At 68.0% G+C, this 40,732-nt stretch carries 44 protein-coding genes and 1 other RNA gene (1 of these 45 only partly in view); 33 read left to right on the forward strand and 12 right to left on the reverse strand.

Translation table 11 applies throughout. The features are described 5' to 3' along the window. A protein-coding gene (locus F787_RS0107275) for a DUF4197 domain-containing protein (RefSeq protein WP_028491777.1) crosses the window boundary here: on the reverse strand, nt 1-527 show its 5' portion. Its footprint begins 238 nt before the window's first position; only the first 527 of its 765 coding nucleotides appear in the window; it begins with the start codon at nt 525-527; its stop codon lies off the left edge, out of view. Between the two features lie 152 nt (nt 528-679). Here F787_RS0107275 and guaB point away from each other — a divergent pair, with 152 nt between their 5' ends. Both guaB and guaA read left to right on the forward strand, forming a co-directional pair. Further along, a complete protein-coding gene (gene guaB, locus F787_RS0107280; RefSeq protein WP_019569751.1) occupies nt 680-2,140 on the forward strand; it encodes an IMP dehydrogenase in 1,461 nt (486 codons plus the stop codon). A 65-nt stretch (nt 2,141-2,205) separates the two neighbouring features. Continuing rightward, nucleotides 2,206-3,783: a glutamine-hydrolyzing GMP synthase gene (gene guaA, locus F787_RS0107285; protein WP_018870173.1), complete on the forward strand. Its 1,578-nt coding sequence runs from the start codon at nt 2,206-2,208 to the stop codon at nt 3,781-3,783. A 27-nt stretch (nt 3,784-3,810) separates the two neighbouring features. Here the strand turns inward: guaA and F787_RS0107290 are convergent, their stop codons facing one another. The 4 genes from F787_RS0107290 to F787_RS0107305 form a co-directional block, all read right to left on the reverse strand. Beyond that, nucleotides 3,811-4,662, reverse strand: coding sequence for an HDOD domain-containing protein (locus F787_RS0107290; protein WP_028491778.1), 852 nt, complete (start codon nt 4,660-4,662; stop codon nt 3,811-3,813). A gap of 145 nt (nt 4,663-4,807) precedes the next feature. Beyond that, nucleotides 4,808-6,202, reverse strand: a complete 1,395-nt coding sequence (gorA, locus tag F787_RS0107295) for a glutathione-disulfide reductase (RefSeq protein ID WP_028491779.1) — start codon at nt 6,200-6,202, stop codon at nt 4,808-4,810. Nucleotides 6,203-6,375: 173 nt separating this feature from the next. Beyond that, nucleotides 6,376-7,125, reverse strand: a complete 750-nt coding sequence (locus F787_RS0107300) for a glutathione peroxidase (RefSeq protein ID WP_019591195.1) — start codon at nt 7,123-7,125, stop codon at nt 6,376-6,378. Between the two features lie 185 nt (nt 7,126-7,310). After that, on the reverse strand, nt 7,311-8,570 hold the full coding sequence (locus F787_RS0107305; protein ID WP_028491780.1) for a diguanylate cyclase: 1,260 nt from the start codon (nt 8,568-8,570) through the stop codon (nt 7,311-7,313). Nucleotides 8,571-8,735: 165 nt separating this feature from the next. Here F787_RS0107305 and ffs point away from each other — a divergent pair. The 6 genes from ffs to F787_RS0107330 all read left to right on the forward strand — a co-directional run bounded on the left by ffs (nt 8,736) and on the right by F787_RS0107330 (nt 12,929). After that, an RNA gene (gene ffs / locus F787_RS16415) (signal recognition particle sRNA small type) lies at nt 8,736-8,832 on the forward strand. Between the two features lie 80 nt (nt 8,833-8,912). Next, nucleotides 8,913-10,742, forward strand: coding sequence for a DNA polymerase III subunit gamma/tau (gene dnaX / locus F787_RS0107310; protein WP_028491781.1), 1,830 nt, complete (start codon nt 8,913-8,915; stop codon nt 10,740-10,742). Continuing rightward, complete coding sequence (locus tag F787_RS0107315) at nt 10,739-11,065, forward strand: YbaB/EbfC family nucleoid-associated protein (RefSeq protein ID WP_018870167.1); 327 nt, start codon at nt 10,739-10,741, stop codon at nt 11,063-11,065. Before dnaX ends, F787_RS0107315 begins: the two co-directional genes overlap by 4 nt. A gap of 11 nt (nt 11,066-11,076) precedes the next feature. Then, nucleotides 11,077-11,667 (forward strand): recombination mediator RecR, encoded by a 591-nt coding sequence (gene recR / locus F787_RS0107320; RefSeq protein ID WP_028491782.1) that lies wholly within the window; start codon nt 11,077-11,079, stop codon nt 11,665-11,667. 35 nt (nt 11,668-11,702) lie between these two features. After that, entirely contained in the window at nt 11,703-12,047 is a 345-nt protein-coding gene (locus F787_RS0107325) for a histidine triad nucleotide-binding protein (RefSeq protein ID WP_018870165.1), read from the forward strand. 87 nt (nt 12,048-12,134) lie between these two features. Next, a complete protein-coding gene (locus tag F787_RS0107330) occupies nt 12,135-12,929 on the forward strand; it encodes a hypothetical protein (protein ID WP_028491783.1) in 795 nt (264 codons plus the stop codon). A gap of 36 nt (nt 12,930-12,965) precedes the next feature. Here the strand turns inward: F787_RS0107330 and rsgA are convergent, their stop codons facing one another. Genes rsgA through F787_RS0107345 form a run of 3 tightly spaced genes read right to left on the reverse strand, consistent with a single transcriptional unit; the run spans nt 12,966 to nt 14,570 of the window. Further along, nucleotides 12,966-13,898 carry a ribosome small subunit-dependent GTPase A gene (gene rsgA, locus F787_RS0107335; RefSeq protein WP_081694107.1) on the reverse strand — a complete coding sequence of 311 codons (933 nt, stop codon included), beginning with the start codon at nt 13,896-13,898 and terminating at the stop codon, nt 12,966-12,968. Nucleotides 13,899-13,916: 18 nt separating this feature from the next. Beyond that, nucleotides 13,917-14,252, reverse strand: a complete 336-nt coding sequence (locus F787_RS0107340) for a 4a-hydroxytetrahydrobiopterin dehydratase (protein ID WP_018947019.1) — start codon at nt 14,250-14,252, stop codon at nt 13,917-13,919. 9 nt (nt 14,253-14,261) lie between these two features. Continuing rightward, nucleotides 14,262-14,570: a cytochrome c gene (locus F787_RS0107345; protein ID WP_019021916.1), complete on the reverse strand. Its 309-nt coding sequence runs from the start codon at nt 14,568-14,570 to the stop codon at nt 14,262-14,264. A 131-nt stretch (nt 14,571-14,701) separates the two neighbouring features. On the opposite strand from F787_RS0107345, the gene orn reads away from it, so the two are divergent. After that, a complete protein-coding gene (orn, locus tag F787_RS0107350) occupies nt 14,702-15,271 on the forward strand; it encodes an oligoribonuclease (protein WP_018870160.1) in 570 nt (189 codons plus the stop codon). Here orn and nadB read toward each other — a convergent pair. Then, nucleotides 15,238-16,887, reverse strand: a complete 1,650-nt coding sequence (gene nadB / locus F787_RS0107355) for an L-aspartate oxidase (RefSeq protein WP_028491785.1) — start codon at nt 16,885-16,887, stop codon at nt 15,238-15,240. The two genes, orn and nadB, sit on opposite strands and share 34 nt — an antisense overlap. A gap of 144 nt (nt 16,888-17,031) precedes the next feature. Between nadB and rpoE the strand changes: the two genes are divergently transcribed. From rpoE to F787_RS0107470, 23 genes are all read left to right on the forward strand, one after another. Then, a complete protein-coding gene (gene rpoE, locus F787_RS0107360) occupies nt 17,032-17,610 on the forward strand; it encodes an RNA polymerase sigma factor RpoE (RefSeq protein ID WP_018870158.1) in 579 nt (192 codons plus the stop codon). Between the two features lie 14 nt (nt 17,611-17,624). After that, the gene (locus F787_RS0107365; RefSeq protein WP_018870157.1) at nt 17,625-18,230 is read left to right on the forward strand and encodes a sigma-E factor negative regulatory protein; all 606 of its coding nucleotides are present in this window, start codon (nt 17,625-17,627) and stop codon (nt 18,228-18,230) included. A 3-nt stretch (nt 18,231-18,233) separates the two neighbouring features. After that, a complete protein-coding gene (locus F787_RS0107370; protein ID WP_018870156.1) occupies nt 18,234-19,229 on the forward strand; it encodes a MucB/RseB C-terminal domain-containing protein in 996 nt (331 codons plus the stop codon). Between the two features lie 5 nt (nt 19,230-19,234). Continuing rightward, nucleotides 19,235-19,714, forward strand: coding sequence for a SoxR reducing system RseC family protein (locus tag F787_RS0107375; RefSeq protein WP_028491787.1), 480 nt, complete (start codon nt 19,235-19,237; stop codon nt 19,712-19,714). A gap of 82 nt (nt 19,715-19,796) precedes the next feature. Then, entirely contained in the window at nt 19,797-21,218 is a 1,422-nt protein-coding gene (locus F787_RS0107380) for a DegQ family serine endoprotease (protein WP_018870154.1), read from the forward strand. Nucleotides 21,219-21,276: 58 nt separating this feature from the next. Continuing rightward, entirely contained in the window at nt 21,277-21,516 is a 240-nt protein-coding gene (locus F787_RS0107385) for a glutaredoxin family protein (RefSeq protein WP_018870153.1), read from the forward strand. Further along, nucleotides 21,513-23,315: a translation elongation factor 4 gene (gene lepA, locus F787_RS0107390; RefSeq protein ID WP_018870152.1), complete on the forward strand. Its 1,803-nt coding sequence runs from the start codon at nt 21,513-21,515 to the stop codon at nt 23,313-23,315. Before F787_RS0107385 ends, lepA begins: the two co-directional genes overlap by 4 nt. Before the next feature lie 47 nt (nt 23,316-23,362). Beyond that, nucleotides 23,363-24,133 carry a signal peptidase I gene (gene lepB / locus F787_RS0107395; protein ID WP_028491788.1) on the forward strand — a complete coding sequence of 257 codons (771 nt, stop codon included), beginning with the start codon at nt 23,363-23,365 and terminating at the stop codon, nt 24,131-24,133. 42 nt (nt 24,134-24,175) lie between these two features. After that, complete coding sequence (locus F787_RS0107400) at nt 24,176-24,532, forward strand: DUF4845 domain-containing protein (RefSeq protein WP_018870150.1); 357 nt, start codon at nt 24,176-24,178, stop codon at nt 24,530-24,532. A gap of 41 nt (nt 24,533-24,573) precedes the next feature. Further along, a complete protein-coding gene (gene rnc / locus F787_RS0107405) occupies nt 24,574-25,254 on the forward strand; it encodes a ribonuclease III (protein ID WP_018870149.1) in 681 nt (226 codons plus the stop codon). Further along, nucleotides 25,251-26,171, forward strand: a complete 921-nt coding sequence (gene era / locus F787_RS0107410; RefSeq protein WP_028491789.1) for a GTPase Era — start codon at nt 25,251-25,253, stop codon at nt 26,169-26,171. Before rnc ends, era begins: the two co-directional genes overlap by 4 nt. A 16-nt stretch (nt 26,172-26,187) precedes the next feature. Then, entirely contained in the window at nt 26,188-26,847 is a 660-nt protein-coding gene (locus tag F787_RS0107415; protein WP_019569769.1) for a DNA repair protein RecO, read from the forward strand. A gap of 16 nt (nt 26,848-26,863) precedes the next feature. Then, nucleotides 26,864-27,640 (forward strand): pyridoxine 5'-phosphate synthase, encoded by a 777-nt coding sequence (locus F787_RS0107420; protein WP_028491790.1) that lies wholly within the window; start codon nt 26,864-26,866, stop codon nt 27,638-27,640. Nucleotides 27,641-27,659: 19 nt separating this feature from the next. Then, a complete protein-coding gene (gene acpS, locus F787_RS0107425) occupies nt 27,660-28,037 on the forward strand; it encodes a holo-ACP synthase (RefSeq protein WP_018947034.1) in 378 nt (125 codons plus the stop codon). 47 nt (nt 28,038-28,084) lie between these two features. Then, nucleotides 28,085-28,492, forward strand: coding sequence for a nucleotidyltransferase domain-containing protein (locus F787_RS0107430; RefSeq protein WP_028491791.1), 408 nt, complete (start codon nt 28,085-28,087; stop codon nt 28,490-28,492). After that, nucleotides 28,492-28,911, forward strand: coding sequence for a DUF86 domain-containing protein (locus tag F787_RS0107435; RefSeq protein ID WP_018870143.1), 420 nt, complete (start codon nt 28,492-28,494; stop codon nt 28,909-28,911). Before F787_RS0107430 ends, F787_RS0107435 begins: the two co-directional genes overlap by 1 nt. A gap of 368 nt (nt 28,912-29,279) precedes the next feature. Beyond that, nucleotides 29,280-30,728 carry a Fe-S cluster assembly protein SufB gene (sufB, locus tag F787_RS0107440; RefSeq protein WP_018870142.1) on the forward strand — a complete coding sequence of 483 codons (1,449 nt, stop codon included), beginning with the start codon at nt 29,280-29,282 and terminating at the stop codon, nt 30,726-30,728. Nucleotides 30,729-30,779: 51 nt separating this feature from the next. After that, nucleotides 30,780-31,202: a SufE family protein gene (locus F787_RS0107445; protein ID WP_019589665.1), complete on the forward strand. Its 423-nt coding sequence runs from the start codon at nt 30,780-30,782 to the stop codon at nt 31,200-31,202. 351 nt (nt 31,203-31,553) lie between these two features. Beyond that, a complete protein-coding gene (gene sufC, locus F787_RS0107450; RefSeq protein ID WP_018870140.1) occupies nt 31,554-32,303 on the forward strand; it encodes a Fe-S cluster assembly ATPase SufC in 750 nt (249 codons plus the stop codon). Then, a complete protein-coding gene (sufD, locus tag F787_RS0107455) occupies nt 32,300-33,640 on the forward strand; it encodes a Fe-S cluster assembly protein SufD (RefSeq protein ID WP_028491792.1) in 1,341 nt (446 codons plus the stop codon). The genes sufC and sufD overlap by 4 nt, the downstream gene beginning before the upstream one ends. Nucleotides 33,641-33,668: 28 nt before the next feature. Then, complete coding sequence (sufT, locus tag F787_RS0107460) at nt 33,669-34,214, forward strand: putative Fe-S cluster assembly protein SufT (protein ID WP_018870138.1); 546 nt, start codon at nt 33,669-33,671, stop codon at nt 34,212-34,214. Further along, nucleotides 34,214-34,534, forward strand: a complete 321-nt coding sequence (locus F787_RS0107465) for a non-heme iron oxygenase ferredoxin subunit (protein WP_018870137.1) — start codon at nt 34,214-34,216, stop codon at nt 34,532-34,534. Before sufT ends, F787_RS0107465 begins: the two co-directional genes overlap by 1 nt. Before the next feature lie 27 nt (nt 34,535-34,561). After that, nucleotides 34,562-34,957, forward strand: coding sequence for an iron-sulfur cluster assembly accessory protein (locus F787_RS0107470; protein WP_018870136.1), 396 nt, complete (start codon nt 34,562-34,564; stop codon nt 34,955-34,957). A gap of 10 nt (nt 34,958-34,967) precedes the next feature. On the opposite strand, the gene F787_RS0107475 is transcribed toward F787_RS0107470, so the two are convergent. Continuing rightward, complete coding sequence (locus F787_RS0107475; protein WP_028491793.1) at nt 34,968-38,195, reverse strand: error-prone DNA polymerase; 3,228 nt, start codon at nt 38,193-38,195, stop codon at nt 34,968-34,970. 98 nt (nt 38,196-38,293) lie between these two features. Beyond that, the gene (gloA, locus tag F787_RS0107480) at nt 38,294-38,794 is read right to left on the reverse strand and encodes a lactoylglutathione lyase (RefSeq protein WP_019589660.1); all 501 of its coding nucleotides are present in this window, start codon (nt 38,792-38,794) and stop codon (nt 38,294-38,296) included. A 152-nt stretch (nt 38,795-38,946) separates the two neighbouring features. Here gloA and F787_RS0107485 point away from each other — a divergent pair, with 152 nt between their 5' ends. Beyond that, complete coding sequence (locus tag F787_RS0107485; protein WP_019021931.1) at nt 38,947-39,573, forward strand: hypothetical protein; 627 nt, start codon at nt 38,947-38,949, stop codon at nt 39,571-39,573. A gap of 15 nt (nt 39,574-39,588) precedes the next feature. Here F787_RS0107485 and aat read toward each other — a convergent pair whose 3' ends face one another. Continuing rightward, complete coding sequence (gene aat, locus F787_RS0107490; RefSeq protein ID WP_028491794.1) at nt 39,589-40,338, reverse strand: leucyl/phenylalanyl-tRNA--protein transferase; 750 nt, start codon at nt 40,336-40,338, stop codon at nt 39,589-39,591. Nucleotides 40,339-40,732: the final 394 nt, after the last annotated feature.

Here is a 40,732-nt window from a genome sequence, read left to right on the forward strand (position 1 = left end):
GGCTCCATGCGTGCGGCCAGCGGGTCGCTCATGCGGGTCTCGAAGTGGCGGGTGGCGGCATCGTCGGGGCCCTGGATGATCTCGCGGGCCTCGTCCAGGGTCAGGTCCTCGATGGCGTCCAGGAACAGTTCGCGGGCCTGCGGGGCGGCGTCCTCGGCGGCCCGGTTCATGCGTTCGTGCAGGTCGTCGACCGGGCCCGCCGCACCGAAGCGGTCGAGGGTGTCGCGCGTGGACTGCACCAGTCCGGGCAGCGGGATGCGCACCTCCGGGTTTCCCCAGAAGCCGTTGTGGCGCGCCAGTTCGCCGGTGGCGTTGCGGGTGGCGATGGACAGCGCCTCGCGCAGGGCGTCGATGCGCTCGTCCTGGCTGAGAGCGCTGCCATTGTCGCCCCCGGTCAGGCTTCCCAGGGCCTCGCGGCCGCGTTCCCACCAGTCGGCGCCGGCGGGTGCGGCGGCCAGCAGGGCGGTTCCCGGCAGGAGGCGGAACAGGAACCGGCGGCGGCCGGCAAGGCGGGATGTCGATGACATGTCTGAACCCTTCGGAATGCGGAGATACAAGGGTAACTTCGCAGCGCCGCGGATGCGACGCACGTGCCCGATCCGCCTTTACCCGTCAAGCCCCGGATTCTATACTGTCCGGCTCTTTCCTCCCGGTCCCCGGGCCCTGTCTGGAGTGGTGCATGCGGATACTCGGTGAAGCCCTGACCTTCGATGACGTTCTGCTGATTCCCGGGCACTCGAACGTCATCCCGCGCGACGTCGACATCTCCACCCGGATCAGCCGCGGGATCACGCTCAGCGCGCCGCTGGTCTCCGCGGCCATGGATACGGTGACCGAGGCCAGCCTGGCGATCGCCATGGCGCAGGAGGGCGGCATCGGCATTGTCCACAAGAACATGCCGGCCGAGGCCCAGGCCCGCGAGGTCTGGCAGGTCAAGAAATACGAAAGCGGGGTGATCAGCGAGCCGATCACCGTGGGGCCCGACGCTTCCATTGGCGACGTGGTGCGGCTGACCCGGGACAGCCACATCTCCGGCGTGCCGGTGGTGGACGGCAACGATCTGCGCGGCATCGTGACCTCGCGCGATCTGCGCTTCGAGACCCGCATGGAGGCCCCGGTCTCCGAGATCATGACCCCGCGCGACCGGCTGGTCACCGTGCGCGAGGGTGCCGGGCGCGAAGAAATCCTCGGTCTGCTGCACAAGCACCGCATCGAGAAGGTGCTGGTGGTCAACGACGCCTTCGAGCTGCGTGGCATGATCACCGTGAAGGATATCCAGAAGTCCACCGAACACCCGTATGCCAGCAAGGACGAGCGCGGCCGCCTGCGCGTGGGCGCTGCGGTGGGCGTGGGCGAGGGCACCGACGAGCGCGTCGCCGCGCTGGTCGAGGCCGGCGTGGACCTGATCGTGGTGGATACCGCTCACGGTCACTCGCAGGGGGTGCTGGATCGCGTCGCCTGGGTGAAGAAGCACTACCCGGACGTGCAGGTGGTGGGCGGCAACATCGCGACCGCCGATGCAGCGAAGGACCTGGTGGCCGCCGGCGCCGACGGGGTGAAGGTCGGTATCGGCCCGGGCTCGATCTGCACCACCCGCGTGGTGGCCGGGGTCGGCGTGCCGCAGATCACCGCGATCTCCGAGGTGGCCGGGGCCCTGGAAGGGACCGACGTGCCGCTGATCGCCGATGGCGGCGTGCGCTTCTCCGGCGATCTTGCCAAGGCGGTGGCCGCCGGTGCCCATTGCGTGATGCTGGGCTCGATGTTCGCCGGCACCGAGGAGGCGCCGGGCGAGGTCGAGCTCTACCAGGGGCGCTCCTACAAGATCTACCGCGGCATGGGCTCGCTGGGTGCGATGCAGCAGGGCTCCTCCGACCGCTACTTCCAGGACCCGAACGCCCCGGCCGACAAGTTCGTGCCCGAGGGTATCGAGGGCCGCGTGCCGTACAAGGGCTCGATCGTCGCCATCATCTATCAGCTGATGGGTGGCCTGCGCTCCTCGATGGGCTACGTGGGCGCGCAGAACATCGCCGAAATGCGCAGCAAGCCACAGTTCGTGCGCGTGACGGCCGCCGGCATGCGCGAGAGCCACGTGCACGACGTGGCGATCACCAAGGAAGCCCCGAACTATCGCATGGACTGATTCGGCCCGCCGGCCGGATCCCCGACACAGACCCCGGCCACCCGGCCGGGGCAGTGGATGACCACATGACCCAGGATCTGCACGCCCACCGCATTCTGGTACTGGACTTCGGTTCCCAGTACACCCAGCTGATCGCCCGCCGCGTCCGCGAGGCCGGAGTCTATTCCGAGGTGCATGCCTGGGACATGCCGGCGGAGGACATCCGCGCGTTCGCGCCCACCGGCATCATCCTTTCGGGCGGGCCCGAATCGGTGAACGTCGAGGCACCGCCGCGCGCCGAGGACGTGGTGTTCGAGCTGGGCGCGCCGGTGCTGGGCATCTGCTACGGCATGCAGACCATGGCCGCACAGCTGGGCGGGCGCGTCGAACCCTCCGAACGCCGCGAGTTCGGCTATGCCCAGGTGCGTGCCCGCGGCCATACCCCGCTGCTCCGCAATATCGAGGACCACACCACGCCCGAGGGCTACGGGATGCTCGACGTGTGGATGTCGCACGGCGACCACGTGACCGAACTGCCCGAGGGCTTCCGCCTGATGGCCTCCACGGATTCGGCGCCAATCGCCGGCATGGCCGACCCGGACCGCGGCTTCTACGGCGTGCAGTTCCACCCCGAGGTCACGCATACCACCCAGGGGCAGCGGATCCTCGAACGCTTCATCTACGAGATCTGCGGCTGCGAGGCGCTGTGGACCGCCGACAACATCATCGAGGACATGGCCGCGCGGGTGCGCGAGCAGGTCGGCGACCAGCGCGTGGTGCTGGGCCTGTCCGGCGGGGTGGATTCCTCGGTGGTCGGCGCGTTGCTGCACAAGGCGATCGGTGATCAGCTCACGTGCGTGTTCGTGGACACCGGCCTGCTGCGCGAGGGCGAGGGCGACCAGGTGATGGCGACCTTCGCCCGCCATCTGGGCGTGAACGTGATCCGGGTGGATGCCGAAGACCGCTTCATGAGCGCGCTGGCCGGCATCGAGGACCCCGAGGCCAAGCGCAAGGTGATCGGCGGGCTGTTCATCGACGTGTTCGACGAAGAGGCCGGCAAGCTGGAAAACGTGAAGTGGCTGGCCCAGGGCACGATCTACCCCGACGTGATCGAGTCGGCCGACTCCAAGACCGGCAAGGCCCATGTGATCAAGTCGCACCACAACGTGGGCGGCCTGCCGGAGAACATGAAACTCGGTCTGGTCGAGCCGCTGCGCGAGCTGTTCAAGGACGAGGTGCGCAAGATCGGTGTCGAACTGGGCCTGCCCACCGAGATGGTCTACCGTCACCCGTTCCCGGGGCCCGGCCTGGGCGTGCGCATCCTCGGTGAGGTGAAGAAGGAATACGCCGATCTGCTGCGCCGGGCGGATGCGATCTTCATCGAGGAACTGCGCAAGGCCGATCTGTACGACCGGACCTCGCAGGCGTTCGCGGTGTTCCTGCCGGTGAAGTCGGTCGGGGTGATGGGCGACGGCCGGCGCTACGACTATGTGGTCGCGCTGCGCGCGGTGGAGACCATCGACTTCATGACCGCCCGCTGGGCCCACCTCCCGTACGAGTTCCTCGATCACGTCTCGCGCCGCATCATCAACGAGATCCCCGGCATCTCGCGCGTCACCTACGACATCTCCGGCAAGCCCCCCGCCACCATCGAGTGGGAGTGAGTCCCGCCCCCTGCTCGAGGGGCGGTCCTACTCGAAGATCTGGTTGACGTGGTTCAGGCCGGCCTCGTCGGTGTCCCAGTCCAGGGTCAGCCGGTCGGGGTCGCCGGTGAGCCGGCGGAAGGCGGGGACCTCGCTCCGGTCCACGGTGGCGAGGCGGTGGCGGGTGCCACCGTAGGACTCGATGTTGGCGGCCTGCAGGATGTCGGTGTAGGAGACCGGCTCCTGGGCGCCCGGATCCTGGCGGATCTTTTCGTGATCGCCCACCGCGCGCACGATCTCCGGGTCGAAGTTCCAGCTCTTGAGCATCGCCCGGCCCATCGGCACGTGGGCCGCGTCGATCGCGGCCTGGATCGCGCGCGGATCCTCGTAGATCTCTTCCACCTTCTCGGCGCGACGCAGAATGGGCACGGCGCCGATGTCGTGGACCAGTCCGGCCAGCAGCGCGATGTCCGCGTCCAGATGGCGCTGCCGGCGGGCCAGCAGATAGCTGAGGACCGCGACCTCCAGGCTGTGGGCCCAGAGCTGCTCCATGCGCTCGCGGATGGCCTCGTTGCCGGTCTGGAAGACTTCCTTCATCGAATGGGTCAGCACGACCTGGCGGACCCGTTCCATGCCCAGACGGGTCACGGCCGAGTGGATGGTGGAGCAGCGATGCAGCCCGCGATAGGCGGGGCTGTTGGCCTGGCGTACCAGACGCGAGGCCAGGGCGGTGTCGCGCGAGATCAGGTTGACCAGGTCGGCGATCGTGCTGTTGTCGTCCTGCACGATGAACAGCGCCTGCACGGAGATGTCCGGCAGGGTGGGGATGTCCACCAGCTGCCGGTCGAGGTCGCTTCGCAGTTTCTCGAGGAAGTTTTCGACATCCGTGCGGGTAGCCAAAAGATGCACTCCGTGCGGCGTTTCTGTGGCGTGGAGTATGCCACAGCCACCGGCGTTCGGGGTTGCAGGTCCCACGGGCCTTCGCCCGGATGGGGGCCCGCAACCCCGTGGCACGCGCCTGCGGGGCGGGGTGCCGTTCCGCAGGTCAGGCGGCTTCGGCGAGGCCCTCCGCACGGCCGGGGCGACCCTGCTTGAGGGTGACCAGTTCCTCGGCGCTGGTGGGATGCAGCGGGATGGTCAGGTCGAGGTCGCGCTTGGTCGCACCCATGCGCACCGCCACCGCGAAGCCCTGCAGCATCTCGTCCACGTGGGGGCCGATCATGTGGATGCCGACGACCTTTTCGTCGTCGCCGGCGCACACCAGCTTCATCACCACCGGCGGGACCTCGCCCTCGGCAAAGGCCCGGTCGAGGCCGCCGAAGCTCGTCTCGTAGATCCGCACCGAGTCGCCGTGACGTTCCACGGCTTCGGGCTCGGTCAGTCCGACCATGCCGGCGGTGGGATGGGTGAAGGTCACCGTGGGCACCTGTTCGTAGTCCACCGGTACCGGGTTGTTTTCGGGGGCATACCAGTGCTCGGCCAGACGCCGGCCGGCGGCGATCGCCACCGGGGTCAGCGGGGCCTTGCCGATGATGTCCCCCAGGGCGTAGATCCCTTCGACATTGGTCGCCTGCCACTCGTCCACCGGGATCACGCCACCGGGGCCGGTTTCCACGCCGGCCTCTTCCAGCCCCATGTCCGCGGTGGCCGGTTTGCGGCCGACGGCCCACAGCACCTGCTGGTAGGGGCCGAGTTCTTCGCCGCCTTCCAGCTGCACGGTGACCGCGCCCGGTTCGCCGCCCAGCCCGGACACCTTCACCCCGAGGTGACGGCCGATGCCCTGGTGCTCCATGTGCTGGTCCAGGGCGTCGCTGATGGCGGGATCGAACATCTCCAGCACGCGATCTTCCATCGCGACTACGTCGGTCTGCACGCCCATGGAGCGCAGCATCCCGGCCATCTCCAGGCCGATGTAGCCAGCCCCGATCACGGCGATGGACTGCGGCAGTTCGGTCCACTGGAAGAAGTCGTCCGAGGTCGCGCCCAGTTCGGCCCCTTCCAGCGGCGGCACCACCGGCGCCCCGCCCATGGCCAGCACAATGCGATCGGCGCGGTATTCGGTGCCGCTTTCGCTGATCACGCGGTCGCTTCCGTTCAGCCGGGCGCGCTCGGCGATGTGGGTCACGCCCAGCTTTTCCAGGTGCCCGGACCAGAACTCGTTCAGGTTGCCGAGCAGCTTTTGCCGTTGCTCGGCCAGCTCGCCGTAGCGAATGCCGCGGATGTCCACGTCCACGGCGAATTCGCCGGCCTGGCGGGCCTGGCTCATGTGTTCCGCGGCGTACCAGGTGAGCTTTTTGGGCACGCAGCCCTCGTTCACGCAGGTCCCGCCCAGCGGCTTCGGGTCGAACACGGCGACGCGGGCGCCATGGGGCGCGGTGCGTTCGGCCACCGCCAGGCCGCCGCTGCCGCCGCCGATCACGATGATGTCGTAGTGTTCCATGCTCTTTTCCCTGTTCGTTGTCGGTCTGATTCGAAGTCTGCCATGGCGAGCGCTCAAGGAGCGGTCGCCGGGGTCCGCCATCCGTGTCCGCAGGTCCGAGGGGGGGGCGGCCTGCGGACACGGATGGCCACCCGTGGTGGCCGGGGCGGGCCGGGCCCGCCCCGGATCCGGGATCACGCCGCCTGGCGCTCGCGGTGGATCCACTGCTCCAGTTCTTCGGAGCCGCCGATGCGGTGGCCGCCGACGAACACCTGGGGCACGGTCATCGCGCCGGTGGCGGCGCGCAGGCTGCGCAGGCTGGCGTCACGGCCGAGCACGATCTCCTCGTAGTCCAGGTCCGCGTCCTCCAGCATCTGCTTGGCGCTGGCGCAGTACGGGCAGCCCGGCTTGGTGAATACCACCACGTCCTCGGGGCAGGCCGCATCCGGCGCCACGTACGACAGCATGGTGTCGGCGTCGGAGACCACGAAGGGGTCGCCCGGCTCGTCCGGCTCGATGAACTGCTTCTCGATCACGCCGTCGCGCACCAGCATGGAATAGCGCCAGGAACGCTCGCCGAAGCCGAGGTCGCTCTTGTCGACCAGCATGCCCATCTTCTCGGTGAACTCGCCGTTGCCGTCCGCCAGGAAGGTGATGCGGTCGGCTTCCTGGTCGGCCTGCCAGGCTTCCATCACGAAGCCGTCATTGACCGAGATGCACACGACCTCGTCGATGCCGTGCTTCTTCAGAACCGGTGCCAGCTCGTTGTAGCGCGGCACGTGGGCCGAGGAGCAGGTCGGGGTGAAGGCGCCCGGCAGGGCGAACACCACCACGTTGCGGCCGTTGAAGATGTCCGCGCTGCGGACGTCGTTCCAGTCGTTGTCCTTGCGGCAGCGGAAGGTGACTTCCGGGACGCGCTGACCTTCGCGATTTTCCAGTTCCATGTTCTCTCTCTCCTGTTGCAGATTGCGGTTTCGGAAACGGGTGAAAAGTCATGTGCCGGCCCGTGGCCGACGACAGGTGCAAGATTAAGGGACGCTCTTCGATAAATCTAATCTTTTATAATTAAAATGATATTAGCCCAAGGCTATGATCGAGGTCGCCGGGGGAAGGGCCTCGCCATGGACCTTCATGCCGGACGCGCCAGGATCACGCGGTTGCGGCCGTCGTGCTTGGCGCGGTAGAGGGCCTGGTCCGCAACGGAGATCAGCTGGCCGGGGGCACCGGCATCGCGGGGGAACAGCGCCGCCCCGATGCTGACGGTGACGCGTGAGCGGTTCAGCGGTTCGGGCCAGCGGGCCCCGGCCACGGCGGCTCGCAGGGTCTCGGCGAAGTCCTCGGCCCGGACCGGGTCCGCACCCGGCAGGACGATCATGAATTCCTCGCCACCCCAGCGCATGGCGATGGCGTGTTCCGGCAGCGATTCGCGGATGCACTCGCCGAAACGTTCCAGCACCGTGTCTCCGGCCTGATGGCCGTGACGATCGTTGATGGTCTTGAATTCGTCGAGATCCAGCGCCAGCAGCGCCAGGGGCCGATCCTCGTGCTCGCAGGCGGTCAGGGCCTTCTCGAACAGTTCCTGTCCCCGCCGGCGGTTGTAAAGGCCGGTGAGCGAGCAGTAATCCGCCCTTTGCTGAAGGGACAGCTCGAGGGTCTTGGTGTCGGTCACGTCGTGGATCATGCCGCAGACCCGCAGTGGCTTTCCGTGGTCGTCCCGCAGCACGATGCGTCCGCGGTCGGAGACCCACAGATAGTGCCCGTTGCGGTTGCGCAGCCGGTATTCGGCGTGAAAGGCGGGCCGGCGGCCGGCCAGATGATCCTCCAGTTTGGTCAGGACCAGCGGCCGGTCCTCGGGGTGCACGTTCTCCTTCCAGGTGTCGATGACCTCTTCCATCTCGTCGGGACCGTACCCCAGCAGGGACTTCAGGTTCGGGCTGAACACCAGACGTTCCTGCTGCGGATACCAGTCCCAGACCCCCTCGGCGATGTCGTACAGGACCTGCCAGTGTTCGCGGCCGGCGTCCTCGTCCGGCGACGACCCGCGTTCGGGGATCTCGCGGGCGACCGACACGAAATACTCGCGCCCGTCGACATGCTGCACCGACGTCAGGATCTCCACCGGGATGGCCGAACCGTCCGCGTGGCGGTGCTCGCCGAGGAAGCGATAGGGCGCCTGGTTGCGGATGACCTCGGCGATCTCGCTCCAGGCCGGCATGCCCTGTACGCCGGTCTGGAGCGACATCACCGATTCGTGCAGGAGCTGGTCACGGCTGAGCCCGAGGCTGGCATGCGCCTTTTCGTTGCCGTCGATGATCCGTGAGGTCTCCGGATCGATGATATAGACGGCGTCCGGGAGGCCGTGAAAGAACGACGCGGCTGAAGCGGCCATGGGGATCCCGGCTGAAGCGACTGGGGCCGGCATTTTACCCCGGCCGGCGCGGGGTTGCGAGCGCGGGCACCGGATCGAGGTTGACGTGCGTGGCCGAAACCCTGATGCTTTCGGGCTCGGTCGGGCGGAGGTGATCCGTGCGACCAACAGCGTTATGGTGGTCCGTATCAGTCCCCTCGCGACGACAGGTTGTGAACCCCGCCAGGCCCGGAAGGGAGCAACGGTAGCAACTGCGTCGGGCGCCGGGGTGTGGCGGGTGCGGGCCACCTCCCTTCCAGTTTCGCTTTCCGGTGGGGCCGAGTGCCCGGAGGCCACGGCGACCGCTCCGTCCATGGGAGAGGCATGAGTCACCAGGTTCTGGCCCGCAAGTGGCGGCCCTCACGTTTCGAGGATCTCGTCGGTCAGCCGCACGTGGTGCGCGCGCTCTCCAATGCGCTGTCCGGCGAGCGGCTGCATCATGCCTATCTGTTCGCCGGCACCCGCGGCGTGGGCAAGACCACCGTGGCGCGCATCCTCGCGCGCTGTCTCAACTGCGAGACGGGGGTGACCGCCGAACCCTGCGGCCAGTGCCGTTCCTGCGTGGAGATCGCCGAGGGGCGGCACCTTGACCTGATCGAGGTCGACGCGGCCTCGCGCACCCGGGTGGACGACACCCGCGAGCTGCTGGACAACGTGTCCTACGCCCCCACCACCGGCCGCTTCAAGGTGTACCTCATCGACGAGGTGCACATGCTGTCGGAGAAGAGCTTCAACGCGCTGCTCAAGACCCTGGAAGAGCCGCCGGAACACGTGAAGTTCCTGCTGGCGACCACCGACCCGCAGAAGCTGCCGGTGACGGTGCTGTCGCGCTGTCTCCAGTTCAACCTCAAGCCGATGCCGGCGCCGCTGATCGCCGATTACCTGACCGGCGTGCTCGAAACCGAGGGCGTGAGTGCCGAACCCGGTGCACTCCTGCGTCTGGCCGAGGCGGCCGAGGGCTCGATGCGCGATGCGCTCAGTCTCACCGACCAGGCCATCGCCTACGCCGGCGATCAGCTGAGCGAGGGGGCGACCTGCGACATGCTGGGGCTGCTGCCACGCACCCGGTTGACCGGGCTGCTGGATGCGGTGTTCGCCGGGGACGGCGCGGCGCTGGTCCACGGTCTTGCCGAGCTGGATGCCCTGGGGCCGGACTGGTCGCGGCTTCTGGATGAACTGGCCTCGTTGCTGCACCGGGTGGCGGTACTGCAGGTGGCGGGCGAGGTGGCCGATGGCGGCGAAGCGGGCCTGGACTGGGCGCGCGAGGCCGCCGGCCGCGAAGACCCCGAGGCGATCCAGCTCGCCTATCAGATCCTGATCCATGGCGTACGCGACCTGCCGTATGCACCGGAACCGCGCATGGGGGTCGAAATGACCCTGCTGCGGCTGCTGGCCTTCCGTCCGGAGGGCTCGCCGGAGCCCGCGTCCGGTACCACAACCGGCGGGAGCGGCGCGGCTGGCCGGCCCGAGAACCCCGCGAACCGGGGCCCGGCGGTGCAGGCCGAGCCCGCGTCCAGTGCCGCGCCCGCGGCCGAGGCCGAGGCCCCGGAGCCGGCGCGGGCAAGCCCGTCTTCCACGCGCGGGCCGGATGCCGGGGAGGCCGGCGCGGTACGCGAGCCGCATGCGGCCTCGGCCTCCGCGCCCCCGGAGAAGACCGCCGGAGCCGATGCGGCGGGCGCTGCCCGCCCGGCGCCGGCCCCGGTGCCCGCCGCTCCGGTGGCCGAGGGCGAATTCGACTGGCATGCGTTTGCCGCAGGTCTTCCCGCGGGTACCGCGCGTGAAATCGCGCTGCAGGCCGAATTTCGTTCGCTGGATACGGAGCGGCTGACGCTCGCGCTGCCGACCGACTACCGCATGCTGTGCACGGAACGGGCCCGGGAACGCTTGTCCAGGTCCCTGGAGGCGCATCTCGGCCGCGGCGTGCGTCTGGAGATCGTGGATCAGGAAGAAGCCGGTGGTGACACGCCGGCCGCGCGTCTTGCGGCGGATGCCGAGGCGCGTCAGGCTGAAGCCGAGTCCGCCATGCGGCAGGATCCGGTGGTGCAGGCGCTGCACGAGCGCTTCGGGGCCGAACTCGGCCCGGTGCGCCTGCGCGACGACGACCCGACACTTAATCAGGACCCCGGAACAGCGGGACAGGAGAACCGAAAATGATGAAAGGCGGCATGGGCAACATGATGAAGCAGGCCCAGAAAATGCAGGAAGAAATGCAGCGCGTGCAGGCCGAGCTGGCCGAGATGGAGGTCGAGGGCCAGGCCGGTGGCGGGCTGGTCAGCGTGACCCTGACCGGCAAGCACGAAGCACGCAAGGTGCGGATCGATCCCAGCCTTTTCCAGGACGATCCCGATATGATCGAGGATCTGGTGGCCGCGGCCATCAACGATGCCGTGCACAAGGTGGACACCACCAGTCAGGAACGCATGAGTGAACTGACCAGCGGCATGGGCCTGCCGGCGGGCATGAAACTGCCGTTCTGAGCCGGACCGCGGTGGATACGGAACTCGACGACCTGGTACAGGCACTGCGCTGCCTGCCGGGGGTGGGCGGCAAATCGGCCCGGCGCATGGCGCTGCACCTGCTGGAACGCGACCGCGAGGGCGCACGGCGCCTGGCACGGGCGGTGGACGCCGCGGTGGAGAACATCGGCCACTGTTTGGTGTGCCGGACGCTGACTTCGGCGGAGACCTGCGAGCGCTGTCTGGATCCCGATCGCGACGACCACGTCCTGTGCGTGGTCGAGAGCCCCGGTGACGTGATGGCGATCGAGGCGGCGACCGACTTCAACGGTCGCTTCCACGTGCTTCTGGGGCGGCTGTCGCCGCTGGACGGCATCGGCCCCGAAGAACTGGGGCTGGACCGGCTCGAGGAACGCCTGCGCCAGCAGGGCACCGAGGAGCTGATTCTCGCCACGAACACCTCCGTGGAGGGCGAGGTCACCGCCCACTACCTGGCCGAGATGGCCGGGCGCCTGGGAATCCGCGCCACGCGCATCGCGCAGGGGATCCCCAGTGGCGGGGAGCTGGAATACACCGATGCGGGGACCCTGGCGCACGCCTTGTCGGGGCGCCGCGATTACTGATATAAATCGCGCCGGCCGGGCGCGGTGGAGGCACCATGGAAGACTGCATCTTCTGCAAGATCGTGGCCGGGGAGATCCCCGCGACCATCGTCCGCGAGACCGATGACGTGATCGCCTTCGAGGACCTGCATCCCCAGGCGCCGCTGCATGTCCTGGTGATTCCGCGGCGGCACATCGCGACCCTGAACGACCTCACCGCCGAGGACGCGGAAACCGTCGGCAACATGGCCCGGGTGGCGGCCGGCATCGCCGCCGAGCGGGGCTATGCCGAGGACGGCTATCGTACCGTGATGAACTGCAACCAGCAGGGCGGTCAGACGGTCTACCATATACACATGCACCTGCTCGGTGGTCGGCCCCTCGGCTGGCCCCCGGGCTAGCGAACGCGACGGGCCGGGGAGGCCGGCGCCGTGGCAATAGGGAGAACGGGCGTGAAGCAACGCGGAGATCATAACGGCACCACGGCCATGGCCGGGGCGGAGAATGCCCCGGGCCGGGCACGCGTGGTTGCCCGGCTGGCGGTGCCGTTGATGCTGGTCGCGGTGTGCGCGACGCCGATGGTTGCGGCGGCCGAAGTAGCGGCCGATGATGACACCACCCGCTTCTCCGTGACCCGGACCCTGAATCTCGACGGTGGCGATCCGGTTGCGGCGGTGGGCGACCTGTCCTCCTTCTCCGCCGCGGCGGGTGCGGGCGGAGAGACCCGGCCCGATCCGCGTTACCGCCTGATGCTGGATGCCGACGCGGTGTCGCGTCCGGCGGATGACATCACCGGTGTGGGCGACCGTTTCGAGGCGACCGGCGCTTTCCGCCAGCGCCTGGGCTCCAGTGGCCTGGGGTACGGGGTTGATCTGGGCTTCGGCATGGAGTCGCGCAGTGCGCCGGGACACCTGCGCGAGGATGCGGGTACCACTTCCTATTTTACCGACTTCAGCTTCGGCCCTACCTTCGAGTCGGGCGGTTTCGACAGCCAGCTGCGGGTCGGCGTGCGCCAGCCGCTGGCGGGCGATTCGCGCGAAACGGTCGCTGCGGGAGGTGGCCTGCAACCGCGCGATCACACGCGTGGCGCCAGCTATCTGAGCCTCGACGGCAGCCTCCGCCTGCGCAACGACAGCGAGCTGTCGATGAGCCTGTTCTACGATGACTATTCGCTGGAATCCTCCGAAGGCTGGATGGAAGACCGGCTGGAATTCGACGGCATGCGTCCCGAATCCGGAGGTTCCTCGTCGGTGTTCGGCGTGGAGATGGGCCTGACCTTCTGATTCGTTTTGTTTCGTGCCGCGGGGGCGCTGCCGGGCTCAGTCCCGGCGCCGGGTCTCCGCTCGCAGTTCCTGCCAGGCCTCCAGCCGTTCCTGCGGCAGCTCGCCGGCGGCGACCGCCGCTCTCACCGCACACCCCGGTTCGGCCGCGTGCCGGCAGTCGCGAAAGCGGCATTCCCGGGCCCGTTCGGCGATGTCAGGGAAGCCGCGCTCGAGCGTGTCGGCGTCGTCCAGCTCCGGCGTGAAGTCGCGCACCCCGGGGGAATCGATCCATGCGCCATCCCCCGCCAGCGGATACCAGCGCGCCGTGGTCGTGGTGTGGCGCCCTTCGCCGGTCTGCCCCAGGGTCGCGGTTTGCAGGGCCTGTTCCGGCGCGTTGCCGGTGCGGCGCAGCAATGCATCGATCAGCGATGACTTGCCGGTGCCGGACTGGCCGACCAGGATGTTGCTGCCCCCCTCGGCGGCCGCCGCCAGGGCGTCCAGCCCGGTACCTTCGTGCACGCTGACCGGCAGGGCGTGCAGGCCCAGATGGCCGTACTGCCGGTCCAGGCGCTGCGCCCCGCCGGGATCCAGCTCGCATTTGTTGAACAGCAGCCGGGGTTCGGCCGGCAGGTTGTGGATCGCCACCAGGAAGCGGTCGATCAGGAAACGCGCCGGTGCCGGCTCGGCCGCCACCACGATCCAGACCCGGTCCACTTCGGCGGCGATGGTCTTGCGGCGGCCGTAACCGTCGCGCCGCACCAGTGCATTGCGGCGCGGTTCGCGGCGCAGGATGCGGTGGCCGTCGGTTTCCACGCGGTCCCCGCAGACCAGATCCCCCGTGCGGCGCTGCAGCTGCACGCGATGCAGATGGCCGTCCTCGTCGAGGAGGTCGGCCCTCTGGTTGAGGCGGGCGGCAACCCGCGCGCGGGCGGGCAGGGGATCCGCGGTCGTGGGGACCGCGGATCCCGGGTTCCGGGCGGACCGGCTCATGCAGGCTGCATCGACGGGTCAGTCGAACAGCGCATCCACGCGCGCGGCGCAGATGAAATCGTTTTCGGTCAGTCCGCCCACCGCGTGGGTGGAGAATTGGACCCGGCAACGGTTGAAGCCGACTTCCATGTCGGGATGGTGATCCTCGACATGGGCGATCCAGGCCACCGCGTTCACGAAGGCCATGGTCTCGTGGAAATTGCGGAAGCGGAACTCGCGCCGGATGTCCTTCGTGTCGCCGCCCAGTTCCCAGGATTCGTGCAGCTGGCCCAGGGCCCGGGTCGCCTCCTCGGCCGGCATCGGGTCGGTAAAGCCTTCGCAGGCCTGGCAGTGGCGGGTCTTCAGATCGCTCATGGGTGCTCGTCAGTCGAAGTTGTAGTATTCATCGTTGAGGTAGGCCACGATGGCTTCGATCTCGTCATCGAAGAAGGCGGTGCCGATGTTGGCGTCGCAGCGCCGGACCATCGATACGAGTTCATCATGATCGCCGACCATGCGGTCGTCACGGGTGTACATCCCGGAGCCGTCGCCGCCGTGCATGTCGGCGTGGCAGCTGACGCAGTTGTTCTCGTGCAGATCCTGGCCCATCCGGATTTCGTCGTTCGCCTGCGCGGTGGCGGTCATGCCGCCGGCCAGCGCCAGGGCGGCCAGAGAGGTGGTGAGGTGTCGCATGGGGCCCTCCTTCTTCGTGGATGCCGGTCTTGTTCGTTGCTCGATGCGACGGGCCCCCGGGGCCCGTCCCCATGATGATAGACTGCATCGCGCCATCATAGGGCACGACCGGGTGCCGCAGAGGAGAGACAATGACGGCGAGTGCGGAAAATCTGATCTGGATCGACCTGGAAATGACCGGCCTGGAGCCGGAAACCGACCGGATCATCGAAGTGGCGACCATCGTAACCGACAAGCACCTCGAGATCCTGGCCGAGGGCCCGGTGGTCGCGGTGTTCCAGTCGCCGGCGGTGCTGGACGGGCTGGACGCCTGGAACCAGCGCACGCACGGCGAATCCGGCCTGCTGGATCGCGTGCGCCACAGCGACCACGACGAGGCCGCCGCGGAGCGCGAGACGCTGGCGTTTCTGGAGAAGTGGGTGCCGAAGGGGCAGTCGCCGATGTGCGGCAATTCCATCTGTCAGGATCGACGTTTCCTGGCGCGCAACATGCCGGAGCTGGAGGCCTGGTTCCACTATCGCAATCTCGACGTGTCCACGCTCAAGGAACTGGCGCGGCGCTGGGCGCCGGACGTGCTCCAGGGGCTGTCGAAGAACGCGTCGCATCAGGCCCTGCAGGACATCCGCGACTCGATCGACGAATTGCGGCACTATCGCGAAAAGTTCATTCAGCTCCCGCCGGCGGCGCGCCCCGCCAGCTGACCGGCAGCCGAGGGCGGCACCAGCACGGTGGGGGTGCCGTCCAGTTCCGGATCGCGTTCGGGGTAATCCAGCAGGTAATGCAGGCCGCGGCTCTCGCGCCGGGCCAGCGCGCTCTGCACGATGATCTCCGCCACCATGCCCAGGTTGCGCAGCTCGATCAGGTCGGGCGAGATCCGGTAGTGGCTGTAATATTCGTGGATTTCTTCCTGCAGGATGCGGATGCGCCGCTGCGCGCGCTGCAACCGGCGGCGGGTGCGCACGATCCCGACGTAGTCCCACATCAGCCGGCGCAGTTCGTCCCAGTCGTGCGCCACCACCACTTCCTCTTCCGACTCGGTCACCCGGGATTCGTCCCAGGCCGCCGGGACCGGCAGGGCCTCGGGGGCGGGCAGATCGGTCTGCGACAGGATGTGCTCGGCTGCGGCGCGGGCGTAGACCAGGCATTCCAGCAGCGAGTTGCTGGCCATGCGGTTGGCCCCGTGCAGCCCGGTGCAGGAGACCTCGCCGGCGGCGTAAAGCCCCGGCAGGTCGGTCTGCCCGAAGGGGTTCACCACCACCCCGCCGCAGGTGTAGTGCGCGGCCGGCACCACCGGCAACGGCTCGCGCGTCATGTCGAAGCCGTATTCCAGGCAGCGTTCGTGAATGGTGGGGAAGTGTTCGCGGATGAAATCCGCCGGCTTGTGGCTGATGTCGAGATAGACATGGTCGATCCCGAGACGCTTCATCTCGTGGTCCACCGCGCGCGCCACGATGTCGCGCGGGGCCAGCTCGCCACGCTCGTCGAAGCGCGGCATGAAGCGTTCGCCGTCGGGCAGCTTGAGCAGTCCGCCTTCGCCGCGGACCGCCTCGGAGATCAGGAACGACTTGGCCTGCGGGTGGTACAGGCAGGTCGGATGGAACTGCATGAATTCCATGTTCGCGACCCGGCACCCCGCCCGCCAGGCCATCGCAATCCCGTCGCCGGTGGCGCCGTCGGGATTGGAGCTGTACAGATAGACCCGGCTGGCGCCTCCGGTGGCCATGATCACCGTGGGGGCCATGATCGTCTGTACCTCGCGGGTCGCGGTGTCCTGGACATAGGCCCCGACCACGCGGCGCACGCCGTCCACCCGCGAGGTGATCAGATCCACCGCCACATGGCGTTCGAGTACGTCGATGCTGGCGGTGTCGCCGGTGCTGCGCACCAGCGCGTCCTCGATCGCGCGGCCGGTGGCATCGGCGGCATGTGCCACGCGGCGGGCGCTGTGCCCGCCCTCGCGCGTCAGATGCAGCCGGCTGCGGCCCTCGAAGGATTCGCGCGTGAACGGCACCCCGAGGTTGAGCAGCCACTGGATCGCCTCGGGCCCGGCCGCGACGGTGCGGCGCACCGCGTCCGCATCGCACAGCCCGGCACCGGCGTCGATGGTGTCGTCGATGTGGGCGTCGAAGGAATCCTGGCGGTCGAGCACTGCCGAGATGCCGCCCTGGGCATAGCGGGTCGAGCCCTCGTCCACCGGGCCCTTGCTGAGGACCACGACTCGGCGATGCGGGGCGAGATGCAGGGCCGCGCTCAGTCCGGCCGCACCGCTGCCGATTACCAGCACGTCGGCTTTGCGGGCTTGTTGTGCTGTATCCATGCGTCAGGTAACGTTTTGCGCTTGTTGCGCAATGGCCGGGAAGCCGGGAGCAATCCCCGGCGAGCGGGTTTCGAACTTCATGCAGGTCAGGCGGTCCATGAACCCTAGAATACTGGAGACGAGTCGCCGAACGGGAGTCCCCGGATGAGCGAGAAGGCTTCCGACGAGGCCCTGGTTCGGCGTGTCCAGAATGGCGAGAAAGAGGCCTTCGATATCCTGGTCCTGAAGTATCAGCACAAGATCGTGAATCTTGTCGGCCGCTATGTGCACGACCACGCCACGGCCCTGGACATCGCCCAGGAAGCCTTCATCAAGGCCTATCGCGGACTCGCGAACTTTCGCGGCGAAAGTGCGTTCTACACCTGGCTGTACCGGATCGCCATCAACACCGCCAAGAATCATCTCGTCTCCCAGGGGCGGCGCCGGCCCGAATCCGAGGTCGATGCGCAGGATGCCGAACAAATGGGGGGCGATTCCGCTCTCAAGGATAATGCAACCCCCGAGGGGGAAGCGCTGTCGCAGGAGATAGAGGCGGCCGTCCAGCGCACGATCGACGAGCTGCCGGACGATTTGCGGACCGCGATCACTCTGCGCGAGATCGAAGGTCTGAGCTACGAGGAAATCGCGCAGACCATGGGATGTCCGATCGGCACGGTCCGGTCGCGCATCTTCCGGGCGCGCGAGGCCATCGACGAGACCTTGCGACCATTGTTGAACGACTGAATGAGCATGATCGTATGAGTGAACAAGTCAGCAAGACGGAGCGTCTCTCGGCCCTGGTGGACGACGAGACCGAGGCGTTCGAGACGCGTCGCCTGGTGGACGAGCTGCTGCAGTCGGAAGAAGATCGCAAGCAATGGGAACGCTATCACCTGATCGGGGACTCGCTGCGCGGCGGGATGCGCATGACCGCGCCTCCGGATCTGCTTGAGGGGGTGCGCGAACAACTGGCCGAGGAAGAGCCGCTGCATGTCGAACCGGAGCACTCCGGGGTCGATCGGGCCACCCGTTCGCGCTGGTTCCGGCCGGTGGCCGGCACCGGAGTGGCGGCGGCCGTTGCGGTGGTGACCCTGGTGGGCATGCAGATGATGGGCACCGGTCAGCCCGGCGGCGACGCAACGCCCGGCATGGCCGCGGGCGAGTCCGCTCCGGCCGAAGTGCAGACGGCCCGCACGCCCGCGGGCAGCGAGGAGGCGGCCAGCGGCGCCGGCATGCCCGACGCGGACGAGCCGGGCGAGGAGCTGGACCCGCGCTTCGTGCGTTATTTCGAGAACCACGCCGACCTGACCGGTCCCGGCTCCGCTGCCTTCGGGCGGGTACGTTATTCGGTTGGCGAAGAGTAAACCATGATGCGCGGAGGTCTGCCCTGGGTGCTGGCGGCTTCCGTCGCCCTGCTCCCGCTGCCGGTGATCGCCAGTGATCCCGGCCCCGCCGAGTGGCTGGAACGCATGTCCGCGAGCGTGCACTCGGAAAGTTACCGCGGGACATTCGTCCTGCAGCGCAAGGATCGCCTCGATACGGTGCGCGTGATCCACGCCATCGAGGACGGAGGTTATCGCGAACGGCTGCATACCCTCAGCGGCCGCGAGCGCGAGGTCGTGCGCTCGGTGGATCGCCTCAGTGCCCAGTCCGGGACCGGGGCCGCCTCCGGCGGGCAGGCCGCCGAAGCCGGATCGGCCCCGCGCTGGCCGGTGAGTTCCCCGGTTCACCTGCTGGCGGAACACGACGGCTATTCCCTCAAGGATCAGGGTCGCAGCCGCGTGGCCGGACATGCCTGCCGCATGCTGCTGGCCCGCGCCAGTGACCTGCTGCGCTACAGCCACCGCTACTGCCTGCACGAAGACACCGGCCTGCCGCTGCTCAGCGAGCTCTATTCCGGGAGCGGCCAGCTGCTCGAACGGCTGGCGTTTACCGATCTCGAACTGCTGGACCGCGTGCCGGACGCCGCCCTCGAGCCGGTCAGTGAAGACGCCGACCGCATCGAGGTGCGTGCCGAGCGCGGACACCTGCGCCCGGACCCCGACGGCCGGGACTGGGGCTTCAGTGAACTGCCGTCGGGTTTCCGCCTGGTGGTGGCGCGCGAACGCAGCAGCGATGATCCGGAACAGCCCGGCCGCTATTTCGTGGTCAGCGATGGCCTGGCTTCGGTCTCGGTGTACGTCGAGCCGGTGGAAGGCGAGCGCCGGTTCGAGGGCGCGACCCGCGCCGGTGCCACGCACGCGGTGGCCCGGGTCGAGGGCGATTATCAGATCACCGCCGTCGGCGACGTGCCCCGCGAGACCGTGGAGCGCCTCGCCGCGGCCATGCATCCGCCGCAGCCCGACGGGGACCGGCGTGAGTGACTGGCATGAGTGACTGGATCGAGGAACAGGGTGAAGTTCTCGACGTGGACGGGCACACCGCCCGCGTGCGCATCCAGCGCCGGTCCACCTGTGGCAGCTGCTCCGCGCGCAGCGGTTGCGGCAGCGGGGTCCTGTCGGACGTCCTCGGGCGCAAGCCCATCGAAGTCCGGGTCGGCCATTCCGGCGACCTGCAGGCCGGCGATACCGTCACCCTCGGCGTACGCGACACCGCGCTGGTCGCGGGTGCGCTGATGATGTACCTGCTGCCGCTGGCCGGCCTGATTGGCGTGCCCGCGCTGGGCATGGCCCTGTTCCCCGGTGCCGGCGAGGGCGTGCTGCTGCTGGCGGGCCTCGGTGGCCTCGGGGCGGGCCTGCTGGGGGTGCGTCGCTGGATGCGCCAGCGCGATGCCGCGTTCCGTCCGGTGGTGCTCGCGCGCCAGCCGGGCAGCGGCATCGCGCGGCCGGTCGCCACCCGCGCCGGCTGAACCTGTCGCGGCCCGCGGGGAACTTGCGCGCCTTCGCGACGTCCAGAGGCATGTCCGTTCAAGCTTCCCGGAGAGGGATTCAATGATGCTGAAACCGATGCAATGGGCGCTGGTCGCCCTGGTCTTTCTGGCCCTGTCCCTGCCCGCTTCGGCGCGGCATCTGCCCGATTTCGTGCCGCTGGCGGAAGAACACAGCCCGGCGGTGGTGAACATCTCGGCCACCCGCACCAGCGAGGTGCCCGAACACGGCGGCATGCGCCAGTTCGAAGGGACTCCGTTCGAGGACCTGTTCGAGCGTTTCTTCGGCGAGCCCCCGGGTTCCGGTGGCGACCCGCGCCAGCGCGAGCGTGATTCGCTCGGCTCCGGCTTCATCTACAGCGAAGACGGCTACATCGTGACCGCCAACCACGTGGTCGAGGGTGCCTCGGAGATCGTGGTCCACCTGTCCGACCGGCGCGTGTTCAATGCCGAGGTCGTCGGTACCGACCCGCAGAGCGACGTGGCCCTGCTGAAGATCGACGCCGAGGACCTGCCCACGCTGGAGCTGGGTTCCTCCGAGGAGCTCCGGGTCGGGGAATGGGTCCTGGCGATCGGCTCGCCGTTCGGCTTTGACCACTCGGTCACCGCCGGGATCGTCAGCGCCAAGGGGCGCAGCCTGCCGAGCGAGAACTACGTACCCTTCATCCAGACCGACGTGGCCATCAACCCGGGCAACTCCGGTGGTCCGCTGATGAATCTCGACGGCAAGGTGATCGGGATCAATGCCCAGATCTACAGCCGTACCGGCGGGTTCATGGGTCTGTCGTTTGCGGTCCCCATCGAAGTGGTGGGCGACGTGGTGACCCAGCTGCGTGAACACGGCGAAGTGACCCGCGGATGGCTGGGTGTGCTGATCCAGGAGGTTACCCGGGATCTGGCCGAGTCGTTCGATATGGACAAGCCCTCCGGTGCCCTGGTCGCCCGAGTGCAGGCGGACAGTCCCGCGGAGAAGGCGGGGTTCGAGGCCGGTGACGTGATCCTGCGCTTCAATGGCCTGGACGTGCCGAATTCCAGCGCGCTGCCGCCGATTGTCGGCCGCACGCCGGTGGGCAGCGAGGTCGAGGTGGACATCCGGCGCGGCTCCGAGGACAAGACCCTCGAGGTCACCATCGAGGCGCTGCCCGAGGACGTCGCCGAACGCCGGTCGGCCCCGGCCCAGCCGGAGGAGGCCCGGCCCGAGCCGCAGAGCCTGCTGGGCATGCGCCTCGAGCCGCTGGACGCCGAAACGCGCGAGGAGCTCGGCGTCGACAACGGCCTGGTGGTGCTGGAGGTCGAGGACAACCCCGCCCGCAGCGCCGGCGTGCGGCCGGGCGACGTGATCGTGCAGTTCGCGCGGCAGCCGGTGGGTTCGCTGGAAGAACTGGAAGAACGCATCGAGCAGGCCGGCCCCGGCACGACCGTCCCGGTGCTGATCCAGCGTGGTGGCAACCCCACCTTCATCGCCCTGCGCATTCCGCAGGACTGACGGGGCCGCCGGCCGGCCCCGGGTGTCGGGGCCGGGTTTCGGGGCCGGTGCATCGCACATGACGCAACTGACGGTGTACCATCGCGAAGGCTGCGGGCTCTGCGAGCATATGCTCGCAGAGCTTTTTGCTTTGCAAAGCCGTTATACTTTTACGCTCGACGTCGTCGACATCGACGAGGACCCGGACCTGCGGGAACGCTACAACACCAAGGTGCCGGTTCTTGCCGTCGACGGCGACATTCTCTGCTGCCACTTTCTTGACCGAGAGGCACTGCTGGACCTGCTGGGGCCCGCATGAGTGATACCCGTCTGACCCGTAACTTTTCCATCATCGCCCACATCGACCACGGCAAGTCGACCCTTGCGGACCGCCTGATCCAGGGCTGCCGCGGGCTGACCGAGCGCGAGATGTCGGAGCAGGTGCTGGACTCCATGGATCTCGAACGCGAGCGCGGGATTACCATTAAGGCGCAGAGCGTGTCGCTGTACTACGACGCCAACGACGGCCAGCGCTACCAGCTGAACTTCATCGACACCCCGGGCCACGTGGATTTCTCCTACGAGGTCTCGCGCTCGCTGTACGCCTGCGAGGGCGCGCTGCTGGTGGTGGATGCCTCCCAGGGCGTGGAGGCGCAGAGCGTGGCCAACTGCTACACCGCCATCGACCAGGGTCTGGAGGTCGTGCCGGTGCTCAACAAGATCGACCTGCCTGCGGCCGAACCCGACCGCGTGGCCGACGAGATCGAGGACGTGATCGGGATCGAGGCCACCGACGCCCTGCGGGTGTCGGCCAAGACCGGCGAGGGCATCAGCGAGCTGCTGGAGGAGCTGGTGCGGCGCATCCCGCCGCCGCAGGGCGATTCGGAGGCCCCGCTGAAGGCGCTGATCATCGACTCGTGGTACGACAACTACCTGGGCGTGGTGGCCCTGGTGCGGGTCAAGGCCGGGCGCCTGCATGCCGGCCAGAAGATCAAGGCGATGGCGGTGGAGCGCCCGCACGAGGTCAATCGGGTGGGGGTGTTCACGCCCAAGCCGGTGGATCGCGAGTATCTGGACGTCGGCGAGGTGGGCTACATGATCGCCACCATCAAGGACATCTCCGGGGCCAAGGTCGGTGACACGATCACCGACTTCAACAACCCGGCGGACGAGCCGATCCCCGGGTTCCAGGAAATCCAGCCGCGGGTATTCGCCGGTCTGTTCCCGGTCTCCGCGGACGACTTCAACGACCTGCGCGACGCGCTCGACAAGCTGCGCCTGAACGATGCCGCGCTGTCATTCGAGCCGGAGACCTCGGCGGCCCTGGGCTTCGGCTTTCGCTGCGGCTTCCTCGGCATGCTGCACATGGAGATCGTGCAGGAACGCCTGGAGCGTGAATACGGCCTGGACCTGATCAATACCGCGCCCACCGTGGTCTACGAGGTGGAAAAGAACGACGGCAGCGTGGTGCCCGTGCACAACCCTTCGGAGCTGCCGCCGAACAACGAGGTCGCCGAGATCCGCGAGCCGGTCATCGAGGCGAATATCCTCGTGCCGCAGGAGTACGTCGGCGCGGTCATGACCCTGTGCGTCGAAAAGCGCGGGGTGCAGACCCGCATGGCCTATCACGGGCGTCAGGTGCAGCTGTCCTACGAACTGCCGATGGCCGAGGTCATGCTGGACTTCTTCGACCGGCTCAAGTCCGCGACCCGCGGCTATGCCTCGTTCGACTACCACCCGCTGCGTTTCCAGGCAGCCCCGCTGGTGCGGGTCGACATCCTGATCAACGGCGACCGGGTGGATGCGCTTTCGGCGATCGTGCATCGCGACCAAGCCGAATCGCGTGGACGCGAGATCACCGAGCGCATGGCGAAGATCATCCCGCGGCAGATGTACGAGGTGGCCATCCAGGCGGCGATCGGCTCCAAGATCATCGCGCGTTCGACGGTCAAGGCGATGCGCAAGAACGTGCTCGCCAAGTGCTACGGCGGGGACGTGAGCCGCAAACGCAAGCTGCTGGAGAAACAGAAGGAAGGCAAGAAGCGGATGAAGTCCATCGGCAAGGTGGACGTTCCGCAGGAGGCCTTTCTCGCGGTACTCTCGGTGGACGAGAAATGACGGGAACCACCGGGCCGTCGGGCCGGTAGCGGGGGCAGGGAAACAGCATGGCGAATCTGGAACTGATCCTGGTCGTGGCGACCGCGGTAACCGGCCTGATCTGGCTGGTATGGGCGGTGCTGCGCCGACGGCTGAGCCCCGAGCGCCGGGCGAAGATGCCCTGGTATGTGGACTACTCGCGCTCGTTCTTCCCGATCCTGCTGATCGTGCTGGTCCTGCGCTCGTTCGTTGCCGAACCGTTCCGCATCCCCTCGGGCTCCATGATGCCGACCCTGCTGGTGGGCGATTTCATCATGGTGAACAAGTTTTCCTATGCCGTACGCCTGCCGGTCACGCGCACCAAGATCCTCGACACCGGGGCCCCGGAACGCGGCGAGGTCGCGGTATTCAAGTATCCGCGCAATCCGGCCGAGGACTACATCAAGCGCGTCGTGGGGCTTCCCGGTGACGAGATCGAGTTCCGCGACCGCGTGCTGTACGTCAACGGCGAGCCGCAGCCGGCCGAAGAGGTCGGTACCTTCGACGGCGAGGGCTCCGGTGCGGTGATGTCCGGTGCCACGCTGTTCGAGGAGACCATGGGCGACCGGACGTACAACACCCTGATGCGCGAGGACCGCCCGGCCGCGGAAGGGCGGGTGGTCGTGCCGGACGGGCATTACTTCATGGTCGGGGACAATCGCGACAACTCCAACGACAGCCGGTCGTGGGGCTTCGTGTCCGAGGAGCTGCTGGTGGGGCGTGCGCTCTTCATCTGGCTGCACTGGGATTACAATGGTAGTCATATGGACTTTTCCCGCATCGGGCAGGCCATACGCTGATACATGACAGGGACGGGGGTAACCATGCAATCGAAGACCAGAATGAAGGGCGCCGGGGCCACCACCATCATGGCCATGATCTTCCTGGCCCTGATCGTGCTCACCTTCGTGATCCAGATGGGTACGCAGTACACCCAGTATCTGACGGTGCGCTCGATCATGCAGGACGTGGCGGAGCAGCCGGGCGCGGCGGACAAGAGCGAAGACGAACTGTGGAGCGAGGTCCGCCGGCGCTTTCAGCTGAACACGGTGCCGGACGAGATCGAGGAAGAGCACTTCTCGGTCGGCGAAGGTGACGAGGGTCCGGCGATGAACATCGACTACGAGATCCGGCGCGGCTTTCTGGGCAACATCGACATCGTTGCACAGTTCTCCTATTCCGCGACCCTGGCGGACTGACGAGATGAGATCGGGACGCGAACGGAAGGATCCAGACGTGCATGGCTGAACGGGATTTTCGAACCTTGCTGCCCGAGGCGGTGCGGGACGGTGAAGGCATGCGCCAGGCGCTGACCCATCGCAGTGCCGGCGGGCGCAACAACGAGCGCCTGGAATTCCTCGGTGACGCGGTACTCGGCCTGGTGGTTGCCGATGCCCTGTACGAGCGGCTGCCGGACTCGCCCGAGGGAGACCTGACCCGGCTGCGGGCCGCGCTGGTGAATCGCGAATCGCTGGCGGCCCTGGCGCGCGAGACCGGTCTGGAAGGCATGCTCAATCTGGGCCAGGGCGAGCGCAAGAGCGGCGGGCAGCGGCGCGACTCCATTCTTGCCGATGCGGTCGAGGCCCTGATCGGGCTCACCTATCGCGAGGCGGGCTTCGACGCCGCGCGCGACTTCACGCTCGCGCTCTATGCCGAGCGTCTGGAAAACCTCCCCGCAGCGGAGACCCTGAAGGACCCGAAGACCCGGCTGCAGGAGAAACTGCAGGGTCGCAACGCGGAGCTTCCGGTCTACGAGGTGCTGGAGGTCTCCGGACCCGACCATCAGCGCCATTTCACCGTGGCCGTGCATCTGCCCACTCAGGGCTGGGGACAGCACGGACGCGGTTCCAGCCGCCGCCGGGCCGAACAGGCCGCGGCCGAAGCGGCCCTCCACCGGCTCCAGCAGACCCAGGAACAATGAACACACCCGAGAACGAGGCAGGCGACGGCACGCGCTGCGGGCTGGTCGCCCTGATCGGCCGTCCGAACGTCGGCAAGACCACCCTGATGAATCGCCTGGTGGGCGAGAAGCTGGCGGCCACCACCCGCCGGCCGCACACCACGCGCAACCGCATCCTCGGCATCGTCACCGAGGGTGACGACCAGATCGTGCTGATGGATACCCCCGGGATCGATCAGCAGCGCACCAAACTGGTGAACCAGGTGCTCAACCGCACCGCCAGCCAGGCCCTGTCGGATGCCGACCTGATCTGCTTCCTGACCGAGGCGGGCCGCTTCGGCGAGGCGGACGAACGCATCGAGGAGGCGGTACGTCAGTCCGGGCGGCCGGCCCTGCTGGTGATCAACAAGGTCGACCGGCAGAAGAACAAGGAAGAGCTGCTGCCGTTCATCGAACAGCGCATGGCCGCGTTTCCGTATGCCGGGGTGGTACCCATCGGCGCACGGCGGGGCACCAACCTGCCGGGGCTGATCGAGGAGATCCGCAACCACCTGCCGGAGGGCCCGTTCCTGTACGACCCGGACCAGCTCTCCGACCGCCCGGAGCGTTTTCGCGCCGAGGAGATGATCCGCGAGGCGATGCTGGAACAGCTGGGCGAGGAGGTGCCCTACTCGGTCGCCGTGCGCGTCGAGAACTGGGAAGATGCCCCGCGCACCGCTCATATCGACGCGGTGATCCTGGTCGAGCGCGACAGCCAGAAGGGCATCGTCATCGGCAAGGGCGGGCGCCGGCTCAAGCAGATCGGTCAGGCCTCGCGCCACCAGCTCGAATCGCTGCTGGAGCGCAAGGTGATGCTCAACCTCACCGTGCGCGTCGAGGCGGACTGGTCGCGCAGCCCGCGGGCGCTGCGCGAGCTCGGGATCGAGGAACCGCGGTAGCCACCGGATTCCGTACATGAGCAGCGCCGCCAGCGAGGTCACCCCGGGCGTGGTCCTGCATGCGCGTCCGCTGCGCGAGAACAGCCGCGTGGTGGAGCTGGTCACCGAGCGGGCGGGGCGCGTTGCCGCGGTGGCGCGCGGGCGCGCCGGCAGCGTGCGCCCGTTCGTCCTGCTGGATCTCGCCTGGCGCGGGCGCGGGGAACTGCCCTCGCTCAGCGTGGCCGAGGAACGCCGGGTATACCCGCTGACCGGTCGCCGGCTGGTCTGCGGCCTGTATCTGAATGAACTGGTGCTGCGCCTGTTCCCGCGCGACGCCCCGCTGGAGGACACCCTGCAGACCCTGACCGGGGCCTACACCGAGCTTGCCGGCGAGCGGCCCGCGGACCGCATTCTGCGCCGCGCCGAGTGGCAGCTGCTGGGGGGGCTGGATTCCGGTCTCGCGTTCATCGACCCGGATGATCTCGAGCCGGAAGCCTGGTATCGCTACGAACCGGAACACGGCCTGCACGACGTGCCTGCCCGCACCGCCGGCGCCGTGCCCGGCGCCGCGCTGCAGGCACTGGCCAGCGGCCGGGACGTCCCGGATAATCTCGCCCGGGCCAGCCGCGACTTCATGCGCGCGCTGATCGACGCCCATCTCGACGGCCGGCCGCTGCAAACCCGCGGTCTGCTCTGAACAGGAAACCGATACCATGACCGACGCCGCATCCGTTCCCGCGCTCAAGCTGGGGGTCAACCTCGACCACATCGCGACCATCCGCCAGGCGCGGCACACGCCGTACCCGGACCTGATGCAGGCGGTGCGCCTGGCCGAGGCCAGCGGGGCCGACTCCATTACCCTGCATCTGCGCGAGGACCGCCGGCACATCCAGGACGACGACGTGTTCGGCATCAAGCCGCGCCTGACCGTGCCCATGAACCTGGAGATGGCCGCCACCGACGGGATGCAGACGATCGCCCTGGACCTGCGGCCGGAATACTGCTGCATCGTCCCCGAGCGCCGCGAGGAACTGACCACCGAGGGCGGACTGGATGCCGTCGGCCAGCGCGAACGGCTGACCGCCTTCGTCGGCCCGCTGCGCGAGGCCGGCATCGCCGTGTCGCTGTTCGTCGAGCCCGACGTGCGGCAGCTGGAGGCCGCGGTTGCCATTGGCGCCCCGGTGGTGGAACTGCACACCGGGGCCTATGCCAACGCCACCGATGCCGACGAACGCGAGCGGCTGCTGACGCAGATCAACGAGGCGGCCGAGGCCGGGCGGCAGATGGGGCTGGTGATCAACGCCGGCCACGGCCTGGACTACGACAACGTGCGCGCGATCGCCGCCAACCCGGTGTTCAACGAACTCAACATCGGCCACTCGATCGTTGCCCGCGCGCTGTTCACCGGGCTGCCGGAGGCGGTCAGCCACATGCGTGGCCTGATGGACGCCGCGCGCGAGGGCGCGCCGGTCGGCCAGTACCCGGTGTGACCCGGGCGAGGGCTTCGGCGTGATCCTCGGGATCGGCACCGACCTGGTGCAGGTGGCGCGCATGCAGGCGCTGTGGACGCGCCACGGCGAACGTTTCGCCGAACGTATCCTGCACCCGGTGGAACGCGCCGATCTCCCCGCACAGGATCCGGCCGGCTTCCTCGCGCGGCGCTTCGCCGCCAAGGAGGCCCTGTCCAAGGCGCTGGGCTGCGGCGTCGGCGCCGGCATGGCCCTGGTCGACGCCGGCGTCACCCACGATGCCCGCGGCCGCCCGGAATTCGTGCTGGAAGGCCGCGCCCGCGCCACCGCCGAACGCCTCGGCGCCGGCCCCGTCCACCTCAGCATCTCCGACGAACGCGACTACGCCCAGGCCTTCGTCATCATCGAACGCGCCTGAGCCTGCCCGGCGTTGCACGCTCCTGCGTGGAGCCGGATACTCGAGGCATGATTCTCGAGATGAGCGACAGTCCGCTGGCGACACTCCTGCGCACCCGGCTTGCGGAGCAGGACGCGGTGATCGCGGCCTATCTGTTTGGCAGCCATGCGCGGGGGGAGGCCGGCCCCGACAGCGACATCGACCTCGCGGTTCTCACGCCGGAGCCGATGTCCCGCTCGCTGCTCGATCCACTGGCGCGCCTGGAAATGGATCTGTCGGACACGCTGGGCCGCCGGGTCGATCTGGTCGACCTGCATTCCGCTCCGCCGGATCTCGTGCACCGGATCCTGCGCGACGGCCATCTGCTGCTGGACCGCGACCCGGATCGCCGCGCCGTGTTCGAGGTGGCGGCGCGCAACGCCTATTTCGACGTCCTCCCCTATCTGCAGGAATACCGCCGCGGAGCACGGGCTTGATGGATCGGGCGCTGGTCGAGAAGAAGCTGGCGTTCATCCGCACGTGTGTACGCGAGCTGGAGGAGCTGGCGGACCCGACGCGCCTGGACACGGACGTGCGCGAACGGCGGTTCGTGGAACATACCCTGCAGCTGGCGATCCAGGCGGCCCTGGATGTGGCGTCCCACTGGGTTTCGGCGCGCAGGCTCGGGGAGCCCGAAAGCAACCGCGATCTGTTTCTCAGGTTACAGGGCGAAGGGATGGTCTCCGCCAAACTGGCCGAAACTCTGGCGGCGATGGCGGGGTTTCGCAATATTCTGGTCCATGGTTACCAGAACGTGGATCCCGCCCGGGTTCGGGAGATCCTGGAGCATCACCTGCCGGACCTCCAAGAGTTCGTCGACGCGGTGTTCGCCGCCCTGGAAGAACCCCCGCGCTAGCCGAAGTCGCGGGAGCGGGTGACCTGCCCGGTCGGATCATCGGCGCTCGCCCGGCATGCGTCCGACCCGCATGCCGCGGTGTGCCGTCAGGTCGGTGACGCAGCCTCTCTCCCCCCAGGCACTTCCCCCTCCGCCCCACAAGCACATGACTTCCCGCGGGGCTTGTATCAATGCTCGGTATAATCCTTATTGAATTACTCAGGAATTCTCTTATCGTCGGAACCGAAGACAGAGGGCGGAGGTGACCCCCTGATTCAGGCGACGACGGGTTGTAACGCCAATCCCGGTCGGCGTCTCGGGAGCGCGGGCTGCAACCGGATCCTGCTCTGCCCTCGCGTGAGTTCAACCGCACAACCGAGGCAAGGCTTATGTCGACCCAGCCGAAGGACATCGAGCAACTCGTCAAGGGCGAGTACAAGTGGGGCTTCTCCACCGATATCGAGCAGGACATCCTGCCCCCGGGATTGAACGAAGACGTCATTCGGGCGATCTCGCGCAAGAAGCAGGAACCCGAGTTCATGCTCGAATGGCGGCTTGCGGCCTACCGCGACTGGCTCCAGATGCGCGAACCGACCTGGGCGCATGTGCATTATCCGAAGATCGATTTCCAGGCGATTTCCTATTTCGCGGCGCCGAAGTCGAAGGACGATGCACCGCAGAGTCTGGACGAGGTCGACCCCAAGCTGCTGGAAACCTACGAGAAGCTCGGCATCCCGCTGGACGAACGGGCGCGCCTGGCCGGCGTCGCGGTGGATGCGGTGTTCGACAGCGTGTCGGTGACCACCACGTTCAAGGAAAAACTGGCGGATGCCGGCGTGATCTTCTGTTCCTTCTCCGAGGCGCTGCAGGAATACCCGGAACTGGTCGAGCGTTACCTCGGCTCCGTGGTGCCGCGCAATGACAACTATTTCGCCGCCCTGAACTCGGCGGTGTTCTCCGACGGCTCGTTCGTGTACGTGCCGAAGGGCGTGCGCTGCCCGATGGAGCTGTCGACCTACTTCCGCATCAATGCGATGGACACGGGCCAGTTCGAGCGCACCCTCATCATCGCCGAGGAGGGTTCGCACGTGAGCTACCTCGAGGGCTGCACGGCGCCCCAGCGTGACGAGAACCAGCTGCACGCCGCAGTGGTCGAGCTGGTCGCCGAGGCGGATGCGGAGATCAAGTACTCCACCGTGCAGAACTGGTTCCCGGGCGACGAAGAAGGCAAGGGCGGCATCTACAACTTCGTCACCAAGCGCGGCGAGTGCCGCGGTGACAACAGCAAGATCGCCTGGACCCAGGTCGAGGCGGGGTCCGCCATCACCTGGAAGTATCCGAGCTGCGTGCTCAAGGGCGACAACTCGGTCGGCGAGTTCTACTCGGTGGCCGTGGGCAACAATTTCCAGCAGATCGACAGCGGCACGAAGATGATCCACGTGGGGCGCAATACCCGCAGCACGATCATTTCCAAGGGCATTTCCGCCGGCCGCGCCAACAACGCCTACCGCGGCCTGGTCCGCATGACCCCCGGGGCCGAGAACGCCCGCAACTACACCCAGTGCGACTCCTTGCTGCTCGGGGAGACCTGCGGCGCGCACACCTATCCGTACATCGAGGCCAAAAACCCGAGCTCGAACATCGAACACGAGGCGACGACCTCCACGGTCAGCGACGATCAGATCTTCTACCTCAAGCAGCGCGGTCTGTCCGAGGAGGATGCCGTCAACATGATCGTGAACGGTTTCTGCAAGGAGGTCTTCGGCGAGCTGCCCATGGAATTCGCCACCGAGGCCGAGGCCCTGCTGAGCGTTTCTCTGGAAGGGGCGGTCGGCTAGCCGCTGTCCCGGCAGCCCGTTCGCACACGCGTCCGACAAGAGGGGTCCGATATGAACAAGCAAGAACTGTTAAGCGCATTCGAGATGATGCCGGACTGGGATGACCGCTTCCGCATGATCGAGGATCTGGGACGCCAGATGCCGACCCTGCCGGAGGAGGCGCTCACGGAGGAGAACCGCGTCAAGGACTGCAACACGCAGGCGTGGCTGATCGCCCATCTGGACGACCAGGAGCCCCCGCGGCTGGTGCTGGAGGCGGACGCGGAGACCTCCATGGTGCGGGGCCTGATGGCCCTGATGCTGCTGCCGTTCCGGGACAAGACGCCGGAGGAAGTCCTGAACACCGACCCGTATGAACTGCTGGGCGAGGTCGGCATGGACGAAGCCCTCAGCCCGACCCGGCGCGCCGGCATGGAGGCGCTCATGCTCCGGGTCAAGGAGCTGGCCCTCGAGCATGCCCGGACGAATGCCTAGGGAAACACTGATCCATGTACACGCTCGCGCTCGAGTCGCTTTTGCGTGCGAACAAGGCGCGGTGACCGCCGTGCAGTCATTCTGCACAAGGGAGCCGCAACGCCGTGCGCGCGCCCGTTTTTGATCAACAACGGGCGGCCGAGCCCCTGCATTCAATAACTTGTGGGGGGTTGTCACGCCAGGTTCCCCGATCCTGCGTTGCGGCCCTTGCCGGTAGAACCACTACCGGCTGCGCACCGCGCCTTGTCTCGGAAAACCTGGCGTGACAACGCGAGTGTGTACATTGATCCGTGTTTCCCTAGGGCGCGCCAAACCGACACTGAATTTCCAGGTACCCGGAGGACAACGCACATGCTGAAGATCAACGACCTGCATGCATCGATTGACGACAAGGAGATCCTCAGGGGGATCGACCTCGAGGTAAAACCGGGCGAGGTCCACGCCATCATGGGACCCAACGGCTCCGGCAAGAGCACCCTGTGCCAGGTGCTGGGCGGCCGCGACGGTTATGAAGCCACGTCGGGGTCGGTCACCTATCAGGATCAGGACCTGCTGGCGATGGAACCCGAGATCCGCGCCCGCGAAGGGATGCTGCTGGGCTTTCAGTACCCGGTGGAGATCCCCGGCGTCAAGAACATCTATCTGCTCAAGGAAGCCTACAACGCTCAGCGCAAGCACCGCGGCGAACCCGAGGCGGACACCTTCCAGTTCCTGACCCTGGTGCGGGAAAAGATGCAGATGATGCAGATGGACGAAAGCTTCCTGCATCGCGCGATCAATTCCGGATTCTCCGGGGGCGAGAAGAAACGCAACGAGATCCTCCAGATGCTGGTGCTGGAGCCGCACCTGGCCCTGCTGGACGAGACCGACTCCGGGCTGGACATCGACGCCCTGAAGATCGTGGCGGAAGGGGTGAACCACCTGCGTTCGGCGGACCGGGCGATCGTGCTGGTGACCCATTACCAGCGCCTGCTGAGCCACATCGAGCCGGACTACGTCCATGTGCTGTCCGGCGGCCGGATCATCAAGTCCGGTGACAAGACGCTGGCCCAGGAGCTCGAGCGCGAAGGCTACCAGGGGATCATCAAGGAGGCCGCATGAGCGCGAACGCACTGGATACCCATTACATCGGGCAGCTCGAGCAGCTGCAGGGAGCGTTGAGTGCGGATCTGCCGCCGTGGCTCGCGCAGCAACGGCGGGCGGCGGCCGAGCGGTTCGCGGAGTCCGGCTTCCCCGACCCGCGTGCCGAGGAATGGAAATACACCAACGTTCGCCCGATCGCCAACAAGCCGTTCTCGGTTGCCAGCGAATGCGGGCTGCTTGACGCCGCGACACTCGAGGAGCATGCCTTAGGCGAGCTCGAGCCCTGGCGCCTGGTGTTCGAGAACGGGTTCCTGCGCGACGACCTGTCGCGACTCGACGGACTGGCTCGAGGGGTCCGCATCGACGGCCTGAATACGGCGATCCGGGAGGGGGCGACCATCCCGGAACAGTGTCTGGACGGGCTTGCCCACGACCAGTACTCGTCGTTTGCGACGCTGAATACCGCGTTCCTGACCGACGGGGCCGTGATCCACCTGGAGCCCGGTGTGGTGCTGGAGCGCCCGATCCACCTGGTGTTCTACGGAACCCCGTCCAGTGAGAATGTCTGGTGCCACCCCCGGGTTCTCGTTGTGGGCGAGTCCGGTTGTGAGGCCACCATCATCGAGCACTACGTGGACGGGGAAGGGGCGCGCAGTTTCACCAACACGGTTACCGAGATCGAGGCCCATGCCGGGGCTCACCTGCACCACTATCTGGTGCAGGAGCATGCGGATACCGCCTATCACGTCGGCAATGTCTTCGTCCGCCAGCGGCGCGACAGTGTGGTGACCTCGCACAACGTGAATCTGGGCGGGCGCCTGGTGCGGCACGACCTGAACGTGGACCTGGTGGAGCCCGGCGCCGAGACCCATCTCAATGGCCTGTTCCTGGTCGGTGACCGGCAGCATGTGGATACCCACACGCGGGTCCACCACGCGGTCCCGCATACCACCAGCCGCGAGCAGTATCGGGGTATCGCGCAGGGCCGGGGCCGCGGGGTATTCAAGGGGCGTGTACTGATCCGTGAAGGGGCCCAGAAGACCGCCGCGGAGCAGCACAGCGCCAATCTCCTGCTGTCGCCCAAGGCGGAGATCGACGCCAAGCCGGAGCTGGAGATCTACGCGGACGACGTGAAGGCGGCGCACGGCGCCACCGTCGGCCAGCTCGATCCCGATGCGCTGTATTACCTCGCCAGTCGTGGCATCGGGCCGGAGATCGCCCGGGGCATGCTGGTCTACGCCTTTGCCGAAGAAGTGCTGGAGCCGATGAAACTGGATCCGGTCCGGGCGGTGGTGGAGAACCGGCTCGCGCAGCGTCTCCCGGAGGCCGTGCCCGCCACTCTTGCACAAGCGTGATGACACCCGAACATTCGGAGGAATGACGATGGCGTCTCAGGAAATCGTGAAACTGGAGCGGGACACGCTGGCGGTTGCGGTGCCATCGGGCCAGAAGGTGATGATCGGAGAAGGCAGCCAGGTGGCCCTGATGCAGGCGCTCGGCGGCTCCTTCACCGTGACCGCGCAGGGGCGGATGTTCCGCATCAGTGGTGAAGACGCGGATGCACTGGGCAAAACGCCGCCACCGCCGCCGCAACTGCCCGAAAATGCCTCGGACGAAGATGTCGAGCAGCTGGTGTGGGAGCAGATGAGGACCTGCTACGACCCGGAGATCCCCATCAACATCGTGGAACTGGGGCTGATCTACTCCTGCACGGTGGAGAAAGAGGAAGACGGCTCGCGCTCCGTGTGGGTCGAGATGACGCTGACCGCACCCGGCTGCGGGATGGGGGACACGCTGGCCAACGATGTATGGCAGCGGATCATGGAGGTTCCCACCGTCGAGCAGGCGGGGGTCGAGATGGTGTTTGATCCACCGTGGGATGCCTCGCGGATGAGCGAGGCCGCGCGTCTCGAAACGGGGATGTTCTGATGGAAGACTGGGCCGATGTAGCCGCCGTGGACGACATCCCCCCGGGCGAGCGCCGGGTGGTGGAGGTCGACGACGTCCCGATCGCGGTCTTCAACCTGGAGGGGACCTTCTACGCCATCGAGGACCTGTGTTCGCACGAGGAATATCCGATCGCCGAGGGTGAGTTGCGTGATGACCGACTGGTTTGTCCGCACCACGGTGCCGAGTTCTGTCTGCGCGACGGCAGTGCACTCACCGCCCCGGCGGTGGAGCCACTTACCTGTTTCCCGGTGCGCGTCCGCGACGGGCGCGTCGAGGTCCGTGACGACCGCTGGGATTGACCCGTTTCACGCCAGAGAGGTGTAGCCATGAATTCGAACATCGCCGACGCGACCGCCGAGACCGCCCGCATTCCGGAGAGCGACCGGATTCGCGCGACCGACGATGCGGTCCGGCACATCCTCGCACAGATGGAGAGTGACCCCGAGGCCGTCGGATTTCGCGTTGAAGTGAAACGCACCGGGTGCTCCGGGTGGATGTATTCGGTGGACCTGGTCCGCGAGCCGCGACCCGATGATCTGGTGTTCCGCGTGGATGAACGCCTCGACGTCCATGTCGATCCGAAGAGCTTCGAATTCATCCGCGGAACGGAGATCGACTTCCAGGCGGAGGGGCTGACCCGGCAAATCGTCTTCCACAACCCGAACGTCACCGCCGAATGCGGCTGCGGCGAGAGCTTCTCCGTGGATACCGCCGCTTCCTAGGAGCTGGTCCTTAGCCGAAGTCGCGGGAGCGGGTGACGAGGTCGCCGAGCCAGGTGCTGCGGTCGGTGAGGCGGCGGGCGACCAGATGGCCGACGCCGTCGGCCCACTGCCATTCGCCGTCGATCTCCAGCAGCTGGCCGCGCAGGACCTCGGCGCGGAAGCGTTCCACGCGGTCGGGCCAGACGATCACGTTCAGCGTGCCGTGTTCGTCCTCCAGGGTCAGGAACACCGTGCCGTTGGCCGAGCCCGGGCGCTGGCGGGTGATCACCAGACCCGCGTAGCGCGCCGGGCCGGGGCGTCGCCGCGCCCCCAGCGTCGCGGAATCCGGCAGGCGTCGGCGTTCGAGCTGCGGGCGCAGCAGGGCCAGCGGGTGCGGCCCCAGCGTGAGGCCGGTGGTGGCGTAGTCCTGGACCAGGTCGTCCACCGCGTCGGGCACCGGCAGCAGGGGCGTGCGGGCGTCGTCCCCGGCCTGCCCCGGCTCGCGCGGCTCGTTCGGCTCGTGCGGGGCGTCGGCGGGCTCGGCGTGTTGCGGCAGGCCCTCGAACAGCGGCAGCGGGGCCTCAACCGCATCGGCGGCCCAGCGCGCCTGATGGCGGTTGCCGGCCAGCCCGGCCAGGGCCCCGGCGCGCGCCAGCCGGCCGGCCTCGGCACGGCTCAGGCCGGCGCGCGCGACCAGCTCGGGCACGTCGGCGAACGGGCCCTCGGCGCGGGCTGCGTGGATGCGTTCGGCGACCTCCCGACGCAGGCCCTGGACGCGGTTGAAGCCCAGGCGCAGGGCCAGCGGGGCATCCGGCACGTCCGGCGCGTCCGGCGTATCCGGTGAGTCGCCGGCGGCCTCGAGGCTGCATTCCGGCTGGCTGTGGTTCACGTCCACCGGGCGCACCTCCACGCCGTGACGGCGGGCATCGGCCACGATCTGCGCCGGGCCGTAGAAGCCCATCGGCTGGCTGTTGAGCAGGGCGCAGGCGAAGATCGCCGGCTCGAAGCACTTCAGCCAGGCCGAAACCCAGGTGATCAGCGCGAAGCTGGCGGAGTGCGATTCGGGGAAGCCGTATTCGCCGAAGCCCAGGATCTGGCGATACAGCCGCTCGGCGAACTCGGCGGAATAGCCGCGCTCGCGCATCCCCTCCAGCAGCCGCTCGCGCCAGCGCCCGAGATCCCCGCGGCGGCGCCAGGCCCCGATGGAGCGGCGCAGCCCGTCGGCCTCGCCGGCGGAGAATCCGGCCGCCACCATCGCCAGCTCGATCACCTGTTCCTGGAAGATGGGCACGCCCAGGGTGCGCCCCAGCACCCGCTCGATCTCCGCGTTGGGGAAGCGCACCCGCTCGGGGTGTGCCCGGCGCTTGAGATAGGGATGCACCATCTCGCCCTGGATCGGGCCGGGACGCACGATGGCGATCTCGATCACCAGGTCGTAGAAGTTCTTCGGCTTCAGCCGCGGCAGCATGCTCATCTGCGCGCGCGACTCGATCTGGAACACCCCCAGGCTGTCGGCCTTCTGCAGCATCGCGTAGACCGCCGGGTCCTCGGCCGGGATGTCGGCCAGGCCCCAGTCGCGGCCGCGGTGCCGGTGCATCAGCTCCAGCGCGCGGCGCACGCAGGAGAGCATCCCCAGCGACAGCACGTCGATCTTCAGCAGGCCGGCGGCGTCGAGGTCGTCCTTGTCCCACTGGATCACGCTGCGTTCGGGCATCGCCGCGTTCTCGATCGGCACCAGCTCGTCGAGCCGCCCGGCGGCGATGACGAAGCCCCCGGTGTGCTGCGACAGATGCCGCGGGAAGCCGACCAGCTCGGCGGTCAGGGCCTGCCACTGGCGGGCCAGGCCGCCGTCGGGTTCTAGGCCGACCTCGCGCAGGCGCTCGGGCGGGATGCCTTCGTCCCAGCCGGCCAGGTTGGCGGTCAGCGCATCCAGGCGCGCGCGCGAGAGTCCCAGCGCCCGGCCCACGTCGCGCAGGGCGCTGCGGCGGCGGTAGCGGATCACGGTGCAGGCCAGCGCCGCGCGGTCGCGGCCGTAGCGCCGGTAGATGTACTGGATCACCTCCTCGCGGCGCTCGTGCTCGAAGTCGACGTCGATATCCGGCGGCTCGCCGCGCTCGGCGGAGATGAAGCGCTCGAACAACATGCTCGAGCGTGACGGGTCCACCGCGGTGATGCCCAGCGCATAGCACACCGCCGAGTTGGCCGCCGAACCCCGGCCCTGGCACAGGATCCCGCGGCTGCGCGCGAAGCGCACGATGTCGTACACGGTGAGGAAATACGGCTCGTAGCCCAGCTCGGCGATGATGCCCAGCTCGCGCTCGATCTGCGCCTGCACCGCCTCCGGGATACCGTCGGGCCAGCGCTTGCGGGCCCCGCGCAGGCTCTCCTCGCGCAGGTACTCGGTGGCGGTGCGCCCGGGCGGCAGCGGGTCGGTGGGGTAGTGGTATTCGAGTTCGTCCAGGGAGAAGCGGCAGTCGTCGGCGATGGCGACCGCGTGGTGCAGCCAGGCGGCCGGATACAGCGTGGCCAGGTCCGCGCGCGGGCGCAGGCCGCGTTCGCCGTTGGGAAACAGCCGGTCGGCCGCCTGCGCCACGGTACAGCGGTGGCGCAGCGCGGTCAGCACGTCCTGCAGCGCGCGCCGCCCGCGGGCATGCATGTGTACGTCGCCGCAGGCCGTCACCGGCAGGTCGTGTTCCTGCGCGAGATGCCGTGCCCGGGCGATCTGCGCCGGATCCCCGGGCGTCCGCAGCAGCGCCACCGCCAGATGTCCCTGCCCGGGCGCGGCCCATGCCCGCAGCCAGGCCGCTGCGTCGTCGGGATCGGCCGTGTCGGATTCCGGCCACAGATGCAGCAGCACGTGCCAGCCGGCGCGCTCCGCTTCCGGGACTGCCTCCAGATCCGCCCGGGTCAGGTGGTGCTCGCCCTTGTCCGCGGCCCCGCGCGCGGTGGTGATCAGGCGGCACAGGGCGGCATAGCCCGTGCGGTCGCGCACCAGCACGGTCAGTTCGGGGCCGTCGGCCAGCCGCAGGCGGGCGCCCGCGATCAGGTGCACGCCGGTGCGCTGCGCCGCCTCGTGCGCGCGCACCAGGCCCGCCAGCGAGGCGATGTCGGTCAGCGCCAGCGCGCGATAGCCCAGCGCCGCCGCGCGCTCCACCAGCTCCTCCGGGTGCGAGGCCCCGCGCAGGAACGAGAAGTTGCTCAGCGCCGTCAGCTCGGCAAAGGCCGGGGCGGTGTCGGCTTCGGGTGCGCGTTCGTCCATATACTGTATATTTGTACAGTATCACGGGCGAAGCAAGCCGCCCCCCCGGAATCCGGGGGACGGCGAGGGCTGTCAGGGGGCTTCGGGGTGGCGGGGGATCAGCGCCCCAGGCCGGTGAGGCGCGCGGGCTCCAGGATCTCGATCCAGTAGCCGTCGAGGTCCTTCACGAAGGCGATATCCTTCAGCCCGCCCTCGTCGGGGCGCTTCACGAACTCCACATCGTTCTGGTCGAACCAGCGCACCGCGGCGTCCAGGTCGGGCACCGAGAAGCAGATGTGGCCGAAGCCCTGCGGTTCGGCATTGCCGTCGTGGTAGTGGAAGTCCGGATCCTTCTCGGTGCCGTAGTTGTAGGTCAGCTCGAGGATGCCGCGCTGGCTGAACATCCAGCGGGTGCGTTCGCCCTCGTCCTGCGGCGGGGCGGGTTCGTCGTCGTCCTGACGCGCGAGGAAATACAGCGTGAACTCGAATTCCGGGAAGTCCAGGGTCTTCACCAGCTCCATGCCGAACACGCGGCGGTAGAAATCCAGCGACGCGTCGGGGTCCTTCACGCGCAGCATGGTGTGGTTGAAGCGGAAGCCTGCGGTGGGGTTGTCGCTCATGTGCGGATCCTTTGTTCGGCCGAATGGGATGGGTCGGCAGAATGGAACACGCCCCCGGCGTCTCCCGCAACTGCCCGGCCGGTGCGTGCTGTCCTATACTGCGCGGATCGCAAGGGAAGAATACGGAGATCGGGGTGAACTCACGACTGGCAATGCGGGCCCTGGCCCTGCTGGCCCTGGTGCTGACGGCCAGCGGCTGCGCGATGCTCTCGCCCTCGCCGCCGCAGGATCAGAGCAACATCTGCGAGATCTTCCGCGAGGAACCGCGCTGGTACGACTACGCCCTGGACTCCCAGGAGCAATGGGGCACGCCCATTGCCACGCAGATGGCGATCATCCAGCAGGAGTCCTCGTTCCGCAGCCACGTGCGCCCGCCGCGCGAGCGCCTGCTGGGGATCATCCCGTGGCGCCGGCCGTCCTCGGCCTATGGCTATGCCCAGGCCCAGGACCCCGTCTGGGGCGAATACCGCGAGGACGCCGGCAGCCGCTTCGCCCGGCGCACGCACATGAAGCACGCGACCGACTTCATCGGCTGGTACAACGAGCGCACCCGGCGCATGACCGGGGTTTCCCTGCATAACCCGGAGCACCTGTATCTCGCCTACCACGAGGGGCAGGGCGGCTATAACCGCGGCAGCTATCGCGGCAAGCCCGGGGTGCAGCGCGCCGCGCGTCAGGTGCGTGACCGCGCCAGTCGCTATGCGAGCCAGCTGGAGAGCTGCGAGTCCGAGTTCCGCTGCCGACGGTTCTGGCAGGTGGGGCCGTTTTGTCGCCAGTGACGGTCTGCCCGGGGTCTACCACTCCGGGTCCAGCGGATGCAGGTCCGGGTCGAGCGTCCAGGGGCCCGGCGGCGGCACGGTCCGGTCGGCGACCAGGGGGCGGATCCGGCGCAGGAACGTGTCGCGCGGGGTTTCGATCGCGCCCAGGTTCACCAGGTGTTCGGTGGCCATCTGGGTGTCGATCAGCGGCCAGTCCCGGGCCACCATGTGGCGGCACAGCCAGGCGAGGGCAATCTTCGAGGCGTCGCGCTCGAGGCTGAACATGGACTCGCCGCAGAACAGCCGGCCCGCGGCCACCCCGTAGAGCCCGCCGATCAGCCGCGGGCCGTCCCACACCTCCACCGAATGCGCATGGCCCACGCGATGCAGCGCGGTATAGGCCTCCTGCATGCTCTGGGTGATCCAGGTGCCGGCGGAGCGGGCGCGCGGGCCGGCACAGCCGGCGATCACGCGCTCGAAGGCGCGGTCGAAGGTGACGGTGTAGCCGGCGTTGCGCAGGGTCTTGCGCAGCGAGCGGCGGATGCGGAAGGCGCGTGGTTCCAGCACCGCCCGCGGGTCGGGGCTCCACCACAGGATCGGCTGGCCGGCCTCGAACCAGGGGAAGATCCCGCTGCGGTAGGCGTTGACCAGGCGCGGCACCGAGAGATCGCCGCCGGCGGCGAGCAGGCCGTTGGGCTCGTCCAGCGCGGTCTCCGCCGGCGGGAACGGCGCCTCCGGGTGATCCGGGTCCAGCCAGGGGAGGGTGATGGGGCTGCGGGGGCTCATGCGGTGCCTGATCGGTCGGTGCCGGATCGGTCGGTGCCGGATCGGCCAGAGGGCTGGCCTCCTGATATGGATTGACCTGTCAACGGTTGGCTGTAGTGTTCGATCGAGACCTCCTGTTTTCCATGCCTTCGAGGCAGGGCACGAGAAGCGGATTGCGACGGTGGATCACTCTGATATACGCGGGTTGGTTACCGACCGGACTTCACTTCGTCGCGGAGCTGCCCTTCTCTACGGGCGAGGGTCAGCCCTTCCGGGGAAGGGATGCCTCATAGGAGCGCCAGGGGTTCTCCTCACCGGCCTCTCATGCCCTGTCCCGAAGACACGGATGCGGGGTTCATACGTCGGCTGCGGGTGGGTCAGCCGGTTTCGTGATGGACCCGCCGGCCTCAGGCCG

The sequence above is a fragment of the Thioalkalivibrio sp. ALE19 genome (assembly GCF_000428605.1).
In the GTDB taxonomy this organism is placed as follows: domain Bacteria; phylum Pseudomonadota; class Gammaproteobacteria; order Ectothiorhodospirales; family Ectothiorhodospiraceae; genus Thioalkalivibrio.

What these genes read in the sequence shown, in the direction of transcription:
- F787_RS0107445 (WP_019589665.1), top strand. Translation starts at nt 30,780, where the DNA reads ATGAACAAGCAAGAACTGTTAAGCGCATTCGAGATGATGCCGGACTGG.
- F787_RS0107375 (WP_028491787.1), top strand. Translation starts at nt 19,235, where the DNA reads ATGAGTGACTGGATCGAGGAACAGGGTGAAGTTCTCGACGTGGACGGG.
- lepA (WP_018870152.1), top strand. Translation starts at nt 21,513, where the DNA reads ATGAGTGATACCCGTCTGACCCGTAACTTTTCCATCATCGCCCACATC.
- F787_RS0107300 (WP_019591195.1), bottom strand. Translation starts at nt 7,125, where the DNA reads ATGGAACTGGAAAATCGCGAAGGTCAGCGCGTCCCGGAAGTCACCTTC.
- F787_RS0107315 (WP_018870167.1), top strand. Translation starts at nt 10,739, where the DNA reads ATGATGAAAGGCGGCATGGGCAACATGATGAAGCAGGCCCAGAAAATG.
- F787_RS0107470 (WP_018870136.1), top strand. Translation starts at nt 34,562, where the DNA reads ATGAATTCGAACATCGCCGACGCGACCGCCGAGACCGCCCGCATTCCG.
- F787_RS0107435 (WP_018870143.1), top strand. Translation starts at nt 28,492, where the DNA reads ATGGATCGGGCGCTGGTCGAGAAGAAGCTGGCGTTCATCCGCACGTGT.
- F787_RS0107345 (WP_019021916.1), bottom strand. Translation starts at nt 14,570, where the DNA reads ATGCGACACCTCACCACCTCTCTGGCCGCCCTGGCGCTGGCCGGCGGC.
- F787_RS0107430 (WP_028491791.1), top strand. Translation starts at nt 28,085, where the DNA reads ATGATTCTCGAGATGAGCGACAGTCCGCTGGCGACACTCCTGCGCACC.
- sufT (WP_018870138.1), top strand. Translation starts at nt 33,669, where the DNA reads ATGGCGTCTCAGGAAATCGTGAAACTGGAGCGGGACACGCTGGCGGTT.
- F787_RS0107370 (WP_018870156.1), top strand. Translation starts at nt 18,234, where the DNA reads ATGATGCGCGGAGGTCTGCCCTGGGTGCTGGCGGCTTCCGTCGCCCTG.
- F787_RS0107380 (WP_018870154.1), top strand. Translation starts at nt 19,797, where the DNA reads ATGATGCTGAAACCGATGCAATGGGCGCTGGTCGCCCTGGTCTTTCTG.
- rpoE (WP_018870158.1), top strand. Translation starts at nt 17,032, where the DNA reads ATGAGCGAGAAGGCTTCCGACGAGGCCCTGGTTCGGCGTGTCCAGAAT.
- F787_RS0107365 (WP_018870157.1), top strand. Translation starts at nt 17,625, where the DNA reads ATGAGTGAACAAGTCAGCAAGACGGAGCGTCTCTCGGCCCTGGTGGAC.
- sufC (WP_018870140.1), top strand. Translation starts at nt 31,554, where the DNA reads ATGCTGAAGATCAACGACCTGCATGCATCGATTGACGACAAGGAGATC.
- aat (WP_028491794.1), bottom strand. Translation starts at nt 40,338, where the DNA reads ATGAGCCCCCGCAGCCCCATCACCCTCCCCTGGCTGGACCCGGATCAC.
- lepB (WP_028491788.1), top strand. Translation starts at nt 23,363, where the DNA reads ATGGCGAATCTGGAACTGATCCTGGTCGTGGCGACCGCGGTAACCGGC.
- sufB (WP_018870142.1), top strand. Translation starts at nt 29,280, where the DNA reads ATGTCGACCCAGCCGAAGGACATCGAGCAACTCGTCAAGGGCGAGTAC.
- F787_RS0107485 (WP_019021931.1), top strand. Translation starts at nt 38,947, where the DNA reads ATGCGGGCCCTGGCCCTGCTGGCCCTGGTGCTGACGGCCAGCGGCTGC.
- guaA (WP_018870173.1), top strand. Translation starts at nt 2,206, where the DNA reads ATGACCCAGGATCTGCACGCCCACCGCATTCTGGTACTGGACTTCGGT.
- F787_RS0107330 (WP_028491783.1), top strand. Translation starts at nt 12,135, where the DNA reads ATGGCCGGGGCGGAGAATGCCCCGGGCCGGGCACGCGTGGTTGCCCGG.
- era (WP_028491789.1), top strand. Translation starts at nt 25,251, where the DNA reads ATGAACACACCCGAGAACGAGGCAGGCGACGGCACGCGCTGCGGGCTG.
- F787_RS0107420 (WP_028491790.1), top strand. Translation starts at nt 26,864, where the DNA reads ATGACCGACGCCGCATCCGTTCCCGCGCTCAAGCTGGGGGTCAACCTC.
- F787_RS0107340 (WP_018947019.1), bottom strand. Translation starts at nt 14,252, where the DNA reads ATGAGCGATCTGAAGACCCGCCACTGCCAGGCCTGCGAAGGCTTTACC.
- F787_RS0107325 (WP_018870165.1), top strand. Translation starts at nt 11,703, where the DNA reads ATGGAAGACTGCATCTTCTGCAAGATCGTGGCCGGGGAGATCCCCGCG.
- F787_RS0107465 (WP_018870137.1), top strand. Translation starts at nt 34,214, where the DNA reads ATGGAAGACTGGGCCGATGTAGCCGCCGTGGACGACATCCCCCCGGGC.
- orn (WP_018870160.1), top strand. Translation starts at nt 14,702, where the DNA reads ATGACGGCGAGTGCGGAAAATCTGATCTGGATCGACCTGGAAATGACC.
- gorA (WP_028491779.1), bottom strand. Translation starts at nt 6,202, where the DNA reads ATGGAACACTACGACATCATCGTGATCGGCGGCGGCAGCGGCGGCCTG.
- F787_RS0107415 (WP_019569769.1), top strand. Translation starts at nt 26,188, where the DNA reads ATGAGCAGCGCCGCCAGCGAGGTCACCCCGGGCGTGGTCCTGCATGCG.
- rsgA (WP_081694107.1), bottom strand. Translation starts at nt 13,898, where the DNA reads ATGAGCCGGTCCGCCCGGAACCCGGGATCCGCGGTCCCCACGACCGCG.
- dnaX (WP_028491781.1), top strand. Translation starts at nt 8,913, where the DNA reads ATGAGTCACCAGGTTCTGGCCCGCAAGTGGCGGCCCTCACGTTTCGAG.
- rnc (WP_018870149.1), top strand. Translation starts at nt 24,574, where the DNA reads ATGGCTGAACGGGATTTTCGAACCTTGCTGCCCGAGGCGGTGCGGGAC.
- F787_RS0107400 (WP_018870150.1), top strand. Translation starts at nt 24,176, where the DNA reads ATGAAGGGCGCCGGGGCCACCACCATCATGGCCATGATCTTCCTGGCC.
- guaB (WP_019569751.1), top strand. Translation starts at nt 680, where the DNA reads ATGCGGATACTCGGTGAAGCCCTGACCTTCGATGACGTTCTGCTGATT.
- F787_RS0107305 (WP_028491780.1), bottom strand. Translation starts at nt 8,570, where the DNA reads ATGGCCGCTTCAGCCGCGTCGTTCTTTCACGGCCTCCCGGACGCCGTC.
- nadB (WP_028491785.1), bottom strand. Translation starts at nt 16,887, where the DNA reads ATGGATACAGCACAACAAGCCCGCAAAGCCGACGTGCTGGTAATCGGC.
- F787_RS0107385 (WP_018870153.1), top strand. Translation starts at nt 21,277, where the DNA reads ATGACGCAACTGACGGTGTACCATCGCGAAGGCTGCGGGCTCTGCGAG.
- sufD (WP_028491792.1), top strand. Translation starts at nt 32,300, where the DNA reads ATGAGCGCGAACGCACTGGATACCCATTACATCGGGCAGCTCGAGCAG.
- F787_RS0107475 (WP_028491793.1), bottom strand. Translation starts at nt 38,195, where the DNA reads ATGGACGAACGCGCACCCGAAGCCGACACCGCCCCGGCCTTTGCCGAG.
- gloA (WP_019589660.1), bottom strand. Translation starts at nt 38,794, where the DNA reads ATGAGCGACAACCCCACCGCAGGCTTCCGCTTCAACCACACCATGCTG.